Origin of the sequence: Marinobacter salinexigens (genome assembly GCF_008370345.1) — a bacterium.
Lineage (GTDB): Bacteria > Pseudomonadota > Gammaproteobacteria > Pseudomonadales > Oleiphilaceae > Marinobacter > Marinobacter salinexigens.
Window position 1 is genome coordinate 1 of the sequence record NZ_VTUU01000014.1, and the last position, 55,974, is coordinate 55,974.

Sequence of the window (55,974 nt, forward strand, 5' to 3'; positions counted from 1 at the left end):
GTAGGTCATCTCGCCCTTTTCAACCTGACCTACCACCGCCAATTTAAAGGCCAGCGAATAATCCCGCTGACTCCTGCGCCTCTTCGTATTCATAACACCCTCCATAATCTTCAGTCGGAAGGTGTAAACCTTATTCAGGACGGGTCAGAGAACAGAAAAAGGCCGGGTGACGTTTGTCACCCGGCCTTTTTTGTCAGTCAGTTTTTCGAGTGGGGTCAGACCGACAACAGCACAAAGTCATCCTTGGTTACCAGACATTCCGGGCAGACCCAGTCATCCGGGATATCCTCGAACGGCGTACCGGGGGCAATGCCGGAATCCGGGTCGCCGACGTTTTCATCGTAGATCCAGCCACAGACCTGGCAAACCCACTGTGGCGTCTTGCCCTGTTCCTGATTGCTCTCAGGGGAGGGGGCGGAGGTTGCGTCATTGGCCGCCGCCTGACTCCGGATAGTTTCCAGCCGGCGTTCAAACGCAAGCCGCCCCTTCTGTTCCAGTTCGAAAGCTTTCATGACTCTCTCTCTGACACGGTCCTGGCGATCCTGGGTGGTGGCATACCGGTGTACGGCCATGCGGCCCAGTGAAATGTGGAACTTCTCGTCTGGAATGATTTTGTCCAGAACTGCCCGGGTGCTATCCGGGATACGGGGCAGCAAACCGTCAAAGGCGTTTACCGCACCGAGTTCGCCCGTGATGTTGTGGGCAGCGACCCGTTCCAGAGTATCCTCGCCGTTGGCGTAGAATTCACTGACCCAGGCCACCCATTCCGGTTCCGGAGTCCAGCCTTCCATGGATGTGCCCAGGGATTTCAGGTGAGACAGAATCAGCTTGTAGTGCTTGCCTTCATCGGCCACCTGCTGGCACAGGCCGACAAACACATCGGATTCCGGCGTGTCTTTCAGCCATGAGCCGATGAAGCCGGCTGCTTCCTGCTCATACCAGCACTGGAATTTCAGCCATTCAATTAACTCCGCCTGGTCCAGGGGCTCGTAGCCACCGAAGCTCTGTTCTGCTTCGGAGAGATGATCCCTTTGCTTTTCCAGGGCTTTTACCAGGCCGTCGTAGAACGCTTTCGGATCTTCTGCAGATTGCTGACTGGCTGCGGCGGTGCTCATACAGCCTCCTTCATGTCAACCTGACGAGCTTTCTGATCGTGGACCGCATCGTGCCATTCACCTGCACGGAGGCATCCGACCGCACGCAGACGGCGGGAGGCGGTAATTTGCTCATGGCCATCGGAGAGCAGGCACGGGCCTTCTTCAATATCGAGTACGGTGACTTCAGCCGAGCGGCCTGCGTCCAGAGTTCCGTATTCCTGCTCGCGGTTAATGGCTTTGGCCGCATTGATGGTGTTCATGGCAATGACCTGGTCCAGCGGAACATCGAGGGCCCAGAGTTTTGACATGGTGGTAGACAGTGAATAGACAGGGCCATCCACATTGAACACGTTGAGGTCAGTGGAAATGGTGTTGGGCATATAGCCGCGTTCGATCAGGCGGCGAGCGGTGCGGAAATGGAAATCACCGGCTGAATGCCCGATGTCCATCAGTACACCTCGATCATAAGCGTCTGTGAAGGCCTTCGTAGGTTCACCGGTAGCATCCAGCTGGCCGCCGCCACCCCGGCAGGCGTGAGTGATGATGTCACCCTTACGCAACTGATAGAGCAGCTTCTCGGTATCCAGAACTGGTGTGTGCGGGAATGAACCCAGGTGGATCATGATGGGCAGATCCGGCGCGATCTGGTGCGCAGCTTCGAGGAACGGCGAATGATCGGGGTCATCGGTAATCGTTGGGCGAACCTTGAAGCCGACAATCACGTCCCGGTTCGCATCTACCACCTCTTTTGCAGCTTCGATGTCGATATTGCGCTCGTCATCAGCGATCCGCAGGTAATGGCAGATAAAGGTCTTATTGGCGAGGTAGATCTGTGAAGGATCCATCAGCGCGAAGATTTTGGTCTTGGTGTCGGGATGGTCGATGATGGCCTTGCGGGCCAGCCCGAAAATCGTGGTGCTGGTGGTGCCGGCATCGACAATAACCGGTACCCCGGAATCAACACCCATGAGATCGGTGGCGAGGCAGAAATCCCCAAGACCGGTAAAGCAGTGGGTGTGGATATCGATCAGGCCGGGGGTGACGACTTTGCCTGAAACGTCTTTTACCGTGGCGTCCTGGTATTTCGCGCCGGCCCCGGGGCCGACTTCCACAATGGTGTCGCCTTTGGTGACTACGTCAGCGATGTCGTCGAAGTTGTTGGCAGGGTCGATCACCCGGCCGCCTTTGAGTACGAGAATCCCGTCTTCAGCGGAAGGCATAGCATTCCTCCAGAAATCATTCAGGAGAACCGTACGCCAATACGGCGTTATGACAGAGGAATGTCATCTTGACTCAGGAGTCTGATCCAGGAGGTTCTCTTGGCCCGGAAATTCCCTGTGGGATGTTTAGCAGGATGTATGCCATCGAATGTCCAGATCCTGCAAAACGGGTATCTGACGTCAAATTGATGAACGGATGGTCAGAAAATCTGTTTTATTGTGGTGCATATTGAGCGCCTGCGTTTCTCTTCGGTGCATGGTCTATCTGTGAGAGGCCTTTGAAACTGCGCGAGAGGGCCTGTAGCGCGAAGTACTCCATGGCATAAGCCTTGCTTTTCAAAGTTGATCAAATGGTCAGAAAAATATGGAAAGCCTATGCCAGCATTCGCATTACGACACGCGGTGATTTTTACGGTCGACCCGGAGAACCGGGTGATCGCTGACGGCACCCTGGTGGTGGAAGACGGCATCATTACCTGGCTGGGCGACGCCCGGGAAGTTGTTATCCCCGAGGGCTGTGAAGTCATCGATGCACAAGGCCAGGCGTTGCTGCCAGGACTCGTTGATTGCCACTCTCATTCGAGCCTGATGCGAGGCGTTACCGAGAACATGCCGTTAATGGATTGGTTGCCCTGGTATCAACTGGAGCATCGTGCCATGACGGAAGCGTTTGCCTATCACTCTGCCCGATTGTGTTATCTGGAAGCGCTGCAGTCTGGCACCACCTGTGTGATGGATATGTTCCGCTTTATGGATCGCTGTGCTGAGGCAGCGGGTGACCTGGGCCTCAGGGTACAGCTGGCGCCGTATGTGGCAGACAAGCCCGGAAAGGATTTCTTCTCCACCCGGGAGGAAAACCGGAAGCTGATTCATAGCCACCATGAGACACAGAATGGTCGCATTCGTGTGTGGATGGGGCTGGAACACCTGTTCTACTGCACCGCTGATGCCTATCGTGAAGCGGCGCAGATGAGTCGGGAATACGGAGTGGGTATCCATACCCACTGCAGCGAGCAGAAGGAAGAAGAGCAGGCGGTACAGGCTGAAATGGGGCACCGGTCCCTGGCGATGCTGGATCATTATGGCATCCTCGGAGAGCGAACGCTGTTGGCTCACTGTGTATGGCTCAACGATGAAGAGATAGCGCGGGTCGCGGACACAGGCACCAGCATTGCGCATTGCCCGGTCAGTAACGCCAAACTGGCCAGCGGTGTTGCCAGGGTTCCCGAGATGCTGGCTGCCGGAGTCACGGTTGGATTGGGCACTGACGGACCGGTCTGTAATAACAGCCTGAGTATGTTCGAGGAAATGAAGTTTGCGTCTTTGATCCAGAAGGCGACTCGCCTTGATGCCACGGCACTTCCGGCGGATCAGATTTTGCGGATGGCCACCATTAACGGTGCGAAGGCATTGGGGCTGGACAGCGAGATCGGTTCGCTGGAGGTCGGCAAGAAAGCCGATCTTCTGCTGCTTGACCTCGAACGGTCCAATCTTGCCCCCGTTGCTGTCAATGAACAGGGCGGCAACCTGTTGTGGAACCTGGTTTTCGCGGCGAGCCCTGCCAATGTGAACAGCGTCTGGGTGGACGGGCGGAGGCTGATCCAGGAGGGGGCTCCGACACTGGTCAATGAACAAGTTGTTGTCGCGGATGCGCAACGACAGGGGCTGGCACTGCATGAAGCGTGCAGGAAACTGGCCCATACCCGAACTTCAATGGTCTGATAACGAGAATAGTCAGGAGAACGCGATGTCCTCATTACCCATTATTTCACTGGCCGGCTTGCGCAGTGACGATCCGGCTCAACGTCAGGCTACCGCAGCTGAGTTGGGCCGGGCCTGTCGAGAAGTTGGCTTTTTCTATGTGACCGATCATGGCATCCCGGATGCCATATGCAAGGATGCGTTTGCCCTGGCCCAGGAGCTCTTCGGGCTGCCAGGTGAAGACAAGGAAGCGCTTTCGATTAAACGTTCCCCTCACAACCGGGGGTACGTGGCTATGGCCGATGAGAAGCTGAATCCGGAGTCCGGGGCCGACATGAAGGAAGCCTTCAATATCGGCACGGACTTCCCCGAAGACCATCCCGATGTGCTGGCTGGAAAGCCTTTCAGGGGCGTTAACTTCTGGCCGTCGATCGAGGGCTGGCGGAGGCGGGCTCTGGACTACTTCGACCATTGTGTCGAGCTCGGCCGAACCATTCATCGCGGGTTCAGCCTTGATCTGGGGCTGGAGGAAGGCTTTTTCAGTCAGCACCTGACCCAGCCTATCGCCACCCTGCGCATGCTTCGATACCCCCCAAGCGCCGATACCATCGAACGTGAGGATGGCGGAGCAGGTGCCCATACCGACTACGGTAACGTGACAATCCTTGCGACCGATGAAGTCGCGGGGCTGGAAGTATTGAACCGGCAGGGAGAATGGATTCAGGCACCGCATGTACCGGGCGCGTTTGTGTGCAATATCGGTGATTGTCTGATGCGCTGGAGCAATGACACCTACGTATCGACGCCACACCGGGTACGCCCACCGGAGCAAGAGCGTTACTCCATTGCGTTCTTCCTGGAAGTGAATCCGGATTCGATCGTAGATCCACGGGACGTGGTGCCCAGCGAAACGCCAAAATACCAGCCGATTACCTGCGCTGATTACCTGGCGTCACGGCTGGATGCTACTTACGATCACCGTCAGCCGGAATGATCAGGAAGCTGTCCGCATAATGCTGACGTGGGCAGCTACAACCTTCCAGCCGTCAGGGAATTGAACCCAGGTTTGCATTTGTCGACCTATGTTATGGGTTTCGCCATCTCGGAACTGGGTACTGACGGTGGCGAACTCGTCGTTAAACGTGGTCACAACTGTGCCGTGGAGCAAACGCCCCGGGCCGACCGGTCTGCATTGCCTGCGGTATGCTGCGATAGCTTCGGCGCCGTAGAGGTTTTCTGCTACGCCGAAACGTACCGTGAACTCGGATGTCCAGAAATATCCATCCAGAACATCAAGATCATTCTTGAGAAGTGCCTTTTCATAAGCGTCGAAAACTTCCTGAACACGTGCGACCGTGTCAGGGCGGTTGATAGCGATATCATTCATTGCGTGACTCCGTGGATAGGAAACTCATGGGTCAAAGAGACTCGAGACGCTGTATAAGGCTCTCGGAATTGGTTACCGCACCAAATACGCCCCCCTGCATCTGGATCATCTTGATAGCGTGGTCATGGTTGGCCTGGTCCGTTGCGCCACAGCAGTCCTCTACAAGTACGCACTCGAACCCGCGATCGTTGGCATCACGCATCGTTGTGTGGACACAGACATCCGTGGTAATCCCGGTTAACACCAGGTTCTGGATGCCACGGGTCTTGAGGATCAACTCCAGGTCTGTTGCATAGAAGGAGCCCTTGCCGGGCTTGTCGATGATCGGCTCTCCTTCCAGTGGGGCCAGTTCCGGGATGATTTCCCAGCCCGGTTCGCCTCGCACCAGAATACGTCCGCATGGCCCGGGGTCTCCGATGCCCGCTCCGATTTGCTGAGAACGCCAACGCTTGTTGGCTGGCAGATCGCTGAGGTCAGGACGATGGCCCTCACGAGTGTGGATTACGGGCATGCCGAGAGCGCGAAAGCGGGCAAGTAACTTGCCGATGGGATCAATAGGCGCTCGTGTCAGGGACAGGTCGTACCCCATGGCATCGACATAGCCCCCTTTACCGCAGAAGTCTGTCTGCATGTCGATAATGACGAGTGCTGTGTTCTGGGGGGTGAGGTTATTGTCCCAGGGCCAGCTGTAGGGACGGGAATTCAGAGTGTTAGTCATGGCGGGTTACTCCTGGTGTGCCGGAAGATTGGCCAGGGCTGAAAGTAGCTGGTCTGAGGTCGCTGTAGCCCCGAACAGTCCGCCCTGCATCTCGGTCATGGTGAAAATGGCGTCCCGGTGACGGGTCTCTGTGGCGGCGGTGCAGTCCCGAAGAATGAGTGTTTCCAGCCCTCGGTCGTTGGCGTCTCGAATGGTGGTGTGCACGCAGACGTCGGTTGTCAGGCCGGCGACAATCAGGTGGGTAACGCCTCTCAGTCTCAGGATATGGTCAAGGTCTGTGGCATAGAAGGCGCCTTTACCGGGTTTGTCGATGATGATTTCACCGGGGGCCGGGGCAAGTTCCGGGATGATTTCCCAGCCGGGTTCCCCGCGTACCAGTATCCGCCCCAAGGGGCCGGCATTCCCGATGCCGGGGCACACCTGCTCGCTGCGCCACTGTTTGTTGGCCGGAAGGTCTGCCAGTTCCGGTCGGTGCCCCTCGCGGGTATGGATGACGAGCGCATCCGGTAACGCCCGGAATGCTGCCAGCACGCGCTGGATCGGCTCTATCGTTGCGCGGGCAGCACTCAGGTCGACCCCCTGAGAGTCGATATAGCCTCCGGGAGAACAGAAGTCCCGCTGCATATCGATGATCATCAAGGCCAGCCGCTGCGGTGCCACGGGTGCGATGCACGGCCAGGCATAAGGCCGTGCATCGGGAACCATCACGGTGTTGGGCGTGATCACTTAAGGCGACCTTTAACGCCTTTAACCAGGAAATCCATCTTCTCGGTTTCTTCCAGGCTCATGACATCGCCTTCTGCCACCAGCTCTGTACCATCCTGGCTAAAAATCGGGCCAGCCCACACCTGGAATTCCTCGTTCATGATGGACGCCTGGCGATCCAGAACTTCCTGCTGGCTTTCCTCGCTCACGGCGCTGCCGAAATCACTGAGCTTGGCCGCGCCGGTCAGCAGGTCTCCACGCAGATGTTCTGATTTCCAGGTTCCGTCCTTGGCGGACTTGACGATACCTTCCATCATCGGTCCCCAATTCCAGATAGCGCCGACCAGCCACCCTTTTGGCGCGAACTGGCTCGCATCCGCATGATAGCCGACCGAGTAGACACCACGACGCTCTGCGACTTGCACGTAGTTGATGGGCGAATCAACGTGACCGGTCAAGACGTCGGCGCCATCGCTGATCAGGGCTTCAGCCGCCTCGGCTTCCTTTGTGGGATCCGACCAGCTGGAGGTCCAGATGACCGAGGTCGTAACGTCCGGGTTCACACTCTGTGCGCCGCGGGTAAAGGCATTGATGTTGCGGAGAACCTGTGGAATCGGATGCGCGGCGATAAAGCCCAGTTGGTTGGTCTTGGTGGTCAGTCCGGCAGCAACACCGGCCAGGTACATGGCCTGATCAATCTCGGCGAAGTAGGTCATCAGGTTGTCAGAGGTCTTGAGCCCGCCGGAGTGAGCAAAGTGTACCTCGGGGTACTTCTCGGCCACTTTCAGGGCGTGGTCCAGGTACCCGTAGCTGGTGGGGAACACGACTTCAACGCCGGAACGTACCATGCGTTCCATCACGCGTTGGACATCGGCATTCTCCGGAATGTTCTCAAAATAGACGGTTTCCACGTCATCCATGTGTTCTTCCAGATACAAGCGGCCCTGGTCCTGGGCATAGTTGTAACCGTAATCTGTTTTAGGGCCGACGTAGATAAAGCCGACCTTGGTTTCAGCGGCAGCCTGGACGCTCATGGCAAGGATGGATGAGGCCAGTAGTGTGCGGATTGTTTTCTTCATTCTCATTCTCCGTTTCATGGATATTTCATTCGGTTATCGTGCGCTTTGGAAAACCACCTTGAGTCCCGCTGGCATGCCGCCACCACTGGCGCGCAGGCCCCGATAGCTGAGGATCAGAACGCTCAGGGGGATGAGGTAGGGAAGGGTCGCAAGCAGATAAGGGGAGATATCAACGCCCCAGGATTGCAGTTTCAGGTTGAGGGCTTCCGATGCTCCGAACAGCAGGGCCGCAGGCAGGGCGTACCAGGGATTCCAGCGGGCAACGATGACCAGGCCGACCGCAACAAGGCCACGGCCTGCGGTCATGCCCTCAACCCAGTTGGCGGTGTAATCCACTGCGAGTGCTGCGCCAGCGAACCCCGACATCAGTCCACCGAAGGCGATCGCTGCCAGTTGGTAAGGCGCCGGGTTGTGTCCCAGGTTACGGGTAATGTCGAGGGATTCGCCGGTAGAGCGCCAGCGCAGGCCGGTGCGGGTACGAAACAGGAAAACAGAAATGACCGGGATCGCCAGTAGCGTGATCAGTACCGTTGGCGTGATTGGCCCCAGGAACTGACCGAGCAGTGGGATGTCGCTGACAAAGGTATGGTTCAGGTTGCCGAGGGTGTCGATTTTGTCGCCGACAAAGGGAATGCCGTAATAGGCGCTGAGTCCACCGCCGAGAATCAGTACGGCCACACCACTGGCAATCTGGTTGGCGCCACAGCCGAGTACGAGGACCGCATGCACCATCGACAGAGCGATGCCTGCGGCACAGGCTGCCAACACGCCGAGCCAGGGATCGCCGGTTATTGATGCCACGGCAAAGCCGGTCATCGCGCCCAGAAGCATCTGACCTTCCACGCCAAGGTTGATCACCCCGCTGCGCTGGGTCATCGACTCGCCAAGTACGACGGCCAATACCGGTGTTGCGCTGCGCAGGGCGGCAAACAGCAGAGTAAGGAGTTCGGTGATAAACGATTCCATAAAGTGTCCTTCACATTGCTATCTGGTGGTGTTCAGGCTGCTCGACGCCTGGCCCAAAGGCTGGAGACGGCCAGAACGGTAATGAACAGGAGTGCCTGCAGGATGTCGGCACTGGCTTTGGGAAGTTGCGCGTACAGTTGCAGGGAATCCGCCGATGCAAGCAGTCCGCCCATCAATACAGACAGCGGGATGATGCGAAGGAAGTTCTGGCCAGCCAGCCAGGCCACCAGAAACCCGGTCATGCCGTAGCCACTGGCAAGGCCGTCCTGAAGGCGGTTCTGGATAACCGAGGCCTCGGCAATACCGGCCAGTCCGGCCAGAAGGCCGCCCACTGCCATGACAATCAGTACGTTGCGTTCGTAAGAGATGCCTGCGGTGGTGCCGACTCGCGGATTGCTGCGGCTGACCTGCAACCCCAGCCCCCAGCGGCTGCGGGTGACCAGGATATGCAGCACGATGGCGGCCACAACGCCAAAAATCAGCCCCATATGAACCCGGGTATCAAAGAACTGCGGCAGGATGGCGCCTTCAGGGAACTCTATGGTGGCAGGCCATCCCAGGGAGTTGGGGTTTTTCCAGGGCCCATGGACTACAAAACTCACAAGCAGGACGCCTACGTAATTCAGCAGCAGGGTGGAGATAGTTTCGTTGACGCCAAGTCGGGTTTTAAGCAGGCCGGGTATCACACCCCACAGTGCACCACCTGCCATAGCGCCGGTGAGCATGAGTGGCATGAGCAGCCAGCCGGGCTGTTCAACAGCAGCGAGCACCGCACCTGTTCCGAACAGAGCGCCGAGATAAAGCTGGCCTTCTCCACCGACACTGATCAACCCCAGTCGGGCTGGCAGCGCGACGGCCAGGGCGGTCAGAAGAATGGGGGCAGTCTTTACCAGCGTCTCGCTGAAGGAATAGCCATCACCAAACGCTCCCATGACCATTTCGTGGAACAGTGACAATGCTTCACGGCCATTGATGGCGAAGAAAATCAGCGCAGCGGCCACAAAGGTGGCCGCCATGACGAGGACCGCACCGGCGGGGCCTGCCAGAAGCCGTAGTCCAAACTTCAAGACTGGTGAGGTGGAGCTTGTCATGATGCAGTCCTCGGGTGGGCTTCAGCAGGTGTCGGGATATGCTCTGTTGTGGTTTTTTTCTCGCCGGTCATGGCGCGGCCAATGTCCAGCCTGTTGGAGGTCTTGGGATCGAACAAACCGGAAACTTGGCCACCCTGCAAGACAGCGATGCGGTGGGCATAGGCCATCAAGTCATCCAGGTCTTCGGATATCCAGAGTACGGCCGCTCCGTCGCGGGCCTTGGCGAAGAGAGCCTGGTAGATGTCGTGGGCGGCGCCGGCATCCAGTCCCATTGTCGGGTAGGCCGCCACGATCAAATCCGGGCGCCCATGGAGTTCCCGTCCTACCACGAGTTTCTGCAAGTTGCCCCCGGATAGTTGCCCAGCCAGTAATGCCGGGTTGTCAGGCCGTACCTGATAGCGATGGATGATGTTCAGGGTCAGTGTTTCCTCCGGTTCCCAGGCAGGAAAGAAGCTCAGTTGCCGGAAATGGGACAGGGCGACGTTGGTGGTCAGGGACAGGTCGCCAGCGACTGCGTTCACGGCTGGCTGCTCGGGAATATAGGCTATACGTTCAGAGGTTTTAGGTGCCTGGCTGGCCGAGTGCAGGGTGATTCCGTCGAGGATGACTTCGCCGCGGGTGAGGCTGGCAAGCCCAACGAGTGCGTCTGCGAGCAGCAGTTGTCCATTGCCGGACACGCCGGCAATGCCGAGGATTTCACCGGCGCCAATGTTGAGGTTGATATCGTCAATGGACTGCACGCCCTGATGGGCATGCAGGTTACGAATGAGGACTCGCGGGGGCCTGCCAGTAACCTCCGGGAGCGGCGTTGTGTCTATCTCCGAACGCCGGTTGCTGTCTCCCATCATCAGGCTGACCAGAGAGGCCTCGTTATAATCCTCACGGGAAAGTGTTTTGATCAGGCGGCCTGAGCGCATGACCACCACCCGGTGGGCGCAGGCCATGACGTCCTGCATCTTGTGGGTGATCAGGACAATGCTGCGGCCAGCATCCGATAGCTTGCGGATCAGTCCCCACAGCCGTTCTGCCTCCTGGGGTGGCAGCACAGACGTGGGCTCATCGAGAATCAATACCTTGGCGTCCAGGTTCAGGACTTTGACCAGTTCCAGCAGTTGTCTCTGGCCGACCGACAGGTCCCGCACCAGCGTGTTCGGGTCCAGGCCCGGAGCGAGTTCCTCCAGGTAGGCGAGTACTTTGCGTTGAGGGGCACCTGCGCCAAAGAGTCGCCGAAAGGTCCAGAATGGCGGTTTGGGGTAAGCCAGTAAAAGATTGTCCAGCACGGAAAGTGCCGGAATCAGGTTGAACTGCTGGAACACCATGCCAATCCCAAGCGACATGGCTTTCTGTGGGGAATCAATCAGGGTCTCATGACCGTTGATGATGATGCTCCCCTCGTCTGGTGGGTACAGGCCGAACAACATCTTCATCAGCGTGCTTTTGCCGGCACCGTTCTCCCCGAGTAGTGCAATCACTTCGCCCTGACGAATGTCCAGGGAGATGCCATCGTTGGCAGTGACTTCACCGAACCGCTTGGTGATGTTGTAGAGCTGGATCTCCATGAATGAGCCTTGGACCTGAAAAGTTTGTTGTATACAACCTGCATGGATCATGCCACGTGGCATGATGGGCGTTGTCGGCTGTGCAAGTAGGGTTTAGCCAGGCTTTTATTTGATAAAGTTAAGTAAAATCATGGAATTGCTGCTCTATATTGGTGCCGGAATATTGTACTTGCTCCAACGTTGGGCGCATTGTGCCGGGAGAGCGTTCTGCTTTTTGATTGAAATAGAGCGAACCTTGATCAATGATGTATGCAACAGGATCGTAGGGAGTGAACGATGACTGAATCACCCAGGAAGTGGACAGCAGACCGCATCTACCAGAACCTGCGCCAAGGGATCATGAATCTGGAACTGTATCCCGGCAGTCGGGTTACCGAAACAGAGCTGGCACAACGTTTCGGGGTCAGTCGAACGCCGGTTCGAGAGGCTTTGCAACGCCTGGCGGTGGAGGGGTACCTCACCATCCGGCCCAAGCACGGCTGCTACATTCGCCAACTCGATGTATTTGAGCTGGCTGAGTACTACGACGTACGGGTAGGGCTGGAGCTGGAAAGTGTTGCCCTGATGGGGAAGCGTATTCCCTACCGGGAGGTTGCCGAACTGGCAGAGGACTGGGACCCCGGGCGAGCGGGCTACGGTTTAGAAGGAACAGAGTCGTTCAAGGATGCCGAAGAATCTTTTCACATCCGACTGGCAGGCCTGTGTGGTAATCCGGTTCTTGTCCAGTACCTGAAGGACGTCAATAACCATATCCGGATTGTGCGGCGCCTGGGGTTGCCGGACAGGGACAGTGTGCTGAAAACCTATCACGAGCATTACGATATCTGTCAGCGTATCCTCGCCAATGACCTGGACGGGGCTGCCACGTTGTTGCGTGCCCATATCCACGAAAGTCAGGCAAAAAGCCGTGAGGTGACCCTCGTTCAATTGGAAAGGCGTCGCCAGGCCCTGGATCAGGGTTCCGGCGCCGGCTAATCCACCGCTGGCATGCTTCCTGCTGCATGGCTTACGTCATTGTGCCCTTGCAACAGGAGATGAAACAGAATGAGTGGATTAGGTGGTTTGAACAAATCGCCCAACGGCGTTGTGATCGGACTGGTCCAGCTGCAACTGCCGGATGTGGCAACACCGGAACAATTGCAGGCCCAGACCCGGAAGGTATGCGAACTGCTGGGTAAGGCCCGCCGTCAGTCTCCGGTGATGGATCTGGTGGTATTTCCTGAATATTGTCTGCACGGCCTGTCGATGAACATTGATCCGGCCATTATGTGTGACCGGGATGGTCCGGAAATGGAAGCGTTCCGAGACGCCTGCCGGGAACATGATATCTGGGGCTGCTTTTCGATTATGGAGTTCAACCCCAAGGGCAATCCCTATAACACCGGGGTCATCATTGATAACACGGGTGAAGTGCGCCTTTTCTATCGCAAACTGCATCCATGGGTGCCGGTAGAACCCTGGGAGCCGGGTAACCTGGGTATTCCTGTCTGTGACGGCCCCAATGGCAGCCGGCTGGCACTGGCTATCTGTCACGACGGTATGTTTCCGGAAGTCGCGCGTGAATGTGCGTACAAAGGTGCCAACATCATGCTCCGGACCGCGGGTTATACCGCCCCCATCCGTCATGCCTGGAAAATCACCAATCAGGCCAATGCGTTCTGCAATTTGATGGTGACGGCTAACGTCTGCCTTGCAGGTTCTGACGGAACCTTCAACTCCATGGGCGAAGGCATGGTGGTTAATTTTGATGGTGAGCCGATGGTCGAAGGAAGTGGCTTTGCGGATGAAATCATAACAGCAGAGGTACGTCCGGATTTAGTGGATGAGGCGCGGATCCACTGGGGGGTAGAGAACAATATTTACCAACTTGGGCACCGTGGGTATGTCGCCGTCAAAGGTGGGGCGAATGATTGCCCTTATACGTTCATGCAGGACATGGTTCGCGGTGAATACCGCTTGCCATGGGATGGTGATGTGGCCGTAGTCGATGGTCGTGGATTTGGCTTTGAGCCATCCGAACGAGGCTACGAGCCAAAATAGGACAGGTGAGCTCTGACCCCGGAAGGGTTGACCCTTCCGGGTATGTCTGCCGTTCGAGCGGCGGTGGTTCAGATAGTCTGCGATCCGTTGGGGGATGACCTCAATCGGGCAAGAACATCTTCAGTGTTTGCAACTTCCCCGAATTCATAAGCAAAGGTCGTGAGTGCGACCTTCTGCACTTCTTCTGCCGATACCTCCCCGAAGCCCAGGTCCGGGTAGGGCATGGCAGCATTGGCGTCACTGACGGCAATGACCTTGTATTCCCGGTGCACGGCGTCGCGAATGGTGGTGTCGCAGCAGACGTTGGTGACGGTACCGCAGACGATCAGGGTATCCACATCCTTTGAACGCAGAACGGTGTCCAGGTCGGTGTAGTGGAACCCGCTGTAGAACAACTTGTCCACCACCACGTCACCGGTTTTCGGCGCCAGTTCGTCGATCACTTCTACCATAGGGTTGGCACGGGCAAGGACCTGGTCCACATCCGGGTACATGTCACGCATGCGGCCGGTGTCACTGCCGTCTCCCCGAACGATATGCCGGAGGTAGATTACCGGCACGCCAGAGCTCCTGCAGGCTTCGGCCAGCTCGCTGATCCGTGGCGTAACGTCTTTGGTGGAGGGGACATACAGATCCCCCTCCGGATCACAGAACACCTTTTGCATATCCACGATCACAAGCGCCGTGCGGCTCCGGTGTATAGGCCATTGGTGTTTCAGCTTGGGCATGACGGGGCTTCCTTATTCAGGTGATGGTTCCCGGAAGATGGCATAGGGCCCCCAGGCCTGACGCACAGGTACCATCTCTATCCGGTTGATATTGATGTGATCCGGCAGGTTGGCGATGTGAGCAATCTGTTCGGCCACGTCGACAGCAGACAGAGGCACAGTGCCTTTATAGACTGCATCCGCTGCGGCCTGATCGCCACTGTTACGAACGACTGAAAACTCGGTTTCCGCAATGCCCGGTGCCAGATCTGTCACCCGTACTCCGGTGCCCATCAGGTCGCTTCTGAGGTTGTAGGAAAACTGTTTGATAAAGGCCTTGCTGGCACCGTAGACATGGCTGCCCGGGTAGGGCCATTCCCCGGCTGTGGAGCCGATGTTGATAATGTTCGCGCCTGCGCCCGTTTCAATAAGGCGTGGGAGCAGTGCGTGGGTGACGTTCACCACACCGGTAATGTTGGTATTAATCATGGTGTGCAGGTCTGCCAGTGCCACGTTCTGCATGGCAGCTGGTGCCAGGGCCAGTCCGGCATTGTTCACCAGGGTATGCACCTGACGGAACTCCGGTGGCAGGCAGGCGATTGCGTCTGCCACTGCGGTGGCATCCTGAACATCGAGTTTCAGGGGATGAACCGGCACCAGCGCACCCAGTTCATTGGCGAGGGCAAACAGCCGTTCCTCGCGGCGGCCGGTAATGATCAGGGACCAGCCGTCGCGGGCGAAGCGACGGGCGGTGGCGGCACCGAAGCCGGATGTGGCTCCGGTGATAAACAGGGTCTTGCTCAAAATACTCTCCTGTTACGGATAAAGGGTTCTTGAAAGCGTCAGGTCAGGTGCGTTCTTCCCGGATAAAGGGCGTGCCGAGTGCACCGGGCTGGCTGCTGCTATCGCGCTTGGAGATAGCGACCCAGATCATCACTCCAAGGGTGATGGCGTATGGTGCCATGAACACAAAGTACTGGGGCAGCTTGATACCAGACGCCGCCAGTTGCGGGATCAACGCCTCGATGCAACCGAACAGGATGGCGCCAGCGAGCGCTTTCCAGGGGGACCAGCGGGCAAAAATGACCAGGGCAACAGCAATCCAGCCCCGGCCGGCAGTCATGTTGGAAATCCAGAGTTTGGTACTCAGCACGGCGATGAAGGCCCCGGCAAGCCCGATCAGCGCGGAGCCGATCACAATGGCTGCAAGCCGGTAACCCAGGACCGGAATACCGGCTGCGTCGGCCGCCTGGGGGTTCTCACCAACGGCTCTCATGCGCAAACCGGAGGTGGTGCGATTCAGTGCCCATACGGAGATCAGGAAAATCACCGGAACCAGGTAAACCACAACGTTCTGGATGAAGAAGCGCCCGACATAAGGCAACTCAGACAGCGGCCACAGAGCAATGGCTTCTAACCCGGGCACAGGCTGGTTGGTCCAGCCCATCAGTGTGCCGGTGAGCGTTGTCAGTCCCTGACAAAAGAAAACCAGCACCAGTCCCGAAATAACCTGATTGATGCGCATAACCAGAACCATCAGCGCAAACAGCAGTGAAACCACACCGGCCGCGACCATGGCCATAACCAGCGCAACGGCGGTCTGTTCAAAGGTCAGATAAGCACCGATACCGCATACTGCGCCCACCAGCATCAAACCCTCGGCTCCGAGGGCCAGCACGCCTGATTTCTCCGTAATGATCAGCCCGAGGGCCGCCAGAGCAAAGGGCACTGCAAACTCGGGGGTGTTACCCAGCCAGCTTGAAATCAGATCCATGGTCATTCCCCTCCCTGAACTCGGCGAATACGGTGGCGGATAAAGAAATCAGACGAGGCGACGCAGATCACCAGTACGGCCTGGATCAACTGAACCATGGCAAATGGGATCTGGTAGAACACCTGAAGGCTGCGGCCCGCGACGAACAGAGTGGCAATCAGCAAGGCTGCGCAGGTGGCGGCGATGGGGTTGTTGCGGGCGAGGAAGGCAATAAGAATCCCGGAAAAGCCGTACCCGACATAAAACGAATGGGTGAGCCTGCCTTCCTGTCCGGCGGCCACCATCAGGCCCGCGAGTCCTGCCAGAGCACCTGAAAAGAGCACGGCGAGCAGGATTGTTTTTGCCACCGGAACGCCGACGGAACGGGCGACCTGCGGGCTTTTGTCCACAAACCGAAGGTAAAGTCCGGCGCGGGAAATGTTGATGAACCAGAGGACGACCAAGGCAATCACAATGGCGATGGGAATCGACATACTCAAGCCATCGCCAAACTCTGGCAGCAGTTCAAAACTCTCGTATTTGGGCGAGTACGGGAAGGCATCCTTGGGGTCTTTCCAGGCACCGTACATCAGGTGTAGCAGGAAGTTGATGGCTATGTAATTAAGCATCAGGGTGGACACGATTTCGTTCACCTGAAGCTTCAGTCTCAACAGAACCGGTGCGATTGCCCACAACAGACCGCAGGCCATGGCCGCCGCCATCATCAGGGGCAGGCGTATGGCCGGGCTGCCAATGTCCCACATAGTGATGGCCGTGGCGCCGATGGCGCCGAAAATCATCTGGCCTTCGAGTCCCAGATTCCAGAATTTCGCCCGGAACGCGAGGCAACCTGCCAGGCCGACCATAATCAGGGGCGATGCCTGGAACAGGACAGACTGAAGGCTCTGGGCATCAAACAGCGTCAGGATCACGAATTCATTCAGCAGTTCCCCTGCCGGTACGCCGGCGACCACCAGAATGGTGCCGGAAACCAGAAGGCCAAGAATGAGGGAGCCTGCGATGATCAGGGCCTGCCAGTACCAGGCCATCTGCTGGCGGACTTCCAGCGCATACCTGCGGTTCATCAGGGGTCTTCGTAATGCAAATTCAGACATGGTTCACCATTGCTTGGCCAATGGCCTGACGATCGGCAGGCTGTGAAAATTCGGCCACAATGCGACCGGCGGACATCACGCCGATCCGGTCCGCCATGGCCATGACTTCGTCCAGGTCCTCGCTGATCAACAGAACGGCTGCGCCGTCGTCCCGTGCGGCGCGCAGGCGGTCGCGCACAGCTTCGGTGGCTTTGACATCCAGCCCCCGGCTGGGACTGTGAGCGAGGACGAGTTTGGGAGGGTGGTTGAATTCCCGGGAAATGACGAGTTTCTGGGCATTGCCGCCAGAGAGCAGGGCGGCTTTCTGCTTGAGGGAACGAACCCCCTGCACGTCAAACTGTTTGACCGCTTCCGCAGCATCCGCTTCGATGGCCCGGGTTTTTAGGTACCAGAACGGGCCGTAGCGACCGGAATGAATGTCGCCCAGGGCAAAGTTGTCAGCGATGGACAGGGGGCCTGCAAGTGCAGCTCCATAACGGTCGGCGGGGATGGCGGCGACGCCGATACTCCGGCGCCGGGCTGCGTCGAATTCCGAAAGGTCTCCTTCACCGATGAGTTCCATCTGACCTTCCACGGCTTCGGGAATACCCATCAGGGCATTGGCCAGTTCGCTCTGGCCATTACCGCCAACACCGGCTATGCCATAGATTTCGCCTTTGTTCAGAGTCAGGTCCAGCCCGTTGAGGGCCCTGTGGCTACCGGTGCTGGTGAGTCCTTTGACCTGAAGGTAGGCCTCGCCGGGCGTCCTTTCGGCCGGTTGATCAGAGGTTCCTGTACCTGATTCACCGACGGTCAGCCTGACCAGTTCGTCCACCGAGACAGAGTCTGGTTTAACGGTTTTTACAGTCTGGCCGGAACGCATGATGGTGACCTGGTCCGCATAGCGCAGAACATCGTTCATCTTGTGGGTCACGAGGATCACAGCGGCGCCTTCGCGGGCAAAGCCCTGCACGGTGGTGAGCAGGCGTTCAGCTTCTTCTTCGGTCAGTACGGCGGTTGGCTCATCCAGAATCAGGATCCTGGCACCGGCCAACAGCACTTTCAGGATTTCCACACGCTGCTGTTCTGCGATGGAAAGCTGGTCAATACGGGCATCGGGATCGATCTCGAACCCGATACGCTTTGCCATTGCACGGATATCCTCAGATACCCGGCGCAGGCGTTCCCGGTAAAGCCCGCTGGACTGGATATGCCCCAGGTTCAGCAGGATGTTTTCGGCAACGGTAAAGGGCGTTACCAGCTTGAAATGCTGGTGAACCATGCCGATGCCGAGTTTTGCAGCCTCTTTCGGCCCTTTGAGTTTTACCGGGTTATCGTTAATGAACAGCGATCCGCCTTCGGGGCCATAGAGGCCGGCCACGATGTTCATCAGGGACGACTTCCCGGCTCCGTTTTCACCGAGCAGGGCATGCACTTCTCCCCACCTGGCGGTGAAATCAGCGTCAGAAAGAGCCTTGAAACCGTCGAAGGTCTTGCTGACACCGTTCAGCTGGATCGCGTTCTGTTTACTCATTGCTGGGTAATCACTCCGTCAACAAACCAGTCCATCTGCCAGAGATCGCCGTCGGATACGACTTCTCCCGCTTCAGCATGGACGTTGCCGTTCTGGTCTTTCAGAGGGCCGGCATAGACTTTCAGCTCGCCTTTGAGCAGCTTGTCACGGGCGGCCATGATTTTGGCTTCTTCTTCCTTGTCGATGTTCGGGCCACAGCAGGCGATGTCGGTACCACCCTGTTCCATAGACAGCAGTGCACCGTGGGGCTCAGGCACCCAGTTGCCGGCAATGATCTTTTCCAGTTCGTTTTTCAGGAAGCGATCCCAGACCCAGACAGAGGAGCACACCGTTGCCTTGGGAGCGAATTCGCGGAAGTCCCGGTGATGGCCGGTGCCGTATACGCCGTTTTCCTGGGCAACCAGTTGCGGGGTCGGGGTGTCTACGTGCTGACCGATGACGTCAGCACCCTGATCAATAAGTGCCTTGGTGGCTGAGCGTTCCTTGGTGGGGTCGTTCCAGGCGCCGGTGTAAACCACCGTCACGGTGGCATCCGGATTCATTTCACGGGCACCCATGGCGTAGGCGTTGATGGTCCAGTTCACCTGGCCGAACGGGTTGGCAGCGACAAAGCCCAGTTTCCCTGTTTCAGACGCAGCGCCTGCCGCCATACCGCACAGATACTGGCTTTCATAGGTGCGGCCATAGTAGGACAGCAGGTTGGGGCCGTTGGTGGTGCCGGAACCATTCAGGAAAGCGACGTCAGGGTAATCCTCAGACAGCGATTTGAAGGTATCGGAATAGCCGAACGCGGTACCGATAATGATGTTGGTGCCGCGTTTGATGAAGCGCTCAACCGCCGGGCGTATAGCCGATGCGGATTCGGGCACGCTTTCAACGTACTGGATTTTCATATCCAGTTCTTTTTCCAGACGCTGGCGGGCTTCTTCGAAGGCCTGGGTCCAGCCGCCGTCGTTGGTCGGCGAGATGTAAAGCATGGCAATTTTCGGCTCGCCCTTGAGGGTAAAGCCCTCTGCGTGGGCGGTGGTCGTCAGGCCAACTAAACCGGCCAGTGCAAAGCAGGCACTGAGTATGAGTTTTTTCATCTTGGTACTTCCTTTGGTTGGGTGAGGCGGTTTTACATCATGTGATTGATTCGGAAGACATTGCCTTCGGGGTCCAGGAGCACGGCCTGGTACCAGTTGTAATAGGTTGTGTAGGGCTCCTTGATGAGCGTTGCACCCGAGGCCAGGGCCTTGGGCACGTATTCATCCACTTCCTCTTTGCTGTCCACGTCGATGTTCAGCAGGAACTTGCAGCCTTTGGTGTCCGAGTAGTCGTCGAGTTTGAGTAGTTCGTAGGCGTCCAGGGCGTTAAAGCCAATGCAGGAGCGTCCGGTATCCAGCCCCCGGAAAATGGGGGAACGGATTTCCGGAATTTCCTTGAACCCGAACAGGTCGCGGTAGAAAACACTCAGCGCTTCGATGTCCTCTGCGAACACATTGACGTAGGAAAGCGTGCTCATATCAGGCCACCTCCTGGGTGCCGCCGAAGGTGGTCTGTTTTACGAACTTGGACTTCAGGTGGTCGCCGGAGCTGACAGCCGGGTACTTGGCTTTGCCGTCCTCATCAAGGCAGCTGGGCAGGCACTCGATCATGGCGTCGTAGTTGGGCTGGTGGAAAAAAACGATGGACTGTCGGGGGGCGGATGCGTCGGAATCCATCGGTGGATTGACGACCCGATGCAGGGTTGAAATCCACTGATCGTTGGTCCACCGCATCATCAGGTCGCCAATGTTGACCGCGAAGCTGTCTTCCACGTAGGGCACGCTGACCCAGTCACCGTTCTGGTTGCAGACCTGCAGGCCGCCCGGCGAGTTGTCAGGCTTGACGATGGTCAGGCTGCCGTAGTCGGTATGGGCGCCGGCACGCATCTGGCCTTCTTCGATGTTGGTGCCCATGTTCGGGTAGCTGAGGGTTCTCAGCATGCTGATTTCTTTGTCGATCTTGTCGTCGAAGAAGTGTTCATCCAGCTTCAGGGACAAGGCGAAGATGCGCATCAGGGACCGGGCCAGATCGCTCATGGCATCGAAATACTCAGCGTAGGCTTCCTTGAAGCCTTCAATGGATTCCGGCCATACATTCGGGGCGAAGTGGGGGCCAGCCGCCGGACCGCGGTGGTAGTCATCCTCGGGCACATCTGTAGGCCCGATGGAGAAGGATTCCTTCAGGTCACCCGGTGCCGCCTCTTCCAGGGAGTACGACAGGCTCTCCTCTGCGACGGCGCTGTATCCGCGCACCTGGTCAGGGCTTGGGCGATCCACTTTGCGTTTTTCAGCCATGGGCAGGTTGAAGAACTTGCGGCTCAGCGAGTAGACGCGGTCTACCAGTTCCTTGGGGATGCCGTGATTAGTGATCACCAGGAAGCCGATGTCCTTACAGGCTCTGTCGACCTCTTTTGCCACCAGGGCTTTGCCTTCGGGAGTGCCCTCGAAGTAAGGGCCAAGGTCAATCGTTGGTACGTGTTGCAACTGCATGTTTCACACCCTCCTTTCAATTCGGTTATCGCGAGAAGGGCCTGGAATCAGCCGGAAACAAAGAGGCGTTCTCGCTTGCTGGATGACATAGCAGCAAGCGTGCCATTTTTATAAACCCATAAAATTCAGCAGGTTATGAATTTAATAAAAATTGACTTGGATCAAATGGTCTAAATTAGAGCGCATGGTTCTAATTTAGGCCCAAATTGGGGGCAGGGAGTCTGGGGAGGAGAGGTCCGCTCCCCTCAGCGGGGGCGGACGCCTTCGATAATGATGGTTTCGAGGCTGCTCAGAGTTTCCTGAAAGAAACCCGGATCTTCCAGCGTCTTGCCGGCTACGGCTTCTACCTGAACCCGGAAATCGGCGTAGTGCTGGGTGGTTGCCCAGAGCGAGAAAACGAGGTGGTAGGGTTCTACCGGCGCCAGTTTGCCCTGGTCGATCCAGGACTGAATAACGGCGATCTTGTTTTCTACCAGATCATGTAATGGCTGTTGCAGTTCCGTCAGCATCAGCGGTGCGCCCTGCATGACTTCCATACAGAACAATCGTGATTCAGCGGGATGGTCCCGGGAAAACTCCAGTTTGACCCGGATATAGTCCCGGATGGCCTGGATAGGGTCCTGTTCTTCCGTGAATGCCCGCAGCGGCCTGAGCCAGAGGTCCAGAAGCTCGCGCAATACGCTGACGTAGAGCTCTTCCTTGTTACTGAAGTAATAGAAAAGGTTGGTTTTGGAGACGTCGGCCAGTAGTGCAATCTGGTCGATGCTCGTGCCGTGCAAGCCGTACTGGGAAAAGGTAGTCAGTGCTGCTTCGAGGATCGCCGCCCGCTTCTTCTCGCTGTTGCGCATACGCCGGTTGAGAGATGCGGCGGTAGGCACTCGTTGAGGTTTCCGTTTGCTCGGGCTGGCTGCTTCCTTGCCTTTTCTGGTGGCGCTCACATGACTCTCCACAGGGTTGATCGGTGGCTCATTCTAGCACCGGATTTCGGGATGGATAGGTCTTTTGAATGCACTCAGTATCTCCGCCCCAAAAATGTCCGCCGTGCACAAACCAGGTGCTCTAAAACAGACCATATGGTCTGAAAAGTCTTTTATGAAAATACTAATAAATTGATTTGGAACAAAAAAATCTATTTTGGCCAGCATTATGCCTTGGTGTGAAAGAGCGTGAATGACGGGTGGTGAGCGGTATTTCACCACCGAACAGCAAACATCAAGGAGTAACCCATGAGTGAGCAGATGAACATCGGTGTCTTCATTCCCATCGGCAACAACGGCTGGCTGATTTCGAAAAATGCCCCCCAGTACATGCCGACATTCGAGCTGAACAAGGAGATCACCCAGAAAGCGGAAAGTTACGGTTTCGACTTTGCACTGTCGATGATCAAGCTGCGCGGTTTCGGTGGTGAAACCGAATTCTGGGAGCACAACCTGGAGTCCTTCACTCTGATGGCCGGCCTGGCTGCAGTCACCAGCAAGATCCAGCTTTTTGCCACCGCCGCAACGCTGACCCTGCCGCCTGCCATTGTGGCACGTATGGCTTCCACCATTGATTCCATCTCGGATGGTCGCTTCGGTGTCAACCTGGTAACGGGCTGGCAGAAACCGGAATACAGCCAGATGGGACTCTGGCCGGGGGATGAGTTCTTCGGTTCCCGTTACGACTATCTGGGTGAATACGCACAGGTTCTCAGGGACCTCTGGGCGACGGGCCATAGCGATTTCAAAGGTGATCACTTCCAGATGGATGACTGCCGCGTAAGCCCGGTTCCCAAGGCTGATATGAAAGTGATCTGTGCTGGACAGAGTGAGGCGGGTATGGCGTTCACTGCCAAGTATGCCGATTACAACTTCTGCTTCGGCAAGGGTGTGAACACGCCGACGGCGTTTGCTCCAACGGTGGATCGTCTGGTGAAGGCGATGGAAGACTCCGAGCGGGAAGTAAGCTCCGTTGCCCTGTTTATGATCATTGCAGACAAAACGGACGAAGCGGCTCGCGCCAAATGGGAATCCTACAAGGACGGTGTTGATGAGGAAGCCGTCGCCTGGCTGGGCGAGCAGGGTGCCGCAGACAAGAAGTCCAAGTCTGATACCAACATCCGCCAGATGGCTGACCCGACTTCCGCAGTGAACATCAATATGGGCACCCTGGTGGGTTCCTACGAAAACGTCGCCCGGATGCTGGACGAAGTCGGCACTGTCGACGGCGTCAGTGGCGTCATGCTGACCTTCGATGACTTTGTGCAGGGCATTGAGGACTTCGGCAAATACATTCAGCCGCTGATGAAAACCCGGGTGCATGTTAACCAGGAACTGGAGCAGGCCGTATGAGCATCGCAACTGAGCAATCGGGCTATGCCCTGAATACCGGTGCTGAGCCGGCGCTGGAACTGCCGGGCAAACCAGAGCCGCTGCATATGCGGGCCAGTGAGACCGCTCTGGTGGTTGTGGACATGCAGAATGCCTATTCCACCATTGGCGGTTACCTGGACCGGGCCGGTTTTGATGTGTCCTCAACCGGGCCGGTTATCCGTCAGATCCAGCGGGCGATAGCGGCCGCCCGTGCGGCGGGGATGCCCGTAATCTTCTTCCAGAACGGGTGGGATGCCGAGTACGTGGAAGCCGGTGGACCGGGCTCCCCGAACTGGTACAAGTCCAATGCCCTGAAGACCATGCGCAAGGAGCCGGAACTGAACGGCAGCTTGCTGGCCAAGGGGACCTGGGATTATGACCTGGTGGATGAACTGAAGCCTCAGGCTGGCGATATTGTCATTCCAAAGCCCCGTTATAGCGGCTTCTTCAATACCTCATTCGACAGCATTCTGCGCAGCCGTGGCATCCGCAATCTGGTGTTCACCGGCATCGCCACCAACGTCTGCGTGGAGTCCACCCTGCGCGATGGGTTTTTCCTGGAGTATTTCGGCGTTGTCCTGGCGGATGCCACTCATCAGGCAGGCCCCGAGTTCATCCAGCAGGCTGCGCTCTACAACATCGAAACCTTCTTTGGCTGGGTCTCCAGCACTGACGACTTCTGCCGGACATTCGGCGAAGCCGGGACTGGTGCTGAGACCGGGGCCGAAAGCGACACCGACACTGTTCAAACCGAATCAACGACTGCATAACCAACGGAGAGACATCATGCCCAAGACTTCCATTATTCCCGAAGGCACAGGAAAACCACTGGCTCCATACGTACCCGGTTCCATGGCCGACGGCGTTCTGTACGTGGCAGGAACCCTGCCTTTTGACAAGGACAACAACGTAGTTCACGTAGGTGATGCAGAAGCCCAGACCCGGCACGTTCTGGAAACCATCAAAGGCGTTGTTGAAGCGGCTGGCGGCACCATGGATGACGTTACCTTCAACATGATCATGGTGACTGACTGGGACAACTACGCGGCCGTGAACAAAGTCTACGCCGAGTACTTCCCGGGCGAGAAACCGGCCCGTTACTGCATCCAGTGTGGGCTGGTGAAGCCGGATGCGCTGATCGAAATAGCCAGTATTGCCCACGTAGGTAAATGATGAAAAGCGCAGCAGGCACTCTCTACTGGGAAGCCCACGGCCCCGCCGACGGTGAGACCGTGGTGCTCAGTGCCGGGCTCGGGGGTTCCGGGAAATACTGGGCTCCCCAGTTGCCGGCCCTGACCGAACGCTACCGGGTTCTGGTGTACGACCAGTTTGGTACCGGTCGGAGCCGCGGTGATATTCCCGAGTTCTACACGGTTGCCGATATGGCCGCTGAGCTGGATGCGCTGTTGGAAGAACAGATTGCCGGTCCTGTGCATTTCATCGGGCATGCCCTTGGTGGGCTGATCGGTCTGGAGCTTGCCCGGCGTTCGCCTGGGCGGGTCGGCAGTCTGCTGTTAATCAACGCCTGGGCGGAACCCAACGCCCACTCCCGGCGCTGCTTTTCGGTGCGCAGGAAGCTGCTGCTCAGCTCCGGGCCTGAGGCGTATCTGGAAGCCCAGCCGCTGTTCCTGTTCCCGCCGGTGTGGATTGCGGAAAACAGTGAATGGCTGGAGCAGGAATCCTCTCACATGCTGGCGAGTTTCCCTTCACAGGAGAACGTTCTGCGACGCCTGGCGGCGCTTCAGTCCTGGCAACCGAAGCCTGAGGACCTGGCATCAATCCGGGCCAATACCCTGGTACTGGCCACCCGGGACGATGCCCTGGTGCCCTGGACCTGCTCCCAGAAACTGGCTTCCCGGCTGCCTAATTCGGGAATTCGACTTTTGCCGGAAGGAGGGCATGCCGTCAATGTCACCGAGGTGGAGCGCTTCAATGAGTTGATGCTGGACCACCTCAGGAAACATCGTCTGCCCACCGAGGCTCTAACGACTCAGGAGGCCCTATGAGCCAACAACTTGATGCAAAGGCCCTTGGCCAACTGTTTACCGAGGCCCGAACTCACAATGGCTGGAAGGATCAGTCCATTTCTGATGAAACCCTTCAGGCACTCTACAACCTGGTAAAAATGGGGCCTACCTCCGCCAACTGTGGTCCGGGCCGGTTTGTCTTTGTCCGCAGTGGGGAGGGTAAGGAAAAGCTGGAACCCTGCCTTTCCAGCGGAAACCGGGACAAGACCATGAGTGCCCCAGTCACGGTGATCGTCGCCCACGATGAGGAGTTCTTCGAGCGACTGCCGGAACTGTTTCCCCATGGTGATGCCCGTAGCTGGTTCACTTCGAGTCCGGAAATGGCCCATGAAACAGGATTCAGAAACAGCTCCATGCAGGCGGCCTACCTGATCATGGCAGCCCGTTCACTGGGTCTGGATACCGGTCCTATGTCCGGCTTTGATCCGGACAAACTGAATGAGGCCTTTTTTGCCGGTACGACCTGGAAAGCCAATCTGCTGATCAACCTGGGCTATGGCGACCCGGAAAAACTCTATGGCCGGTTACCACGCCTGGCCTTCGAAGACGCCTGCCAACTGGCGTAAGGAGAGAAGCATGAAATCTCAACAGCAACTTCATGAGGTGCTGACCATGCCGCCACTGGTGGACAAACAATCATTCCGCAATGCCATGTCGACCCTGGCGGCTGCGGTCAATGTGGTGACCACCGATGGCCCCGGTGGCCGTGCCGGTTTTACCGCGACAGCGGTGTGCAGTGTGTGTGATGAGCCGCCGACGCTGTTGGTGTGCCTGAACCGCAGTGCGTCGGTGTATGACACCTTCAACCGGAATGACAGCGTGTGCGTGAATACTCTGGCAGACCACCAGTCCGACCTGTCGAACCTGTTTGGTGGCAAGACCGATATGGATCAACGCTTTGCCGGGGCGCAGTGGAGCAAGGCGGTGACGGGTGCTCCGGTGCTCGACGAAGCCTTGGTGAGCTTCGATTGTACCGTCAGCAAACGAACAAGCGTGGGAACCCACGACATTCTGTTCTGCGAGGTTGTGAGTGTTCGCCAGCACGATGACGCCGGTAGTCTGGTTTATTTTGATCGTGGCTATCACCACCTCAAAGGTCAGTGATCGCGGGGAGGCTGTCCGGTGGCATGCCCGCCGGACAGCGTGACGGCTGCTAGCGGGTCAGCAGCTCAGCCATCCGGTTCTGTTCCTCAATAATGTGTGGCAGTGACCGGGTCAGCAGGTTGCCTTCTTCAATCACCACACGACCGTTGATGATGCTCCAGTTGACTCGTGGTGGCGTGCAGAACACCAGCGATGCCAGCGGATCGCTCTGGCCTCCCGCCATGGCGATGTCATCTGTACGGAAAGCGACGATGTCTGCGCAGTAGCCAGGCTGGATCCGTCCCAGTGCATCTCCACGTCCCAGTACCTCAGCGCCGCCGCGCGTAGCCACTCGCAGGGCTTCCCTGGCTGTCATGGCGCCGGGGTTCTGATCCCGTACCCGCGCCGACAACATAGCCAGTCTGGCTTCATCCATCAGGTTGCCGGTGTCGTTCGAGGCACTGCCGTCCACTCCGAGGCCAACCTTTACGCCAGAGTCCAGCATCTTCCTTACGGGCGCGATGCCGGATGCCAGGCGCATGTTCGAGCAGGGGCAATGGGCAACGCCGGTGCCGGTGCGGGCAAACAGCGCGATGCCCGCGTCGTCCAGATGCACGCAGTGTGCATGCCAGACATCGTCGCCGACCCAGCCTACATCCTCGGTAAATTCGGTCGGGGTCATGCCATAGCGTTCCTTGCTGAACGCCAGGTCCTTCCAGTTTTCCGCGGTATGGGTATGCAGGCCGACTTTCAGGGAACGTGCCATGATGGCGGCTTCCCGCATCAGATCGGTAGTAACCGTGAACGGTGAGCAAGGTGCCAGTGCCACACGGATCATCGCGTCCGGAGAGTGGTCATGATGGGTTTCAACCACCCGTTGCATGTCCCGAAGAATGGCGTGCTCATCCTGTTCGACCAGTTCATCCGGTGGCAGGCCGCCTTTGCTTTGGCCGAGGCTCATGGCTCCCCGGGCACCGTGAAAACGGATGCCCATCTCCGTGGCAGCCTGAACGCTGTCGTCCAGGGTAATGCCATTGACGTGCAGGTAGGCATGGTCGGCAGCGGTGGTGCAGCCGGACAGCATCAGCTCGGCCATGGCGGTACGGCTGGCAGCTCGCTGCATGGCCGGAGTGATGTTCTTCCATACCGGAAACAGGGCGCTGAGCCAGTCGAACAGCTCACCGTCCTGGGCTGCGGGCAGGGCACGGGTCAGGGACTGGAACATGTGGTGGTGAGTGTTGATCAGGCCCGGGATGACTACGTGACCGGTGAGGTCGATGATCCGGTCAGCATCATCAGGGCAGTCAGCCATAGGTCCGACCGCTTCAATCCGGTTACCTCGGACCAGGACATAGCCCTGTTCAATCTCCTGGCCGTCGTCGTCCATGGTGGCGATGACGCGGGCGTTCTTCAGTATCAGTGTTTCAGTCATAGTGAACTCTTATCTGCTCGGGAATTCGGTACGTGCTGTATGGTGACTGCGGCAAACTCTACCAGCGCCTTGGCCACCGCTTCCGGCGATGCAACCTGTGGAACGTGGCCGGTGTTAAGGGAAATGACTTCGGCACCGGGCACAAGCTGTTGCATGCGCCGCTGGACGGGTAACACAACTGAGCGGTCTTTTGTTGCCTCGACATACAGTCTGGGCAGTTGTCCGAAGCGGCTTTCGCTCCACTCGGGTACAAGGGCCCGGCTACCTTCAGCCTGGGGATTGAACCGTGGGATGGCCTGAGCCGCTGTCTCCTCGCTGACGTCCTGCAGGAAAATCTCGCGAATGGCTTCCGGCGGCACTCTGGATACCAGACCGTCGGCCTCCCAGGTCAGAAACGGACCAATGCCGGAGGCTTCCGGGTGCTCTGCAATTATTGAAGTGACAACGTCGCTAAAGCCGGTACCGGAAGGCAGCATCATGCCTGCCAGGTAAGCAACGCCGATAACCCGCTCATACAGGGATTCAGCGAGCTGGGTCGCGACGGCCCCGCCACCGGAGTGGCCCACCAGGAACAGGGGGGGCGGCACCTCTTCAAGCAGCTTCTCAAGATCGGATACGCACTGTGCCAATGAGGCTTCTTCCGGGTTTCCAAGGCGTTTGCCGCAGCCAGGAAGGTCTGGCGCCACGACCCGGAACCCGCGCTCTTCCAGATGCGGAGTCAGGGCATCCCATACCCAGCCTCCCGCCCAGGCACCGTGGATCAGTACGGCGGTTATGGGGGGCCTATGCATAGGTCCTCCGGTACATGTCCATCAGGTGCGCTTCAACGGTTGTTGGTGGGTAATGGGGCTCGTCTCCCTCTGCGAGGCAAGTGGGGAGGCAGACGACTTCATGATCCGGGTTGCCACTGTAGAAAAAAGGAACCGAGTAGCGCTCCGCGCCGGAGGTGTTGACGACCCGGTGCAGAGTGGAGCGGTAGCGGTCATTGGTCCAGCGGGCAATCATGTCTCCCAGATTGACAACGAACGTGCCGGGAATCGGGTTGGCGTTGATCCACTGTTCATTCCCGGCATCCCACACCTGCAGACCGGGATTGTCGTCCAGCAGCAGGATCGTGACGCCGCCGAAATCCGTATGGGCTCCGCAGCCTTTTTCGCCGGGTGCCGGGTTGGTGGGCTGTGGCGGATAGTGAAGCAGTCTCAGCGTTGACAGGGGCTGATGGCAGAAGTCGTCAAAGAAACGCTGGTTCAGGTCCAGAGACAGCGCGAGGGCTTCCATGATCCGGGCACTCAGCTGGTTCAGGGCCGTGAAGTATTCGGTCATCGTGTCGCGAAAGCCGGGAAGCGAAGCCGGCCACTGGTTGGCACCCTGATTGAAGCGTCCCGCCTGTACTCGCGGGTCGGAATCGTCCAGCTCTTCTCCAATATAGAAGCCTTCCTTCAAATCCGGCGGGCTCCCCGGTTCAAGGGTCTGACCTTTCAGTGGCTCGTAACCTCGGTTAGCCCTGGAGAGGCTCTTGTTGATGGCGTCTTTTTGCTCGTCCGGGAGGCCGAACAGGGCGCGGGATTCTGCGAATACCCGATTGATCAGTTCGACTGCAATGCCATGCCCGCTGACATAGAAAAAACCGGTATGCAGGCAGGCATCGGCCAGAGACCGGGTGAGTAATTGCTGTTGTTGAGGTGTTCCTGTCAGCAGAGACAGGTCGATGACGGGCAGTGATGCTGTCGATGGTTCTGTCGCGATCATGGAGACTCTCCGAGTGCTCTATCAATATTGTCCAGTTGGTCAGTAATTCACAAAGTGTGCCATGCCGAAGATTGGGGGTGTTGGCGTGGCGGGGCTGAAAAACCGGGAGGTCGTTCGCTTGGGAAAGTATCGGGCGAAAGATAGGTGGCTTCATATCAGGGCGCGCCTGATGGTTTTGCACTAGATTCGGGCGCAGTGCGCGGTGTCTGGAGTGTCCCTGGTGAGGGTCGGGGGTCCTCCGGGGGTGCTTCCAGACCCCATGGATATGGCCTGTAAATTGAAGTGTTTTCAAGAGCGAAGGCTGATTCCCGGGATTTTATGCTGCGATGTTAACCAATCTGGCCTGCCCTTTGCTTTGTTTAAATAAAACCTGACCGAATGATCAATAAATTTCAGGCGATATACCATAAAGGGGAAAACACATGCGTAAAGGCTTCACACGTTCATTTCTGTTCGCCGCCTCACTTGCTGGCGGTTTGATGAGCCAGGGTGCCCTGGCTGCCGATAAAGTGACTTATCAGCTGGACTGGCTGCCGGGTGGGGATAAATCTCCGGTCTATGTCGGTGTGCAGCAGGGTTTCTTCGAAGCGGAAGGTCTGGAAGTCAGCATCGCCAGCGGTCGTGGATCTACAGATGCGATTACCAAGATTGCAACTGGCCAGGCCGACATCGGTAGTGCGGATATCGGCGCGCTTATGGCGGCCAAGGCTCAGGATGACAGCCTTCCTGTGAAGGCAGTGTATAGCATCTTCAATCAGGCGCCCCATGCCTTCTTTACTCTCAAGAAAAACGGCATTGCAGAGCTGACAGACATTGACGGCAAGAAAGTTGCGACGTCTCCGTTTACCTCATCCAATGCGTTTCTGCCTCTGGTGCTCAAGGGCAACGGCCTGGCTGAAGATGCGGTGAAACTGACCAAGGCGGATCCGGGTGCCCTTGGCCCCATGCTGATGAACGGTGGTACCGATGCCATCATCGCCTGGGTGACCAACATCGCTCTGTTTGCCGATCAGGCGAAAGCAACGGGCAACGAGCTGGTGGTGCTTCCCTGGTCTGATGCTGGTCTGGAACTGTACTCCTCCTCGGTGGTTGCCAGCGACAAGTTTCTGAGTGAGCGCCCGGACGTGGCCAAGCGTTTCATGCGTGCCTTCGACAAGTCTCTGAAGTTCACCCATGACAACCCGCGCAAAGCCGCAGAAGACCTACACAGCATGGTGCCTGAGGTTGATGTTGATGTGGTCACCGCACAGATCGGCGACACCATGAAACTGGTCGTGAACAGTGTCAGTGACCGTGATGGGCTGGGTGCTCTCACCGAAGAACGTGTGGCCCTGACCTGGGACTGGGTTGCGCAGGCTGAAAAGCTGGAGAAGGGCGTTCTGAACCCTGAAACCGTGATCGACCGCGATCTGCTTGAGGCTCTGTAAGAATGACCGAATCCGCCACCAACCGTTCGTTCGTCCAGCTCGCTGGAGTCGGGCACCGGTATGATCCGAACCCGGACATTCCGCCGGCGATCACCGGTATCAATCTGGATATCCGGCGGCATGAGTTCGTCGCCGTGGTTGGCCCTTCGGGGTGTGGGAAATCCACGCTGCTGAGGATGATTGCCGGCCTGCTGAAGCCCAGCGAGGGATCTGTCTCGGTCTTTGGCAAGGAAGTCGATGGTCCGCGGGACGATGTCGGCATCGTGTTCCAGAAGCCGACGTTGCTGCCCTGGCTGACTGTGCGCAAGAACGTGCTGTTTCCGCTCAAGCACAAATACGGTCGCTATGGTCGTGAAGACGAAAAGCGGGCTGATGAACTGTTGGCTATGGCGGGCCTGGAAACCTTTGCTAACAAAATGCCGGATGAGCTCTCTGGCGGTATGCAGCAGCGGGTCGGCATTGTCCGTGCGCTGCTGCTGAACCCGGATATCCTGTTGATGGATGAGCCCTTCTCGGCGCTTGACGCCATGACCCGGGAGCAGATTGGTTTTGATTTGCTGAAGATCTGGCAGGAAAACCCGAAAACCGTGCTGTTCATCACTCACTCCATCTCCGAAGCCGTGCTGTTGGCGGACCGGGTGCTGGTGATGAGCAAACGACCAGGTACGGTGCTGGAAATGGTTTCTGTTGATCTGCCCCGGCCTCGCACTACCCACACCATCTCCAATCCGCATTTCGGGAAACTCACTGAACGACTGAGGAAGCATATCTATGAGCCTGAAGTTGCCTGATGGGAAGGCCGGGCGCTTCCTGCTCACAGCGGCGCCCTGGTTGTTCTTCCTGGCCCTGATCGTGCTCTGGGAGCTGGTGTGCCAGGTCTTTTCACTGCCCGAGTATGTGTTGCCTGCACCGTCGGCCATTGTTGATGCGTTTTTCAACGTTGAATTCAGTCGCTGGATGACGCACCTGTGGGCGACGCTGCGGGTGGCCCTGATGGGGTTTGTGGTCTCTATTCTGGTGGCGATTCCCATCGCTATCGCGATGATGAGATCAGAGTTGCTGAGCCGGACCCTGTATCCGTTACTGGTGGTGATTCAGTCCACCCCCGTGGTGGCCGTTGCACCGCTGATCATCGTGTTGATGGGCTCCGATGATCCTTCGAGGGTGCTGATCACCTGCCTGCTGACCTTTTTCCCGCTGGTTGTTTCCACGGCTACCGGGATTAACGAAACCCCGGCAGAATTGATTGAGCTGAGTCGTTCGCTGGACGCGCCCACCCGCCGGGAAACCTGGCAGATCCGTATTCCCTACGCTATCCCTCACATTTTCAGTGGCCTGCGCGTGGCGATTACCCTGGCGATTATCGGTGCTGTTGTCGCGGAGTTTGTGGCTGCTGAGGAGGGGCTGGGCTACTTCATCCAGTTCTCGACTTCCTTCTTCCGGATTCCCCAGGCGTTTGCCGGATTGTTCTTCCTCGCAGTGGTCAGCCTGCTGCTGTTCAAGTCCGTGCAATGGGCACAACAGATTTTCTTCCCGTGGAGCCTGCCCAGAAAGTGAGCGACTGCGGAATCAATCAACACGTTTAAAGATTTAACTGATATGGAAAAACTGAACGATACCGACCAGGCCATGATGGAAAAAGTCATTGGACTGGCCAACCAGCTCGCGGAAGACGGAATACACCCCTTTGCAGCAATCCTGGTCGATGGTGATGGCGAGGTTTTGATGGAGCAGGGTAATGCTTATCTGCCAGATCAGGACATGACCGGACATGCTGAGCGCGTTCTGATGACGCGGGCCAGCAAAACCTGGCGCCCGGATTTTCTCGCCAACTGCACCATGTATGTTTCCGCTGAACCCTGCTGCATGTGCGCCGGTTCGGCGTACTGGGCGGGATTGGGACGGGTTGTCTACGGCCTGAGTGAACATCGCCTGAAAACGATCACAGGCAACCATCCCGAAAACCCGACTCTGGATCTGCCGTGCCGGGTGGTGTTTGGATCTGGTCAGCGCGACGTAGAGGTTATTGGGCCGGTGCTCGAAGACGAGGCGGCGAAGGTCCATGAAACCTTCTGGAAGAACCACGGCGCTTAAGGAGCCAGTCATGACCGAGAGTCGTGTAACGGTTGTTGTAGATTCCCGCTACGGGAGCACCCTGAGCCTGGCGAAGGCTATTGTTGAAGGCGCGGAGTCCGAGGGTGCGGAGGTTCGTTTGCGTCGTGTAGAGATTTCTGAGCCGGAGTTCAGTGTCGACGACCAGCGCCCGGATTTCGTGGCAGCCCAGAAAGATTATCGCGAGTTGCCCCGGGCGTCAGCGGAAGATCTTGAGTGGGCCCGGGGCATTATCTGGGGATCTCCTACCCGTTATGGATTGATGAGTACTCCTCTACGAGCGTTTATTGATGAAGTGGCCCCGCTTTGGCGTCAGGGCGCCCTGATCGGCAAGGTGGGTGCGGCCTTCACCTCTACCGGGGGGATGCATTCCGGCAATGAAATGACGCTGTTGTCCCTACTGATGCCCTTCATGCAGCACGGAATGATACTGGCGGGGGTTCCCCATAGTGTGCCGGAGCTGGTTCGAACCGACAAAGGTGGTTCTCCGTACGGTGCTACGACAGTGACGGGCTTCGACGGCAATCGCCCTGTTGATGAGAATGAACGGGCTATTGCGCGTGCCCTGGGTGCCCGTGTGGCTCGCCTGTCAGGCTGGGTACAGCCAGAGCCAGCCTCGGTAGAGCTGGCTGCCTATTCAAATTAATGCGTTGGCAACGGTCGCTGAGTAAGCGTAGATGTTGTGTTGTCCTTTTTGGCCGCCTTCGGGCGGTTTTTTTTGTGCCCGGTTTTCTGTGCTGGAGCCTTGGAGTGCCTGCTTATTCAACGCACAAAACCAGAGCAGTTGGGCAGGTTCTGTTTCAGGGTGGTGCACTTACAGATTCTTTTTGTAATTCATAACCAATTGTAAATAAAGGTTTTTAAATAAATTTTCGGGGTGGCACGGGCGTTGCTTTTAAAAACTTGAACAAATGGTCAATTAAGAGCGGCGCGAGTCGCCGGAATTCAGGAGAGAATCCATGAAGACAAAACTGAGAGCAGCTCTGGGCGGTTCACTCATGATGGCTGGCCTGGTGGCTTTCGCTCCAGCGTCCGCTGAAGAGCTGGACAAAGTGGTCTTTGGTACCAACTGGTATGCCCAGGCGGAGCATGGTGGCTTTTACCAGGCTCTGGCAACTGGCCTCTATAAAGAGCACGGCCTTGATGTTGAAATCAAGATGGGTGGTCCGCAGGTAAACGGCACTCAATTGCTGGTCAGCGGCCGCTACGACATGCTGATGGGTTACCCGATTGGCAATATCAATGCTGTTGAAAAAGGCTTGCCGGTAAAAACCGTTGCTGCCTCAATGCAGGGCGATCCTCAAGCATTGATTGCGCACCCGGGTGTGGAATCGCTTGAACAGATCAAGGAAGAGGGCCTGCCTGTTTATATCGCTACTCATGCTCACTCAACCTTCTGGCCGTGGCTGAAGGCAGAGTATGGCTTTGAGGATGATGTGGTTAACGCCTATACCTTCAGCGTTGCGCCATTCCTGACGAACGAAAACATTGTCCAGCAGGGGTACCTGTCGTCGGAACCGTTTGCCATCCAGAAAGGGGGTGTTGAGCCGAACGTCTTCCTGCTGTCTGACTATGGTTACCCTCCTTACGCAACCACCATTGAAACCACGACCGGCATGATCGAAGAGCGTCCTGATGTGGTGAAACGCTTTGTCCAGGCCAGTATGGAAGGCTGGAAAAGCTACCTCGAAAACCCCGAGGCAGGCAACAAGCTGATCATGGAAGAAAACCCGGAAATGACCCCGGAGCAGATCGCCTACGGTATCGAGAAAATGAAAGAGTACGAACTGGTGACTGGTGGCGATGCCCAGACCATGGGGATCGGTGTCATGACCGATGAGCGCTGGAACAAGATCAAGGATTTCATGGTTGAAGCCGGTCTGGCATCTGCCGATCTGGATCTTAACGACGTTTACACCCGGGAATTCCTGCCAGAAGAGCCGGTGCTGCCGTAAGCGCCACGACGACCAACGTCCTGATGCCGGCCGGGAAAGACCCTGGCCGGCCCTGGAGAAATCACTATGACAGCTACCAAGGTTACACCCCTGAAGCCGGCGCCAAGCCCAGAGTCTGAGGCGCCGGTTGCTGAGGGCAAAACGGGGGCCCGACCTGTTCTGCAGGTGAATGGGGTTAACAAGATCTATGGCAACGGTACGGTTGCGCTTAAGGGTGCAGATCTCACCGTTAAACAGGGCGAATTCATCAGCTTGCTCGGCCCGTCCGGTTGCGGGAAAAGTACTCTGCTGAGAATTATGGCGGGGTTGGGCGAGGTGACCACGGGCACCGTGAAATGGTGGGAGCAAGACTACGACGTGGTCGGGAGCAAGGGGCGCAAGCTTGCCTTTGTGTTCCAGAACGCGACGTTGATGCCTTGGGCCCGGGTTCGGAAGAATGTGCGCCTGCCGCTGGATCTCGAACACGCCGGTAATTCTGAGGAAGTCGAAAAGAAAATTGATGATGCCCTCGATATGGTAGGCCTGAAAGGGTTTGACGAAAGCTATCCCCGGGAGCTTTCGGGCGGTATGCAGATGCGGGCTTCCATCGCACGGGCGATGGTGACTGAGCCGAATCTGCTGCTGATGGATGAGCCGTTTGGTGCCCTGGATGAAATGACCCGGAACAAACTGAATGACGATGTGTTGAAGCTGTGGCAGGACAACGGCTGGACCATCGTGTTCGTCACCCACAGTGTTTACGAGGCGGTCTATCTCTCCAGCCGGGTCGTGGTTATGGCAGCGCGCCCGGGCCGGATCGTTGATGACATCAAGATCGAACAGCCGTTCCCGCGCTCTCCGGATTTCCGTGTATCGACAGAGTTCGCCGGCTACTGTCGCCAGGTTTCCCAGGCACTGGAGCGAGCAAGCACGATGGGTGAAGACAAAAAGGAGGCGCAATCATGAGTACGCCACTGATTCGTAATGAACGCTTTGTGCAGGTTGCGGCTCCGCTGCTGGTAGGGGTTTTTGTACTGGTTTTATGGCAGTTGACTGTGATGGCCTTTGATGTGCCGAAATACCTGGTCCCGAGCCCGGTAGATATCGGGCAGTCGCTGGTCACGGACTTTTCTTCCCTGTTTAATGCCCTGCTGATGACCCTGAAGGTAACCTTCCTGGCTTTTGCCATTGCCGTGGTGGTGGGTGTTGCTGCTTCATTGCTGTTCGTTCAGAGCAAATGGATTGAAATCAGCCTGTTCCCTTACGCCGTTCTGATGCAGGTGACTCCGGTGGTCGCCATTGCCCCGTTGATTATCATCTGGGTGAACGATACCACCTGGGCACTGACCGTGTGTGCCGTAATCGTGGCCATTTTCCCGATCATCTCAAACACCACACTGGGTTTGCGCAGCGTCGATCCCAACCTGTTGAGCATGTTTCGCATGTACCGGACCAGCCGCTGGCAGGAACTGATGCGCTTGCGGATACCGAGCGCGTTGCCGTATTTCTTTGGTGGCCTGCGAATCAGTTCCGGGCTTGCACTGATTGGTGCAGTGGTTGCGGAGTTTGTCGCTGGCACCGGTGGTTCCAAGGCGGGCCTGGCTTACATGATCCTGCAATCAGGCTACAACCTGCAGATTCCCAAGATGTTTGCGGCGCTTATTCTGATTACCGTAACCGGAATACTGTTGTTTGCCGCGATGGTCTGGATGTCTGATCGTGCGCTTCGTAACTGGCACGAGAGTGCGCTGAAGGTTGAACACTAAGCATGTCCCGTTCTGCTGACGCGATGTCCGCAGCGGGGACCGGTTACGCCTGGCGTAACGGGTACATGCTGTTGGCGTTCACAGCTCTGACCTGGGGCGTCAATTTTCCGATCCTCAAGATGGGCCTGGATTACAGTCCGCCGCTGCTCTACACCACTATCCGGATGATTCTGGGTACAGCGACCATGTTCCTGATTGCCCGGGCAATGGGGATTCTTCGACTGCCTCATCGCGCAGATGTGCCCGTCGTGTTTTCCGTGGGTATTCTCCAGAACATGGGGTTTATTACCCTTGTAACGGTCGGAATGCAGTTCATGCCGGCAGGGCGGGCTGCGATACTCGCCTATACGTCGCCTATCTGGGTGGTGCCTGCAGCCGCCATGTTCCTCGGTGAGCGGTTTACCTTGCCGCGTCTGCTGGGAACCGGATTGGGGCTTGCCGGACTTATGGCGATTTTCAATCCCATGGCGATCGACTGGAATGCAAAAGGAACGATCACTGGCGGTGGGTTGATTGTACTGGCGACCCTGGTTTGGACCGCTGGTCTGGTGCATGTCCGCAGGCATCATTGGCGGGGTGATGTGTTGTCGCTTATTCCCTGGCAGTTGCTGTCGTCAGTTTTCTTGCTGGTTCCGCTTTCCCTGTTGATGGAGGACGCCTCCAGCATCCGCTGGGAGCCGGCATTCTGGGTGAATATTATTTTCAGTGGTGCCATTGCTTCCGGTGTCTGCGTGGCGGCGCAGGTTGGTGCCATCCGGTCTTTGCCTGCGGTTACCATGTCGCTGAGTTCGGCGGCTGTGCCGGCGGTGGGGCTGGTCTCTGCGGCGATCATTCTGGGGGAGCAGCCGGGGGCATCGGATATTGTCGGGTTTTGCCTGATCGGGTTGGGTATTCTGGCAGTCGGGCTGGCTGATCGCAGACAGGCAAAGGCGATGGCGCGCCTTTAACGGGACAACCGGCATCCGTAATGCTACGTTTATCTAAAACAGACGTAGCTCCAGGACTTTGCATGCCATCGGTACTGATTGTCGAAGACTCCCTTGTTGTCACCAAAATCCTCCGTCATATCGCAAGCCAGGTACTGACCTTTGATGTGTTTTATGCGGACTCGGCGGAAGCCGCCCGCAAACAAGTGGAGAGCAGGGACGACTGGTTTGCTGCCATTGTGGACCTGAATCTGCCGGATGCCCCCAACGGGGAAATGGTGGATTACATGCTCCAGCAAAAAATCCCCACCATCGTTCTGACCGGGCGCATGTTCGATGAAAACCGGGATGCGCTGTTACGACAGGGAATTGTCGATTACGTGCAGAAAGAAGGCCTGTACAGCTATCAGTACTGCGTGAACCTTGTTAACCGGCTGTACCGTAATCGAGATATCAAGGTACTGGTTGCCGAAGATTCATCAGTGACCCGCTCGTTCATTACCGAGCTGTTGCGCCGGCACCAGTTTCAGGTGGTGGAAGCTGCTGATGGGCAGAAGGCGCTGAAGGCCATCCTGGCTGATCCCGAGATTGATATCCTGCTGACGGACTACAACATGCCGGTGATGAACGGCTTCGAGCTGATTCATGCCCTGCGCCATCAACATGAGAAAGTGGATCTCGTCGTTATTGGCCTGTCATCGGCTGAAGACAAATACCTGTCAGCAAAGTTCATCAAGAACGGCGCTAACGACTTCCTGTACAAGCCTTTTTCCCACGAGGAATTCTTCTGTCGGATCATGCATGCCGTAGATGGCATGGAACGGAAAAAAGAACTCCTCAGCATGGCTTACCGAGACACGCTGACGGGTATCCATAACCGCCGCTATTTTGTCCAGCAGTCCCGTAAGATGATTGCCCAGGCACAATCAGGTAACACGCCTTTGACCTTCGCCATCATGGACATTGATTTCTTCAAGAGCATCAATGACAGCTACGGCCATGATGTTGGGGATCTGGTACTGATTGCCTTCGCAAAGATCCTGCAGGAATCCCTAGGTCGCTTCCTGATTGCGAGAACTGGTGGCGAGGAATTCTGTGTATTGTTCCCGGGCCTGGCTGCAGAAAAGGCAGCCCGCCTGCTTGATGCGGTTCGGAAACAGGTTGAAGAAAGTTTTGTGGAAACCCCGGAAGGGGAAATCAGCTTCACCTTCAGTTCCGGACTGTCACAGCTCCCCGCCGACAATCTGGAAGTGTTGATGAAAGAGGCCGATATCCAGCTCTACAACGCCAAGGATAACGGGCGTAATTGTGTGTGCTTCTGAATCGGGTGAGTAGCTGGGAAAGCATGGGAAGACTGCCTGCACCTCAGGCGCAGGCAGGCGTCGACACTGCTTAAGTTCTGGATTGTCGTCCAATGAGAGCCAGGGGGCCGCCTCCCGGTGGAGTATGCTTTCAGGTTGAGATTGGAGCTCCATCTTGCCACGGTACTGACGTGCCCCCTCTTTCTAGTGAACTGGTTGCTTTGCCATTGATGGACCCGAGACTGCCAGTTGGTAAACTTGTTTTGGGAATGCATCACGACCGGGCACTCCCTGTAGCGGCAGCAAGGTTTGCGCAAGAGGTAGAATTGGCAATGTCAGCCTTTGAAGCGTCCCTAGAATAGTTTAGGCATTGGCAATCATGGTGATGTCGCTGTGGGGGTGGAACTTTGTATCCGGTAGGCCTTCGGCGTCATCCCGAACCAGTCCCGGCAGGCCCGGCTGAACGCCGACTGTTCCGAGTATCCGAGTAGGCCGGTAATCTGGCTGAGCCCGAGGTTGGGTTCTTCCAGATAGTGCCGGGCCATTCGGATTCTTTCGTCATTGAGCAGTTGCTCGTAGGTCACCCCTTCCCTGGCCAGCTTTCTCTGCAGTGTGCGCTTGTGCATGGAAAGGTGAGAGGCGATGGCACTGCTGCTGCACTGGCCTGTTGGCAACAGCGTGTTTATCAGGCGGGTTACGTCTTCCGACAACGAGTGCGCATTGGGTGCCTGCTGTGAATCCAGGTATTGCTTGGCCATCTGCCACGTCTGATGGTCGGCACTGTTGAGCGGAAGATCTGCGACCGCCGGTGGCAGGTAAAGGCCCAGCGTTGGCTGTTCAAATCTCACTTCACATTGGTAAACCGCACGGTAATTTGACTCGTCCGCTATCCGGGCATGGGGGAAATCAACGGCCAGTGGCCGGAACCTGTCTCCGCAAAGCAGCTTCATGACCTGCACCGCATTGGCGATGGTCAGTTCGCGGGACTGGCGGCGATACTCCTCGCCTTCATTATCGATTCTGAACTTCAGTTGGAGTGCCGGGGCACCGTCGAACCGCGTTGCTTCAAACGTCATCGAAAGGGCAGGGGCGTGCAGATGCAGGTAACCGGCCATGCTGTCGATGGCTTTCCCCACGGTCAGAGAACTGCGTGCAATGACGGAAATGGGGCCAAGAATGTCCAGCCCCTGGTACTTGGCCAGCATCATGCCAAAGGCGGGGTCATCCAGTTCGGTGGCTGTTTCTTCCAGCAGGGCATTGAGGTGCTTGAAGACCAGAAAAGACTGATCGTCCCGCTCTTCTGCCGGCGGGATATGATGACGGGCCAGCAAGGGAAGTGGATCGCCCCCCCGGCTTTTGACCAGCTCGTCGTATCCCCACAGATTCGTTGCCCGGATAAGACTGGACACGCGCCCTCCGAATGATTTTTGTCACGTTGTTGGCTTTCGGTTTGCGTTGTTTTTGAGCGAAATCAAATGTCGCGATTCGTCAAAAATATGTCCGTATCCGACAATATTGTCAAGCCGGTGCTCTGGCATCGTAGTTGGGTAAAGTCGCGAAACCAATAACAAGGAAAACAACATGAATCCGCAGCACTTTGACCTCATCATCATTGGCGCGGGCCTGTCTGGCATTGGCAGCGCTTGTCGTATCGCCCAGCAGTATCCGGACAAAAGCCTGGCTATCCTGGAACGCCGGGAAAAAATGGGCGGCACCTGGGATCTGTTTCGCTATCCCGGTATTCGTTCTGATTCCGACATGGCCAGTTTCGGCTACAACTTCAAACCCTGGTACTCAAACGAAGTGCTGGCCAAAGGCGGCGATATTCGCAACTACGTGGCGGAAACGGCCCGGGAATTTGGTCTGCAGGACAAGGTTCATTATGGCCTGAAAATCACCGATGCCGATTGGTCGAGTGAGATGCAGCAGTGGACGGTGACTGCGATCCACGAACAGACCGGTGAAACACGTCAGTTCACCTGCAATTTCATGCTCAATTGCGCTGGATATTACAGCTACGATCAGGGTTACCGTCCGACCTTTAAAGGTGAAGAAAGCTTCCGGGGTGACATCATTCATCCGCAGTTCTGGCCAGAGAATTTTGACTACAGCGGAAAAAAGGTGGTTGTCGTCGGCAGTGGTGCGACAGCGATTACCGTTGTGCCGGCAATGGCGGAGAAAGCGGCAAGTGTAACCATGCTTCAGCGTTCTCCCAGTTACATCATGGCGATGCCGGATACCGATCGGATCTCCATGGTCCTGAACAAGTTCCTGCCAAAGGAGACGGTGTTCAAAATGGCGCGAAAGCGGAACATCCTGTTCCAGCGGGGGCTCTATCTGGCGTGTGCCAAGTGGCCCAACGCCATGCGTAAAATTATGCTGCGCCACATGCGTCGTCAGGTTGGCCCAAACGTCGATATGCGCCACTTCACACCGAAGTATAATCCCTGGGAGCAACGGCTGTGCGCCGCCCCGGATGGTGATTTCTTCGAGAGCCTGCGTTCCGGGAAGAGCAGCATTGTGACCGACCATATTGATCACTTCTCTGAAACCGGCATTGTGCTGAAGTCCGGCGAGACGCTGGATGCGGATGTGGTTGTTACCGCGACCGGGCTTGATGTTCAGTTGATGGGCGGGTTGCAGCTGAAACTGGATGGCGAAGACGTGGATATGCCGAAAAAGCTGATCTACAAGGGCATCATGATGCAGGACGTGCCCAACTACGGCTGGATCTTCGGGTACACCAACGCACCATGGACCCTCAAGTGTGACATTGGCGGACAGTACCTCTGCCGTTTGTTCGAGCAGATGGAAAAGCGGGGCGCGAAGGTGGTTCGCCCGGTTGACAAGGACGGTAACGACACCGGTGTGGGTATGCTTGATGAGTTTGCTCCCGGGTACATCATGCGCGCCAAGGATCGTATGCCCAGGCAGGGTCGCGAGGGCCCCTGGAAAGTGACCATGCACTACGGCAAAGACAAGAAAATGCTGGTGGAAGATCCTGTTGACGATGGCGTGCTGCAGTTTGAGTCACCAGAAGCGGCAAATACCGTTAACGAACGGCCGATGAAAGCGTCTGCCTGAACGTACCGTGACCGGGGAAACTGATTATGTTGACTGACAACAAACCGCCCGTCGTGATCATTCATGGTATGTGGAGTGATGCCGGGACCATGCAGGAAGTGCGGGATGCCTTCGTAAGCCAGGGCTATCCGGTGGAGGCCGTGACTTTGCCGCACCATGGCCCCCGTTCCGAGCACACCGATTCCAGTCGGGCCGCTCTGGAGGGCGCATCGCTGCAGTTGTATGTGGACTTTCTCATGGATCATCTCAGAAAGCTTGGCCGGCCCCCGATTCTTGTCGGGCATTCCATGGGTGGCCTGTTGGCACAGCTGACGGCGGCCCGGATGCCTTGTGAACGCCTCATTCTGCTCTCATCCGCAGCTCCGGCGGGCATTAACGGGCTTGGAGTGTCGGTGATTCGAACCCTCGGCACGAACCTCCTGCGATTCCCTTTGTGGAAGCGCATCACCGAGCTGAAACTGGCGAACGTAAAGTACGGTATTGCCAACTCACAAAGTGCGGCAAAGCAGCAGGAGATCTTTGAGCACTGTGGCTACGAATCCGGGATGGTGACGTTCCAGATGAGTGTGGCAGCGTTCACCAGGCGTGTGTTTGCCGATGTGCCTCCGGAGAGTATTGCGTGTCCTGTGCTTATCATCGGCGGCACAGAGGATCGCGTTACACCCATCCGGATTCAGCGTAACCTTGCCCGTCGCTATGGAGACCGTTGCCAACTGGTGGAGATTCCCGGTTGCTGTCACTGGACCATTGGCGGACGTTTCTTCGGAGAGGTGAGTCAGGTGATGTTTGACTGGCTCGGGAGCTCTCCCCAGGAGGCCTGGCGAGAAGGTGCCTTCGAACAAGCTCCATGCTGAAACTGGCGCCATCGTAGCGCAAGGGATGCGCCAGCAAGCTGGGACGAAATGAGTTTCGTCTTTGCTTGTGGTGAAGGTTTCGACCGAACGGCAGTTCAGTATTTGGACAAAAGTCTTCGCTTAGAGGATAGGCTCGGGTTCAAGGCTATTTTAGCGTTCGTCTATGATCTGTCAGCTGCCAACGGACAAAGAAGCATGGACAATTCCCTCAACTTAGACGAACAAATTTCAGAGTCCGGATCGTCCAGGGCGCCGGTCTATGGCGCACTGGCCCTGGCCATTGTCTGCATAGCTGTGATGGTGGTCATGGCCGACAACGTGTTCCTGGCCGGACTGGGAGTCATTGCTCTTGGATTGACGGCCATTGGCGTTATGCTCTGCAAGAAACTGCAGCCAGACATTGTCATGATCCGGGAAAAAATAGCTGTGCCTGAGCCCGAACCGGTATACGAACCGGATGTGCAGACTCCGGCGCCGAAAGTGCCTGATCCCATACTGTTCAGCCATCTGGACGATCTGCGCAGCAACGTCGCAGTGATCCTTGAGGAAATGGGGGAAGCCGGCAAGTTGGCCAAAGCGTCTGGAGCCAAGGTGACCGAGAGTGCAAACAGTATTTTGGAGTCAGAAACGTCAATCAGGGAACTGGCTGAGTTCATGGATCGAATTGACGATGTATTCAGGGAGCTGGGCGTGCAGTCCGCCGAGATCAGCAACATTGTTGGAAACATTCAGGATATTGCCAAACAAACAAACCTGCTGGCGCTGAACGCTGCCATTGAAGCCGCGCGAGCGGGAGAGCACGGTCGTGGCTTTGCGGTCGTGGCTGACGAGGTGCGCAACCTGGCCGTGCGAGCAAACGAATCCAGCGAGAGTATTCGGGATATTGCCAACAACCTGAACTTAACCTCTGTAGACGCGAGTAGCGGCATGGACAATATCCGCCAGTCGTGTAATCGCTGCCTGAACCAGTCGGGTGAAGCGTTGCAGGCGATGAAGAACATTCAGGCCGGGGCTGTCGCCCGTATGCAGGTGGTTCAGGGAATCACCGAGCGTTTGCAGGTGCAGAGAGAGCTTGCCGGTCGACTGTATACCGATCTCAGCACCGATCTTTGATTTTTGGTGGCTATGCTTCCAGCGACCGAGGAACTGCCACCAACTTCCCCCTCCAGACACCGTTATTCTCCACAGTGAGTTTAAAGTCCTCCAACAGCTAAACGTCTGGTTGCATGCTTTTTCAAGTTTATATAAAGTGAACGCATTCACAATAAATACAAAAGGTGTAAGTGTGTTCTCCCAGTCCCTGGCAGCTGCAACCATCTTTCACGGTGCTCACCCTGAGGCCGTGTCGGAATTTGTAAACCGCCATATCGGCGGTCATCACCTTGATTTGATCGGGGGTGAAAACCGCGCTGCGAGCCTGAGTTTCAGGGAGTTTGCGGGGTTTGGGCTCTCACGGATCAGCTATGGCAATCATGTGCGGGTAAAAACGCCAGCGCTGGAGGATGTCTATCATTTTCAGGTGGTGACCCGAGGCGAATGCCGGTGGCGTAGCGGTAGTGACAAGCTGGCTTTGCGTCGTGGTCAGGCCCTGATGGTTAACCCGGATGAAGCCGTTGATCTGGAATACTCTCCAGCTTGCGAGAAAATTATCATCAAGGTTCCCATGGCCGTGATGAACACGGTTCAGGGAACGGACTCCCGGGCGAACGTGCGTTTCAGCAGAACGCCGGTGGACCTGAGGGGTTGTCCTTCACTGACCAGTGTTCTGGATGCCGTCTTCGCGGAGTTTGATGAGGTTCCGGAGGGAGAGCCATCGGAGATTTCCGGGTCCTATCGTGAAATCATCCTCAAAAAACTCCTGAAAGTATTTCCGAGTAATCAGGATGAGATGACTTCAGGGGCGAAGTTGCCTCCGGGTATTCATCGGATCCTCCGCTTCATCGAAGAGAACGTGAAAGAAGAGATTGATGTTAAGGAACTGTCGGAGGTTTCCAACATGAGTACACGGTCAATCTACAACGCGTTTTCGAGGGCTTTTTCCACCACCCCGAAAGCCTACGTCAAGCAGGTAAAGCTTCGAAACCTCCGTGAGGACCTGTTACAGGGGCGTTGCCGGAACGTCACAGAGGTGGCCCTTGATTATGGGTTCAGCCACCTTGGGCGTTTCTCTTCGGATTACCGTAAGCTGTTCGGGGAACTTCCATCGGAAACGCTCAGACTGCTGGGTTGACCACAGATCTGACGCGTGACTTTCTCGGCGCAGCTCCTGACCTGCTCAAACAGCTCGGAACCTTCCTCAATGTCGGTGTCCCGTTCCATTCCGAGCAGAGTGATTACCGTGACAATACTTCCATTCAGGTCATAGACCGGCATGCTCAGCACATTAACCTCAGGCAGATAGTCGCTGAAAAAAGTGCAATAACCCTGTTGTCGGATTTTCTCCAGGTGGGCCCCCAGCATTTCACGCGGAATGCCCTGGCCGCGATGTCTGGGTAGTGTGCGTGTGCCGCGATAATGCTGGTTAACCAGCTCACGGCGGCGTTTTTCCGGCAGGCTGGCGAGGTAAATTCGCCCGGCTGCAGAATTAAGCGGTGACAACTCCGCCCCGAGACGCACGTTGACTGAGATGGGCTGGCTTGAGTCCAGCCATTTGATGACCAGTGCGCCGGATCCGTTCCAGACGGTGACCGAAACAGTTTTGTCGGTGATTTCATTCAGCTCGTCTACGGCTTCGTAGGACAGCTGAATCGGGTTAATACGACGTAAGGCTGAAATACCCAGAGTCAGGCTGGAATTGCCCAGAGTGTACTGGGTCTGGTTGACCTGATTGATATAGCCTTCCCGAAGCAGGCTAACGAGGTATTTGTGGGCACGACTGGGTGACAGATCCAGTGCGCTGGACAGCTCTTTGAGTGTAGGCGGCCTGGTGGCGTTGGAAATATAGTCCAGGATGTGCAGGCCGATTTCGAGGGAGCCGATGCCTTGCCGTTTGGGATTGTCTTCTGCCATGGAGGTTGCCGTTATGAAGTTGCTGATTGAACCTGGAAATGAAGGATAACAGACGCCGGGAAGACGGTCGGCGTCTGTTTCCATTCGCGCAGAGGCGCTCAATTCTGATGGCCCGGATCAGAACGAGTATTTGGCCATGACTTCAACCTGCTGCCCTTCCGGGATCAGAGGGCCGAACGCCAGGTTGTACTTGCGCCATTCAACACCGACTTCCAGTTCGGGGATGATGTTGTGGATCAGGTTTATGCGGTGTCCCTCATAGTCGGTGTCGGCCTGGTCGTCTACTTCTACTGCGGTGTAGGCCACGTTGGCTCGCCATTGATCGTTAAAGACATAACGGAAGCCGACGTTGAAGCCGGTCTGACTGACCGCCTCGCCGTTTTCCACGTCACCGGAAAGGGAGCCATTAACGCCGACACCGGTGAACGCTCCGAGGCCGTCACCATGGTGCGCATTGAGGTTCAGGCTGTGGCGGCCCATCATGACTCGGGTCCCGATGGCTCCGCCTGCGACAAAGTCTCCGTTATCTACTTCTCGGCCGCTGGCGGTCAGAATCAGCTTGTGGCCGCCGTCCAAATTGAGGTTGTAGTTAACGGCCAGGTCGGGAATGTCGGCGTCGGTGTAAACGGGGTCTTGAGCCGTGAAGCGCAGTCCCTGGAATTCATAGCTGGCAAGCGTTGTCCGGAAGTTGAGCCCGGCGAGCGTGCCCCTCGGGCCACCCAGAAAATCCAGGTAATCAGTATGGGCCACCGCCCAGAACTGTCCTGTCCAGGTTTGTCCAACGGTCGCGTTATCAATTTTGATGAACGCGTGCCTTAGTCGCCAGTCGTTGTCTTCGCCCGGATAATCACCGCCATAGAAGTCGCCTTCTACGAAGCCGACAACGGTATGCCCTTGTTTTTTGGTCACGGTTTTCAGATTAAAGCGGGACTGGTTGGCCCGGCCGAAAAAGCGGCTGTCGCCATTCTCCACGTCTTCAAAGATGCCTTCGGCTTTGAAGTAGCCACCTATGCTGAAGCTGGTGTCGTTGAACGTACCCAGATCAACCGCATAAGCGGCGGGGGCTGCGCTGAGGCCGGATGATACAGCCAGCGCCAAAAGGGTGTTTCGATAGTTCATCTGCGTTCTCCTTATTGTTTGGCAGGTGAACTATCGACGATTCCGGTGGGGTCAAATATCCGGTAAATGAACGTCCCTATCCGATTTTTGTAGAGTTATACACTTAGTGCAGTTTCTATCTTTTCAAGGTTGTCATCGAGCTCAGCGGAGCTGCCGTCGAAGTGAACCTGGCCCTTTACCAATACCACGTGCCGGTCGCAGAGCTTCTTCAGGGCCTTGATGTTCTTGTCAACGACCAGGGTCGAGATACCGGACTCACGGATGGTGGCAATCACGTTCCAGATATCCTGGCGGATCAATGGGGCCAGGCCTTCGGTTGCTTCATCCAGAATCATCAGCCTTGGGTTAGTCACCAGGGCGCGCCCTATGGCCAGCATCTGCTGCTCGCCCCCGGACATTTCTGTGCCAAGGTTGGACAACCGCTCCTTAAGCCTTGGGAATGTCTCAAGCACCCGGTCGTAGTCCCAGCCCACCTGCCCATCGCTGCCGGGGCGAGCCGCCATCTGCAGATGTTCTTTGACGGTGAGATTATGGAACATGCCCCGGCCCTCCGGCACATAGGCAATATCCCGTCGCATCCGCTTCCAGGTTGGCAGTTTGCTGATGTCTTCCCCGTCAAAGTACACGTGGCCGCTGCGGGGAGGCACAATCCCGAGGATCGATTTCAGTGTGGTTGTCTTGCCCATACCATTGCGGCCCATCAGGCTCATGGAGTGGCCTTTGTCCAGCCTGAACGACACGTCATGCAGGATGTGGCTTCGGCCATACAGGGTGTTGACGTTCCGGATTTCCAGCAGTGCAGTACTCATGCCGCTTCCTCCTCTGCATCATCTTCTTCGGCGCCCAGGTAGGCTTCTTTTACCCTTGGGTCATTCCTGACTTCATCCACGGTGCCAGTGATCAGGTGACGGCCGTTATCCAGCACCGTCAGTTGGTCGGAGAGCTCGAAAATAGCATCCATGTCGTGCTCAACAAGCACGATGCAGTACGTCTGTTTGAGTTCTTTGAGCAACTCGATGATGCGCTGGGATTCCTCGTGCCCCATGCCAGCCATGGGTTCATCCAGAAGCAGGATGCAAGGATCGGTAGCCAGAACCATCGCGATTTCCAGTTGCCGCTGTTCGCCATAGGAAATTTCGGCAGCCACGGTATCGCTGCGGCTCTCCAGTCCAACCTGCGCAAGTGCCTGTTCGGCAGCTTTGCGGACCAGTTTGTTGCTGTGGCGGGAAACGAATAGGTTGAAGTTGCCTCCGAAGCGACGCTGGGCGGAAATGGCGCAGTTCTCAATGCACGTTGCTTCCGGGTAGATGTTGGTTTTCTGAAAGCTTCGGCCAATCCCCCTGCGTACAAATTTCCAGGGTTTGAGCGTGTCGATACGCTCTCCTTTGTGGAAGATACAGCCGGAGGTTGGTTTCAGACTGCCGCACAGCATATTAAGCAGTGTGCTCTTGCCAGCGCCGTTGGGGCCCACTACACCATGCAGTTGCCGGTCATGGAACTGCAGGCTGATGTCGTTGAGGGCTTTTATGCCACCCCAGTGCTTGCTCAGGGCTTCAGTTTCCAGAACGATGTCGTTGGCCATGATCATTTCTCCAGGAGCTTTTCGAGGTAGCCGGCGATGCCTTTTCGCAGCACGATCACCATCAGGATGATGGCGGAGCCCATGAACAGCAGCCATTCTTCGGTCAGGTGTTCAAAAAGGTACTGAAGGCCTTCGTAGGTGAAGGTGCCGAGAATGGCGCCGTAGATGGTTCCAAGCCCGCCCAGAATGGACATGACAAGCGCGGTGCCGGACATTTCCCAGGCAAGGAATGACGGGTTTACAAAACCGTACTGCAGGGCAAACAGGAAGCCCGCATAGGCCCCAAGCGTACTGCCGATCACATAGCAGGCCAGCCGGAAAATAAAGATGTTGTATCCCAGGGCTTCCGTGCGGTCGGGGTTTTGCTTGGTTGCCTCGACAATACGCCCGAAGCGTGAACGCAGAACCACCTTGAAGAAAACCAGTGTGTTGAACAGGGAGAACAGCGTCAGATAATAGAAGTGCTGCGGGTCATCAAGGTTCAGGAAGCTGAGACCGAAAATGCTGGTTTCAGGCTTCATGAAGATGAACACACCATCGTCGCCGCCGAACTCCAGAGAGTCGAAGAAGTAGTAGAACATCATTTGCGAGATGGCGAGGGTGATCATGATGAAGTAGATCCCCGTCGTTCTCAGTACAACGGCGCCGGTAATCAGCGCGATCAGGGCGGAGATGCCGCAGATGTAAAAGGTATAGATCCAGAAGTTCACAGCTTCGTATTCCGGCGCAAGTATGACAAACAGGTAGCCGCCAAGACCGTAAAACAGAGCATGTCCCAGAGTGATCAGCCCTACCCGGCCAACCAGGAAGTCCAGGGACATCACGAAGATGGACAAGATGATGATGGTGGTCACCTTGCCTACAAAAAAGGAGTTGGACTCCAGAAACAGTGGCAGGAACAGGGCCACCATGAAGAACATCGGGACGAGGATGCGCTCAGTGCGTTTCTCGAAAATCATCATTGGCTCCCGCTTATTTTGCGAACAGGCCCTGGGGCTTAACCAGCAGCACCAGGATCATGAAAATGTAGATAATCATGTTGGACATACTCGGCATCAGTACGGAGGAGAACGTACTGATCAGGCCCACCAGCAAGGCGCCAACAAATGCGCCTTTGATGGAACCCATGCCACCGATAACCACCACGACAAAACAGGTGATCAGAACACTCTCGCCCATACCCGGAACGATGGAGCGCATGGGGGCGGCAATGATGCCGGAGACAGCAGCGAGCATGACGCCAATGGCAAAAACGATGGTGTACAGGCTTTTGATGTTGACGCCCAGCGCCTCGACCATTTCCCGGTTGGATTCCCCGGCCCGTATCAGCATGCCCAGGCGGGTGCGGCTGACAACGTAATACAGCACGCCTGCGATGGAGACACAGATCAGTGCGGCAAAAATCCGGTAGATGGGATAACTGGAGTTTTCGGTGAACGGAATCCCGCCATCCAGTGTCGATGGTACGGCAACGCCGTATGGGTCGTTTCCGAACAGGATGCTTTGCAGCGAGTTGAACACGAAAATCATACCGATGGTCAGCAGCACCTGATCCAGATGATTCCTGTTGTAGAGCCTCTGTATCAGAACCCGTTCAATCAGGATGCCCAGAGCGAGGGCGAGGATGGCGGAAAGAATCGCAGATAGGGTGAAGCTGCCGGTGACGGTGGCGAAATACCAGACCAGATAGGCACCGACCATATACATCGACCCATGGGCCAGATTGAGAATGCCCATAACGCCAAACACCAGCGTCAGTCCGGAGGCGATTAGAAATAACAGCAAGCCGTACTGAATGCCGTTGATAAGTTGCACAAAGAAGAGTTCGGTCGTCATAGAAGGTACCCAGCGATGATGCAGAGGACCCGGGTCGGGTCCGGAAGGGTGGTTTGCGTATACGACCCCGGCCCGCTCCTGCGTGCCGGGGTATGGTTTACCTGAGAATCAGAGTTTGCAGCCGCGGGCAGGATCTTCCAGAGCCTCAGCGGCAATGCTTGCCACCACGTTTGCTCCGTCTTTCACTTCCCTGAGGTAAATGTTCTGCACCGGGTTGTGCGCCCGTGAGAACGTAAAATCGCCGCGGGGACTGTTGATAGTGAGAGCTTCCATCGTGCTGATCACGGCCTGTTTGTCGCTGACATCGCCGCTTAGCTGATTGAGAGTGTCTGCAATCGCAAGTCCCGCGTCGTAGCCCTGAACCGCATAGATGTCCGGATAGTGGCCGTATTCCGTGTTGAATGCTTCGCGGAACGCCTGGTTTTTCGGTACATCAAGCTGCTCTGCATAGTGCAGACCGGTCAGCACACCCTCGGCGGCGTCGCCTTGTGCCTCCAGCGTACCTTCGGTCAGGAAGCCCGATCCGAGCAGCGGGATTTTTCCGCGCAGACCCATGGCGTCGTAGTCTTTAACGAACTTGATCGCGCCGCCACCGGCGAAGAAGACGAAGACAGCATCAGGGTCTTGGGCGGCTATATCACTGATGTGGGGCTGGAAATTGGTGGATGGGAATGGCATCAGCACCTTTTTGACAATGTTTCCGCCCCCTGCCTCAAAAGATTCTTCAAAGGCTTCCAGGCTTTCCCGGCCCATGCCGTAGTTCCAGCTGATCAGGTAGACGTCTTTATAGCCCTTATCCAGTGCTACTTTGCCCATCGGGTAAGAGGGTTGCCACGATGAAAACGACGTGCGGAAAATGTTGGGGGAACACAACGGGCCTGTCGCGGCCGCTGCGCCGGCGTTCGGAATGATCATCACGGTATCTTTGCCACGCAGTACCTTGATCATCCCCATGGCGACACCTGAGTGTACCGGGCCGATGACGAAATCGGCTTCGTGCTGGCCGAGCATGGCCGAGGCCAGTTCGGGCGCGCGGGCTGGCTTGGCCTCGGTGTCCATCTCGATGAACTCGATATTGGCTCCGTGCAGGTCGGCGGCCTGCTCCTTTAATGCCAGTTTCAGGCCATCCCGGCCGGCTTCACCAAGCTGGGCATAGATGCCACTGAAGGGCAGCATGATGCCGATCTTGACGGGATCACTGGCGGCAGAAGACGTAGCGGCCGTGGTGGCGAGGGATGCCGCCATAGCGGCACAGAGCAGGGTTTTCATACGGGACATTTCAACACCTCAGATTCTTGTTGTGCGGTTATCCCATTAGAGGCGTGTAGCGCTCCAGACAATATCCGTTTTGTGCAGAACCCTGTCCCCTGTTTGCAGGGATGACGGTTCTAAAAAAAAGCCCGGGCGAATTAACCCGGGCAAAGGCAGGACAGTCCTGCTGGAAAGGCCACGAAGGGAGAGAGGCCTTTCATTACGGAGCTGGAGTCTCAGAATGGGTATTGGATACCCTGTTCCATCACGCTGACCCATTGGGATGTGGTGAATTCCTCGAGATTGGCGGGGCCGCCGAATCGTCCACTGTTGCCGGAGCTGCCCATGCCGCCGAACGGTACCTGGAATTCATTGTTCACGGTTTGGTCGTTCACATGGATCATGCCAACGTGGAGCTGGTCTGCGATGGCCTGGGCCCTTCCCGTCGAGGCGGAGTGAATCGCGGCTGCCAGTCCGTAGGGGGAAGCGTTGACCAGCTCAATGGCTTCCTGGTCCGAACGGAAGGTCATTACCGGGGCGACCGGGCCAAAAATCTCTTCGGAGAAAATCGGCATGTCGGGTGTGGCACCGGCAATCACGGTCGCTTCGAAGAACGCGCCGTTGCGTTTGCCTCCGGCGACAATCCGTGCGCCCATTGCCACGGACTGGTTTACCATCTGCTCTACTTTTAACGCCTGCTGTTCGTTGATCAGCGGGCCGAGGTGAACCTGATCCTTCCAGGGATTTCCTGTCACCAGGTTTTTAGCGCGTGCCGCAAGTTGCTCGATATAGGCATCAGCCACTGATTCGTGCACCAGATGCCTGCCTGCCTGCATGCAGATTTGCCCCTGATGCAGGAAGGCTCCCCAGGCTGCGCTGGAGGTTGCGGCATTCAGATCGGCGTCATCCAGAATGACCATGGCGTTGTTGCCACCGAGTTCCAGGGCGGATTTCTTGAGCATCCGGCCACAGGTTTCCCCGATCTTTTTACCGACAGCCGTCGAGCCGGTGAACGAAATCATGCCCACGTCCGGATGGTTCACCAGAGCTTCGCCAACGTCGGGGCCACCGGGGAGCACATGAAAGACGCCTTCCGGTAGGCCCGCGGCCTGGAGGATTTCCGCCATCAGAAGGCCGCCGCAGATGGCGCTTTTCGGATCAGGCTTGAGAATGACTGCATTGCCCATGGCCAATGCTGGGAAAACGGAACGCATAGACAGCAGGATCGGGAAGTTCCAGGGCGCGATAACACCAACGGTCCCAACGGGTACTCGTTTCCAGTAGTTGCGTCGCCCGGGCATGTTCGACGGGAAGATCTCACCGTGAGGCTGCATGGGCAAGGCAGCGGACATCAAGGCCTGTTCGCAGGTGGCTTGTAATTCCCACTCGGCTTTGGGGCCAATAGAACCACACTCCCGGGTGTTCCAGTAGTTGATCTCGTTGGCCCTGGACTCTAACAACTCTGCTGCCTTTCGAAGAATCCTCGCTTTCTGGTCAAATGGCAGGCTGGCCCAGGCCGGCTGGGCTTTACCTGCGATGTGTGCTGCATCGGCCACATCCTGAGGTGTCGCCTCCTTCAGCCTGGCCAGCTGCTGGCCTGTTGCCGGTTCCACGGCATTGAACCCGGGACCGTCTGTGATCTGCCAGCCGCCCATGAATAGGTGGTCCTGCCAGGCCGGGTTTGTAGGGTGTTCCATGATTTATCTCCTGCTGGTAATTGCCCGGCGCTTAGCTGTGGACCCGGTTGATGTGGTCGTTGATGTAGTGAGCCAGTGCATACACGGTTTCCGAAGGGTTATAGCCGATGGATGTTGGCAGCAGGCTGGCATCCACAACGTAGAGGTTGTGGACATCGTGAGTTTCGCCAGTCGGCGACACAACGGTTTTGGCGGGGTCTGCCCCCATCCGGCAGGTGCCCTGGGGATGGAAGGATGTATAACGATAGCGGGCTGGTTCGTTCTTGAGACCGCCGATGACTGAATCGATGTCGTTTTCACTGTCGATGGACAACGGCTGGGACGATGGGATGTGGAGCTTGTTCGCGCCTGCAGCGAACAGAATGCGGGCATTGGTTTTCAGGCCCGCTTTCATGATCTCGAAGTCCGCATCATCCACGAAATATTTGATCTCTTTCGCGCCGTTGTTCCAGTTCACTTCGCCCACGTTCTGATCGTGAATCAGGGTGATCAGCCGCACCGCGTTGCGGTAACGCGACATGTACGCCATGTATGGCTCGCCGGTACCAGGCTCGGCCTGGAAGCTCGCTTCTGTCGGATCCTGAACAGCGTCCAGCAGCAGATAACCGCCTTCTTCCGGCATGGTGTACTTGTCCATATAAAGGGAATGGGTCGCACCGTGGAAGTTGTCTACGTTGTCGTCGAACATGCCCGTGATGGACAGCGTAGGGTGACAGGCGAAGTTCTTACCGACCTGGCCGCTCGAGTTTGCGAGGTTGCTGCGCTGAAGCAGCAGAGGTGTTTGTATCGGGCCGGCAGCGGCGACCACGATGGGGGCATTAATCCGGACGCTGGCTTTGATTTCCTTTGTGTCAGGGTCGACTACCTGGGCTTCGACACCTGATGCCTTGCCGTTTTTGGCGAGAATCCGGGTGGCGCGGGTATCGGCATAGATTTCTGCACCGTAAGCAGCAGCCCAAGGCAGGTAAGTCACCAGCATCGATTGTTTGCGGTCTGACTTGCAGCCAGCGAAGCAGAACCCAGTCATGACGCAGTCCCGGATATTGCGCTTGGCGCTGCTGTCCGGGAGGCTAAGTTTTTTCATGCCGGTTCGCAGAAGCTCTGCGCCCGCGCTTGTTTCATAGGACTTGTTGGTTTCAATGCTAAGGTTTGCTTCGACTTTTTCGAAGTATGGGAGCAGCACCTCGGGGGTCAGGTTGGTCAAACCATAGTCCCGGGCCCACAGGTCAAGATAGTAGTCCGGAGTCCGGAAACACAGTGCTGCATTGACGACGGTTGATCCGCCGACACAGGTGCCCTGAAGTACAGCGATGTCACCGGCGGAGTTGGATTGTCCGCCATGGTCTGCGTACATAGCATCCATGGAGACCGCCATCATTTCTGTGAACTTTTCAGACGGTACGTAGCGCCCGGCTTCCAGCACGACAACTTTTTTGCCAGCTTTGGCAAGTTCGTAAGCGCTGATGGCACCGCCGGCGCCGGAACCAATGACGACTGCGTCGACATCCAGATGGATATCCCCGTCATTTATGTCAGACGCCTGCGTGACCTTCAGGCCGTGGGCGGGCATGGTGTTCGTTGGAATTGTCTTGGCCATGATTATCTCCTACCGCTTATTGCTTAGGCATGGGCGCATTGCCCAATGACTTGATGCCCCACCTGTCGGTGACCGGGCCGTCGTACCCCAGAGGGGCCCAGGTGGGCGGATTGGCCCAGTAGGAAAGGCCTATCAACTTCTTGAGGCCAACGGCGAGTGCGCGATGGGGAACTTCGTCTGAATCGCCCCAGGCATCGCAAAAGCGTTTTGCCTGGTCATCACTGAGCTCAACAAAGGTTTTGCCGAAGGAAGCTTTAGGGCCCTCGTTGAAGTACTGAATGCCTCCTTTAAGGCCTTCCAGAATGTGGGGCTCCATAGTGGCCAGCAATGCGGCATCCAGTGTTTGCATAACGGGGATCTGGCTGGTGGGAATCAGGCTGGTACCAGCGGTTGGCAGGGTAACCGCCATCAGTCGGGCCATGACGGCGTATTCACCTTGTGACATCACCTTGATGCCTTCCGGCATTGAGGCAAAGGCCCTGCTGGCCCCCAATAGACTGGTGCCTACAGATGCCGCGACAGCCAGTCCGCTGGCGGCCTTGAGGAAATTTCGGCGGCTAAGGCCGTTGACCTGTCGGATCGCCTCGTGTGTGGAATTACTCATTCGAGTCATTGTGTTCTCCGGATTCTTGTTGTCACGGACAGGGTCAGAATACTTTCAGGATACGAA

The 55,974-nt window shown here is 56.8% G+C and carries 57 protein-coding genes (1 of these 57 only partly in view); 24 read left to right on the forward strand and 33 right to left on the reverse strand.

All coding sequences use genetic code 11. The annotated features are described in order from the left end of the window. Nucleotides 1–215 precede the first annotated feature (215 nt). Nucleotides 216–1,115, reverse strand: coding sequence for a rubredoxin (locus tag FWJ25_RS20490; RefSeq protein ID WP_438616575.1), 900 nt, complete (start codon nt 1,113–1,115; stop codon nt 216–218). Next, nucleotides 1,112–2,317 carry an amidohydrolase/deacetylase family metallohydrolase gene (locus tag FWJ25_RS17910; protein ID WP_149601637.1) on the reverse strand — a complete coding sequence of 402 codons (1,206 nt, stop codon included), beginning with the start codon at nt 2,315–2,317 and terminating at the stop codon, nt 1,112–1,114. Before FWJ25_RS17910 ends, FWJ25_RS20490 begins: the two co-directional genes overlap by 4 nt. Before the next feature lie 375 nt (nt 2,318–2,692). Between FWJ25_RS17910 and FWJ25_RS17915 the strand changes: the two genes are divergently transcribed. Continuing rightward, nucleotides 2,693–4,039: an amidohydrolase family protein gene (locus FWJ25_RS17915; RefSeq protein WP_149601638.1), complete on the forward strand. Its 1,347-nt coding sequence runs from the start codon at nt 2,693–2,695 to the stop codon at nt 4,037–4,039. Nucleotides 4,040–4,064: 25 nt separating this feature from the next. Continuing rightward, a complete protein-coding gene (locus FWJ25_RS17920) occupies nt 4,065–5,012 on the forward strand; it encodes an isopenicillin N synthase family dioxygenase (RefSeq protein WP_149601639.1) in 948 nt (315 codons plus the stop codon). Here the strand turns inward: FWJ25_RS17920 and hpxZ are convergent, their stop codons facing one another. From hpxZ to FWJ25_RS17955, 7 genes are read right to left on the reverse strand one after another with little or no spacing between them, the layout of a single operon-like run. Beyond that, a complete protein-coding gene (gene hpxZ, locus FWJ25_RS17925) occupies nt 5,013–5,396 on the reverse strand; it encodes an oxalurate catabolism protein HpxZ (protein WP_438616576.1) in 384 nt (127 codons plus the stop codon). It abuts the gene before it with no gap. A gap of 40 nt (nt 5,397–5,436) precedes the next feature. Beyond that, nucleotides 5,437–6,123: a biuret amidohydrolase gene (biuH, locus tag FWJ25_RS17930; RefSeq protein ID WP_149601641.1), complete on the reverse strand. Its 687-nt coding sequence runs from the start codon at nt 6,121–6,123 to the stop codon at nt 5,437–5,439. A gap of 6 nt (nt 6,124–6,129) precedes the next feature. Continuing rightward, on the reverse strand, nt 6,130–6,828 hold the full coding sequence (locus tag FWJ25_RS17935; RefSeq protein ID WP_149601706.1) for a cysteine hydrolase family protein: 699 nt from the start codon (nt 6,826–6,828) through the stop codon (nt 6,130–6,132). 17 nt (nt 6,829–6,845) lie between these two features. Continuing rightward, nucleotides 6,846–7,907, reverse strand: a complete 1,062-nt coding sequence (locus FWJ25_RS17940; protein ID WP_188093663.1) for a BMP family ABC transporter substrate-binding protein — start codon at nt 7,905–7,907, stop codon at nt 6,846–6,848. A gap of 33 nt (nt 7,908–7,940) precedes the next feature. Beyond that, nucleotides 7,941–8,873 (reverse strand): ABC transporter permease, encoded by a 933-nt coding sequence (locus tag FWJ25_RS17945; protein ID WP_149601643.1) that lies wholly within the window; start codon nt 8,871–8,873, stop codon nt 7,941–7,943. Nucleotides 8,874–8,905: 32 nt separating this feature from the next. Next, nucleotides 8,906–9,964 carry an ABC transporter permease gene (locus FWJ25_RS17950; protein WP_149601644.1) on the reverse strand — a complete coding sequence of 353 codons (1,059 nt, stop codon included), beginning with the start codon at nt 9,962–9,964 and terminating at the stop codon, nt 8,906–8,908. Further along, on the reverse strand, nt 9,961–11,523 hold the full coding sequence (locus FWJ25_RS17955) for an ABC transporter ATP-binding protein (protein ID WP_188093664.1): 1,563 nt from the start codon (nt 11,521–11,523) through the stop codon (nt 9,961–9,963). Before FWJ25_RS17955 ends, FWJ25_RS17950 begins: the two co-directional genes overlap by 4 nt. Nucleotides 11,524–11,799: 276 nt before the next feature. Between FWJ25_RS17955 and FWJ25_RS17960 the strand changes: the two genes are divergently transcribed. Beyond that, complete coding sequence (locus tag FWJ25_RS17960) at nt 11,800–12,498, forward strand: GntR family transcriptional regulator (RefSeq protein ID WP_149601646.1); 699 nt, start codon at nt 11,800–11,802, stop codon at nt 12,496–12,498. A gap of 69 nt (nt 12,499–12,567) precedes the next feature. Then, on the forward strand, nt 12,568–13,563 hold the full coding sequence (locus tag FWJ25_RS17965; protein ID WP_149601647.1) for a formamidase: 996 nt from the start codon (nt 12,568–12,570) through the stop codon (nt 13,561–13,563). Nucleotides 13,564–13,631: 68 nt separating this feature from the next. Here FWJ25_RS17965 and FWJ25_RS17970 read toward each other — a convergent pair whose 3' ends face one another. From FWJ25_RS17970 to rutR, 9 genes are all read right to left on the reverse strand, one after another. Continuing rightward, the gene (locus FWJ25_RS17970; protein WP_149601648.1) at nt 13,632–14,291 is read right to left on the reverse strand and encodes an isochorismatase family protein; all 660 of its coding nucleotides are present in this window, start codon (nt 14,289–14,291) and stop codon (nt 13,632–13,634) included. A gap of 12 nt (nt 14,292–14,303) precedes the next feature. Next, nucleotides 14,304–15,074 carry an SDR family NAD(P)-dependent oxidoreductase gene (locus FWJ25_RS17975; RefSeq protein ID WP_223163268.1) on the reverse strand — a complete coding sequence of 257 codons (771 nt, stop codon included), beginning with the start codon at nt 15,072–15,074 and terminating at the stop codon, nt 14,304–14,306. 43 nt (nt 15,075–15,117) lie between these two features. Further along, nucleotides 15,118–16,044, reverse strand: coding sequence for an ABC transporter permease (locus FWJ25_RS17980; RefSeq protein WP_149601650.1), 927 nt, complete (start codon nt 16,042–16,044; stop codon nt 15,118–15,120). Between the two features lie 2 nt (nt 16,045–16,046). Then, nucleotides 16,047–17,138, reverse strand: coding sequence for an ABC transporter permease (locus FWJ25_RS17985; protein WP_149601651.1), 1,092 nt, complete (start codon nt 17,136–17,138; stop codon nt 16,047–16,049). After that, nucleotides 17,131–18,651: an ABC transporter ATP-binding protein gene (locus FWJ25_RS17990; protein WP_149601652.1), complete on the reverse strand. Its 1,521-nt coding sequence runs from the start codon at nt 18,649–18,651 to the stop codon at nt 17,131–17,133. Before FWJ25_RS17990 ends, FWJ25_RS17985 begins: the two co-directional genes overlap by 8 nt. Then, a complete protein-coding gene (locus tag FWJ25_RS17995; protein ID WP_149601653.1) occupies nt 18,648–19,736 on the reverse strand; it encodes a BMP family ABC transporter substrate-binding protein in 1,089 nt (362 codons plus the stop codon). The genes FWJ25_RS17990 and FWJ25_RS17995 overlap by 4 nt, the downstream gene beginning before the upstream one ends. Nucleotides 19,737–19,768: 32 nt before the next feature. Continuing rightward, on the reverse strand, nt 19,769–20,155 hold the full coding sequence (locus tag FWJ25_RS18000) for a VOC family protein (RefSeq protein ID WP_149601654.1): 387 nt from the start codon (nt 20,153–20,155) through the stop codon (nt 19,769–19,771). A gap of 1 nt (nt 20,156) precedes the next feature. After that, complete coding sequence (locus tag FWJ25_RS18005; RefSeq protein ID WP_149601655.1) at nt 20,157–21,167, reverse strand: isopenicillin N synthase family dioxygenase; 1,011 nt, start codon at nt 21,165–21,167, stop codon at nt 20,157–20,159. Between the two features lie 245 nt (nt 21,168–21,412). Continuing rightward, nucleotides 21,413–22,015 carry an HTH-type transcriptional regulator RutR gene (rutR, locus tag FWJ25_RS18010; protein WP_149601707.1) on the reverse strand — a complete coding sequence of 201 codons (603 nt, stop codon included), beginning with the start codon at nt 22,013–22,015 and terminating at the stop codon, nt 21,413–21,415. Nucleotides 22,016–22,405: 390 nt separating this feature from the next. On the opposite strand from rutR, the gene rutA reads away from it, so the two are divergent. The 6 genes from rutA to rutF are packed head-to-tail and all read left to right on the forward strand — an operon-like array spanning nt 22,406 to nt 26,649. Then, complete coding sequence (gene rutA, locus FWJ25_RS18015; RefSeq protein ID WP_149601708.1) at nt 22,406–23,497, forward strand: pyrimidine utilization protein A; 1,092 nt, start codon at nt 22,406–22,408, stop codon at nt 23,495–23,497. Beyond that, complete coding sequence (rutB, locus tag FWJ25_RS18020; protein ID WP_149601656.1) at nt 23,494–24,288, forward strand: pyrimidine utilization protein B; 795 nt, start codon at nt 23,494–23,496, stop codon at nt 24,286–24,288. Before rutA ends, rutB begins: the two co-directional genes overlap by 4 nt. Nucleotides 24,289–24,304: 16 nt before the next feature. Next, nucleotides 24,305–24,691 carry a pyrimidine utilization protein C gene (rutC, locus tag FWJ25_RS18025; RefSeq protein WP_149601657.1) on the forward strand — a complete coding sequence of 129 codons (387 nt, stop codon included), beginning with the start codon at nt 24,305–24,307 and terminating at the stop codon, nt 24,689–24,691. Continuing rightward, nucleotides 24,688–25,524: a pyrimidine utilization protein D gene (rutD, locus tag FWJ25_RS18030; protein WP_246166885.1), complete on the forward strand. Its 837-nt coding sequence runs from the start codon at nt 24,688–24,690 to the stop codon at nt 25,522–25,524. The genes rutC and rutD overlap by 4 nt, the downstream gene beginning before the upstream one ends. After that, the gene (locus FWJ25_RS18035; protein WP_149601658.1) at nt 25,521–26,111 is read left to right on the forward strand and encodes a malonic semialdehyde reductase; all 591 of its coding nucleotides are present in this window, start codon (nt 25,521–25,523) and stop codon (nt 26,109–26,111) included. The genes rutD and FWJ25_RS18035 overlap by 4 nt, the downstream gene beginning before the upstream one ends. 10 nt (nt 26,112–26,121) lie before the next feature. After that, a complete protein-coding gene (rutF, locus tag FWJ25_RS18040; RefSeq protein ID WP_149601659.1) occupies nt 26,122–26,649 on the forward strand; it encodes an NADH-dependent FMN reductase RutF in 528 nt (175 codons plus the stop codon). A gap of 49 nt (nt 26,650–26,698) precedes the next feature. Here the strand turns inward: rutF and FWJ25_RS18045 are convergent, their stop codons facing one another. From FWJ25_RS18045 to FWJ25_RS18055, 3 genes are read right to left on the reverse strand one after another with little or no spacing between them, the layout of a single operon-like run. Then, the gene (locus tag FWJ25_RS18045; protein WP_149601660.1) at nt 26,699–28,060 is read right to left on the reverse strand and encodes an 8-oxoguanine deaminase; all 1,362 of its coding nucleotides are present in this window, start codon (nt 28,058–28,060) and stop codon (nt 26,699–26,701) included. Continuing rightward, the gene (locus FWJ25_RS18050; RefSeq protein WP_149601661.1) at nt 28,057–28,851 is read right to left on the reverse strand and encodes an alpha/beta fold hydrolase; all 795 of its coding nucleotides are present in this window, start codon (nt 28,849–28,851) and stop codon (nt 28,057–28,059) included. The genes FWJ25_RS18045 and FWJ25_RS18050 overlap by 4 nt, the downstream gene beginning before the upstream one ends. Then, on the reverse strand, nt 28,844–29,809 hold the full coding sequence (locus tag FWJ25_RS18055; RefSeq protein WP_149601662.1) for an isopenicillin N synthase family dioxygenase: 966 nt from the start codon (nt 29,807–29,809) through the stop codon (nt 28,844–28,846). Before FWJ25_RS18055 ends, FWJ25_RS18050 begins: the two co-directional genes overlap by 8 nt. 422 nt (nt 29,810–30,231) lie before the next feature. On the opposite strand from FWJ25_RS18055, the gene FWJ25_RS18060 reads away from it, so the two are divergent. The 10 genes from FWJ25_RS18060 (at nt 30,232) to FWJ25_RS18105 (ending at nt 39,296) form a co-directional block, all read left to right on the forward strand. Then, complete coding sequence (locus tag FWJ25_RS18060; RefSeq protein ID WP_149601663.1) at nt 30,232–31,236, forward strand: ABC transporter substrate-binding protein; 1,005 nt, start codon at nt 30,232–30,234, stop codon at nt 31,234–31,236. A gap of 2 nt (nt 31,237–31,238) precedes the next feature. After that, a complete protein-coding gene (locus tag FWJ25_RS18065) occupies nt 31,239–32,027 on the forward strand; it encodes an ABC transporter ATP-binding protein (RefSeq protein ID WP_149601664.1) in 789 nt (262 codons plus the stop codon). Further along, entirely contained in the window at nt 32,008–32,793 is a 786-nt protein-coding gene (locus FWJ25_RS18070) for an ABC transporter permease (protein WP_149601665.1), read from the forward strand. The genes FWJ25_RS18065 and FWJ25_RS18070 overlap by 20 nt, the downstream gene beginning before the upstream one ends. Nucleotides 32,794–32,865: 72 nt before the next feature. After that, nucleotides 32,866–33,330 (forward strand): nucleoside deaminase, encoded by a 465-nt coding sequence (locus tag FWJ25_RS18075; protein WP_223163271.1) that lies wholly within the window; start codon nt 32,866–32,868, stop codon nt 33,328–33,330. A gap of 10 nt (nt 33,331–33,340) precedes the next feature. Continuing rightward, nucleotides 33,341–33,994 carry an NAD(P)H:quinone oxidoreductase gene (gene wrbA, locus FWJ25_RS18080; RefSeq protein ID WP_149601666.1) on the forward strand — a complete coding sequence of 218 codons (654 nt, stop codon included), beginning with the start codon at nt 33,341–33,343 and terminating at the stop codon, nt 33,992–33,994. Nucleotides 33,995–34,307: 313 nt separating this feature from the next. Beyond that, nucleotides 34,308–35,303 carry an ABC transporter substrate-binding protein gene (locus tag FWJ25_RS18085; RefSeq protein ID WP_149601667.1) on the forward strand — a complete coding sequence of 332 codons (996 nt, stop codon included), beginning with the start codon at nt 34,308–34,310 and terminating at the stop codon, nt 35,301–35,303. A 66-nt stretch (nt 35,304–35,369) separates the two neighbouring features. Further along, nucleotides 35,370–36,248, forward strand: coding sequence for an ABC transporter ATP-binding protein (locus tag FWJ25_RS18090; RefSeq protein ID WP_149601668.1), 879 nt, complete (start codon nt 35,370–35,372; stop codon nt 36,246–36,248). Then, on the forward strand, nt 36,245–37,048 hold the full coding sequence (locus FWJ25_RS18095; RefSeq protein ID WP_149601669.1) for an ABC transporter permease: 804 nt from the start codon (nt 36,245–36,247) through the stop codon (nt 37,046–37,048). Before FWJ25_RS18090 ends, FWJ25_RS18095 begins: the two co-directional genes overlap by 4 nt. 2 nt (nt 37,049–37,050) lie before the next feature. Continuing rightward, entirely contained in the window at nt 37,051–37,995 is a 945-nt protein-coding gene (locus tag FWJ25_RS18100; protein WP_149601670.1) for a DMT family transporter, read from the forward strand. 62 nt (nt 37,996–38,057) lie between these two features. Further along, nucleotides 38,058–39,296, forward strand: a complete 1,239-nt coding sequence (locus FWJ25_RS18105; protein WP_188093665.1) for a GGDEF domain-containing response regulator — start codon at nt 38,058–38,060, stop codon at nt 39,294–39,296. A 356-nt stretch (nt 39,297–39,652) separates the two neighbouring features. Here FWJ25_RS18105 and FWJ25_RS18110 read toward each other — a convergent pair whose 3' ends face one another. Further along, nucleotides 39,653–40,684, reverse strand: coding sequence for an AraC family transcriptional regulator (locus FWJ25_RS18110; RefSeq protein WP_149601672.1), 1,032 nt, complete (start codon nt 40,682–40,684; stop codon nt 39,653–39,655). Between the two features lie 172 nt (nt 40,685–40,856). Between FWJ25_RS18110 and FWJ25_RS18115 the strand changes: the two genes are divergently transcribed. From FWJ25_RS18115 to FWJ25_RS18130, 4 genes are all read left to right on the forward strand, one after another. After that, complete coding sequence (locus FWJ25_RS18115) at nt 40,857–42,359, forward strand: flavin-containing monooxygenase (RefSeq protein ID WP_149601673.1); 1,503 nt, start codon at nt 40,857–40,859, stop codon at nt 42,357–42,359. A gap of 26 nt (nt 42,360–42,385) precedes the next feature. Next, the gene (locus FWJ25_RS18120) at nt 42,386–43,213 is read left to right on the forward strand and encodes an alpha/beta hydrolase (RefSeq protein WP_149601674.1); all 828 of its coding nucleotides are present in this window, start codon (nt 42,386–42,388) and stop codon (nt 43,211–43,213) included. 654 nt (nt 43,214–43,867) lie between these two features. Further along, on the forward strand, nt 43,868–44,326 hold the full coding sequence (locus FWJ25_RS20495) for a methyl-accepting chemotaxis protein (protein WP_438616577.1): 459 nt from the start codon (nt 43,868–43,870) through the stop codon (nt 44,324–44,326). A gap of 172 nt (nt 44,327–44,498) precedes the next feature. Then, complete coding sequence (locus tag FWJ25_RS18130; protein WP_149601676.1) at nt 44,499–45,443, forward strand: AraC family transcriptional regulator; 945 nt, start codon at nt 44,499–44,501, stop codon at nt 45,441–45,443. Here the strand turns inward: FWJ25_RS18130 and FWJ25_RS18135 are convergent. The 11 genes from FWJ25_RS18135 to FWJ25_RS18185 all read right to left on the reverse strand — a co-directional run. Then, complete coding sequence (locus FWJ25_RS18135) at nt 45,389–46,222, reverse strand: IclR family transcriptional regulator (RefSeq protein ID WP_149601677.1); 834 nt, start codon at nt 46,220–46,222, stop codon at nt 45,389–45,391. The genes FWJ25_RS18130 and FWJ25_RS18135 overlap by 55 nt on opposite strands. A 117-nt stretch (nt 46,223–46,339) precedes the next feature. Further along, nucleotides 46,340–47,341, reverse strand: a complete 1,002-nt coding sequence (locus tag FWJ25_RS18140) for a porin (RefSeq protein WP_149601678.1) — start codon at nt 47,339–47,341, stop codon at nt 46,340–46,342. A 95-nt stretch (nt 47,342–47,436) separates the two neighbouring features. Next, on the reverse strand, nt 47,437–48,150 hold the full coding sequence (locus FWJ25_RS18145; protein ID WP_149601679.1) for an ABC transporter ATP-binding protein: 714 nt from the start codon (nt 48,148–48,150) through the stop codon (nt 47,437–47,439). After that, nucleotides 48,147–48,923, reverse strand: a complete 777-nt coding sequence (locus tag FWJ25_RS18150) for an ABC transporter ATP-binding protein (RefSeq protein ID WP_149601680.1) — start codon at nt 48,921–48,923, stop codon at nt 48,147–48,149. Before FWJ25_RS18150 ends, FWJ25_RS18145 begins: the two co-directional genes overlap by 4 nt. A 2-nt stretch (nt 48,924–48,925) precedes the next feature. Next, nucleotides 48,926–49,882 carry a branched-chain amino acid ABC transporter permease gene (locus tag FWJ25_RS18155; RefSeq protein ID WP_149601681.1) on the reverse strand — a complete coding sequence of 319 codons (957 nt, stop codon included), beginning with the start codon at nt 49,880–49,882 and terminating at the stop codon, nt 48,926–48,928. A gap of 13 nt (nt 49,883–49,895) precedes the next feature. Beyond that, nucleotides 49,896–50,759: a branched-chain amino acid ABC transporter permease gene (locus tag FWJ25_RS18160; RefSeq protein WP_149601682.1), complete on the reverse strand. Its 864-nt coding sequence runs from the start codon at nt 50,757–50,759 to the stop codon at nt 49,896–49,898. Nucleotides 50,760–50,867: 108 nt separating this feature from the next. Next, a complete protein-coding gene (locus tag FWJ25_RS18165; protein WP_188093666.1) occupies nt 50,868–52,037 on the reverse strand; it encodes an ABC transporter substrate-binding protein in 1,170 nt (389 codons plus the stop codon). Between the two features lie 209 nt (nt 52,038–52,246). Next, the gene (locus tag FWJ25_RS18170) at nt 52,247–53,707 is read right to left on the reverse strand and encodes a benzaldehyde dehydrogenase (protein WP_149601683.1); all 1,461 of its coding nucleotides are present in this window, start codon (nt 53,705–53,707) and stop codon (nt 52,247–52,249) included. 31 nt (nt 53,708–53,738) lie between these two features. Further along, nucleotides 53,739–55,304, reverse strand: coding sequence for a GMC family oxidoreductase (locus FWJ25_RS18175; protein WP_149601684.1), 1,566 nt, complete (start codon nt 55,302–55,304; stop codon nt 53,739–53,741). A 16-nt stretch (nt 55,305–55,320) separates the two neighbouring features. Continuing rightward, nucleotides 55,321–55,917: a twin-arginine translocation signal domain-containing protein gene (locus tag FWJ25_RS18180; protein ID WP_149601685.1), complete on the reverse strand. Its 597-nt coding sequence runs from the start codon at nt 55,915–55,917 to the stop codon at nt 55,321–55,323. A gap of 34 nt (nt 55,918–55,951) precedes the next feature. After that, a protein-coding gene (locus FWJ25_RS18185; RefSeq protein WP_149601686.1) for a transporter crosses the window boundary here: on the reverse strand, nt 55,952–55,974 show its end. The gene runs 874 nt beyond the window's last position; the window shows 23 of its 897 coding nt (coding positions 875–897); its start codon lies off the right edge, out of view — the gene reads right to left on this strand; its stop codon occupies nt 55,952–55,954.

Excerpts from the sequence above, each read along its gene's own strand:
- FWJ25_RS20490 (WP_438616575.1), bottom strand. The coding sequence starts at position 1,115 with ATGAGCACCGCCGCAGCCAGTCAGCAATCTGCAGAAGATCCGAAAGCG.
- FWJ25_RS17910 (WP_149601637.1), bottom strand. The coding sequence starts at position 2,317 with ATGCCTTCCGCTGAAGACGGGATTCTCGTACTCAAAGGCGGCCGGGTG.
- FWJ25_RS17915 (WP_149601638.1), top strand. The coding sequence starts at position 2,693 with ATGCCAGCATTCGCATTACGACACGCGGTGATTTTTACGGTCGACCCG.
- FWJ25_RS17920 (WP_149601639.1), top strand. The coding sequence starts at position 4,065 with ATGTCCTCATTACCCATTATTTCACTGGCCGGCTTGCGCAGTGACGAT.
- biuH (WP_149601641.1), bottom strand. The coding sequence starts at position 6,123 with ATGACTAACACTCTGAATTCCCGTCCCTACAGCTGGCCCTGGGACAAT.
- FWJ25_RS17935 (WP_149601706.1), bottom strand. The coding sequence starts at position 6,828 with ATGGTTCCCGATGCACGGCCTTATGCCTGGCCGTGCATCGCACCCGTG.
- FWJ25_RS17940 (WP_188093663.1), bottom strand. The coding sequence starts at position 7,907 with ATGAAGAAAACAATCCGCACACTACTGGCCTCATCCATCCTTGCCATG.
- FWJ25_RS17945 (WP_149601643.1), bottom strand. The coding sequence starts at position 8,873 with ATGGAATCGTTTATCACCGAACTCCTTACTCTGCTGTTTGCCGCCCTG.
- FWJ25_RS17950 (WP_149601644.1), bottom strand. The coding sequence starts at position 9,964 with ATGACAAGCTCCACCTCACCAGTCTTGAAGTTTGGACTACGGCTTCTG.
- FWJ25_RS17955 (WP_188093664.1), bottom strand. The coding sequence starts at position 11,523 with ATGGAGATCCAGCTCTACAACATCACCAAGCGGTTCGGTGAAGTCACT.
- FWJ25_RS17960 (WP_149601646.1), top strand. The coding sequence starts at position 11,800 with ATGACTGAATCACCCAGGAAGTGGACAGCAGACCGCATCTACCAGAAC.
- FWJ25_RS17965 (WP_149601647.1), top strand. The coding sequence starts at position 12,568 with ATGAGTGGATTAGGTGGTTTGAACAAATCGCCCAACGGCGTTGTGATC.
- FWJ25_RS17970 (WP_149601648.1), bottom strand. The coding sequence starts at position 14,291 with ATGCCCAAGCTGAAACACCAATGGCCTATACACCGGAGCCGCACGGCG.
- FWJ25_RS17980 (WP_149601650.1), bottom strand. The coding sequence starts at position 16,044 with ATGGATCTGATTTCAAGCTGGCTGGGTAACACCCCCGAGTTTGCAGTG.
- FWJ25_RS17985 (WP_149601651.1), bottom strand. The coding sequence starts at position 17,138 with ATGTCTGAATTTGCATTACGAAGACCCCTGATGAACCGCAGGTATGCG.
- FWJ25_RS17990 (WP_149601652.1), bottom strand. The coding sequence starts at position 18,651 with ATGAGTAAACAGAACGCGATCCAGCTGAACGGTGTCAGCAAGACCTTC.
- FWJ25_RS17995 (WP_149601653.1), bottom strand. The coding sequence starts at position 19,736 with ATGAAAAAACTCATACTCAGTGCCTGCTTTGCACTGGCCGGTTTAGTT.
- FWJ25_RS18000 (WP_149601654.1), bottom strand. The coding sequence starts at position 20,155 with ATGAGCACGCTTTCCTACGTCAATGTGTTCGCAGAGGACATCGAAGCG.
- FWJ25_RS18005 (WP_149601655.1), bottom strand. The coding sequence starts at position 21,167 with ATGCAGTTGCAACACGTACCAACGATTGACCTTGGCCCTTACTTCGAG.
- rutR (WP_149601707.1), bottom strand. The coding sequence starts at position 22,015 with ATGCGCAACAGCGAGAAGAAGCGGGCGGCGATCCTCGAAGCAGCACTG.
- rutA (WP_149601708.1), top strand. The coding sequence starts at position 22,406 with ATGAACATCGGTGTCTTCATTCCCATCGGCAACAACGGCTGGCTGATT.
- rutB (WP_149601656.1), top strand. The coding sequence starts at position 23,494 with ATGAGCATCGCAACTGAGCAATCGGGCTATGCCCTGAATACCGGTGCT.
- rutC (WP_149601657.1), top strand. The coding sequence starts at position 24,305 with ATGCCCAAGACTTCCATTATTCCCGAAGGCACAGGAAAACCACTGGCT.
- rutD (WP_246166885.1), top strand. The coding sequence starts at position 24,688 with ATGATGAAAAGCGCAGCAGGCACTCTCTACTGGGAAGCCCACGGCCCC.
- FWJ25_RS18035 (WP_149601658.1), top strand. The coding sequence starts at position 25,521 with ATGAGCCAACAACTTGATGCAAAGGCCCTTGGCCAACTGTTTACCGAG.
- rutF (WP_149601659.1), top strand. The coding sequence starts at position 26,122 with ATGAAATCTCAACAGCAACTTCATGAGGTGCTGACCATGCCGCCACTG.
- FWJ25_RS18045 (WP_149601660.1), bottom strand. The coding sequence starts at position 28,060 with ATGACTGAAACACTGATACTGAAGAACGCCCGCGTCATCGCCACCATG.
- FWJ25_RS18050 (WP_149601661.1), bottom strand. The coding sequence starts at position 28,851 with ATGCATAGGCCCCCCATAACCGCCGTACTGATCCACGGTGCCTGGGCG.
- FWJ25_RS18055 (WP_149601662.1), bottom strand. The coding sequence starts at position 29,809 with ATGATCGCGACAGAACCATCGACAGCATCACTGCCCGTCATCGACCTG.
- FWJ25_RS18060 (WP_149601663.1), top strand. The coding sequence starts at position 30,232 with ATGCGTAAAGGCTTCACACGTTCATTTCTGTTCGCCGCCTCACTTGCT.
- FWJ25_RS18065 (WP_149601664.1), top strand. The coding sequence starts at position 31,239 with ATGACCGAATCCGCCACCAACCGTTCGTTCGTCCAGCTCGCTGGAGTC.
- FWJ25_RS18070 (WP_149601665.1), top strand. The coding sequence starts at position 32,008 with ATGAGCCTGAAGTTGCCTGATGGGAAGGCCGGGCGCTTCCTGCTCACA.
- FWJ25_RS18075 (WP_223163271.1), top strand. The coding sequence starts at position 32,866 with ATGATGGAAAAAGTCATTGGACTGGCCAACCAGCTCGCGGAAGACGGA.
- wrbA (WP_149601666.1), top strand. The coding sequence starts at position 33,341 with ATGACCGAGAGTCGTGTAACGGTTGTTGTAGATTCCCGCTACGGGAGC.
- FWJ25_RS18085 (WP_149601667.1), top strand. The coding sequence starts at position 34,308 with ATGAAGACAAAACTGAGAGCAGCTCTGGGCGGTTCACTCATGATGGCT.
- FWJ25_RS18090 (WP_149601668.1), top strand. The coding sequence starts at position 35,370 with ATGACAGCTACCAAGGTTACACCCCTGAAGCCGGCGCCAAGCCCAGAG.
- FWJ25_RS18095 (WP_149601669.1), top strand. The coding sequence starts at position 36,245 with ATGAGTACGCCACTGATTCGTAATGAACGCTTTGTGCAGGTTGCGGCT.
- FWJ25_RS18100 (WP_149601670.1), top strand. The coding sequence starts at position 37,051 with ATGTCCCGTTCTGCTGACGCGATGTCCGCAGCGGGGACCGGTTACGCC.
- FWJ25_RS18105 (WP_188093665.1), top strand. The coding sequence starts at position 38,058 with ATGCCATCGGTACTGATTGTCGAAGACTCCCTTGTTGTCACCAAAATC.
- FWJ25_RS18115 (WP_149601673.1), top strand. The coding sequence starts at position 40,857 with ATGAATCCGCAGCACTTTGACCTCATCATCATTGGCGCGGGCCTGTCT.
- FWJ25_RS18120 (WP_149601674.1), top strand. The coding sequence starts at position 42,386 with ATGTTGACTGACAACAAACCGCCCGTCGTGATCATTCATGGTATGTGG.
- FWJ25_RS20495 (WP_438616577.1), top strand. The coding sequence starts at position 43,868 with ATGGATCGAATTGACGATGTATTCAGGGAGCTGGGCGTGCAGTCCGCC.
- FWJ25_RS18135 (WP_149601677.1), bottom strand. The coding sequence starts at position 46,222 with ATGGCAGAAGACAATCCCAAACGGCAAGGCATCGGCTCCCTCGAAATC.
- FWJ25_RS18140 (WP_149601678.1), bottom strand. The coding sequence starts at position 47,341 with ATGAACTATCGAAACACCCTTTTGGCGCTGGCTGTATCATCCGGCCTC.
- FWJ25_RS18145 (WP_149601679.1), bottom strand. The coding sequence starts at position 48,150 with ATGAGTACTGCACTGCTGGAAATCCGGAACGTCAACACCCTGTATGGC.
- FWJ25_RS18150 (WP_149601680.1), bottom strand. The coding sequence starts at position 48,923 with ATGGCCAACGACATCGTTCTGGAAACTGAAGCCCTGAGCAAGCACTGG.
- FWJ25_RS18155 (WP_149601681.1), bottom strand. The coding sequence starts at position 49,882 with ATGATTTTCGAGAAACGCACTGAGCGCATCCTCGTCCCGATGTTCTTC.
- FWJ25_RS18160 (WP_149601682.1), bottom strand. The coding sequence starts at position 50,759 with ATGACGACCGAACTCTTCTTTGTGCAACTTATCAACGGCATTCAGTAC.
- FWJ25_RS18165 (WP_188093666.1), bottom strand. The coding sequence starts at position 52,037 with ATGTCCCGTATGAAAACCCTGCTCTGTGCCGCTATGGCGGCATCCCTC.
- FWJ25_RS18170 (WP_149601683.1), bottom strand. The coding sequence starts at position 53,707 with ATGGAACACCCTACAAACCCGGCCTGGCAGGACCACCTATTCATGGGC.
- FWJ25_RS18175 (WP_149601684.1), bottom strand. The coding sequence starts at position 55,304 with ATGGCCAAGACAATTCCAACGAACACCATGCCCGCCCACGGCCTGAAG.
- FWJ25_RS18180 (WP_149601685.1), bottom strand. The coding sequence starts at position 55,917 with ATGACTCGAATGAGTAATTCCACACACGAGGCGATCCGACAGGTCAAC.